The organism is Pseudomonas sp. BF-RE-21 (assembly GCF_019947305.1).
In the GTDB taxonomy this organism is placed as follows: Bacteria; Pseudomonadota; Gammaproteobacteria; order Pseudomonadales; family Pseudomonadaceae; genus Aquipseudomonas; species Aquipseudomonas migulae.
On record NZ_JAGYGF010000051.1, the window covers coordinates 1 to 47193 of the forward strand.

The following is a 47193-nucleotide window of genomic DNA, read 5'->3' on the forward strand; positions in this document are numbered from 1 at the left end:
TTTCAAGGACGCCATCGCCGGCAAGCCGGCTCCTACAGGTTTGCGTTCTCGCCTGCGATTTGGGTGTGTTCAGCCGGTTTTTCGAGACTGGCACAGACACACAAACGCTTGGCAGCCACAGCAATTCCCCCCTTCTGCCAGCGAGGCAGAATCGAACTGCAAAAATCTGCCAATGCACTTGCGATTTGCACGAACAATAATTCAGGGAGTTCCCCCTAATGCGAGCCACCAGGATCACCGTACAGTCAGCGCTGAGTCTCAGCCTGCTGGTACTGGGTTTGAACAATGCCAGCGCGGATCTGCCCGCTGACACGATCGGCCAGACTGTTCTGGCATTTCCGCCGGAAGTTCATCGGGCCTTTATCGTCGACGTCGAATTCGAAAGTTTCGTGGCGGGCCGTGTCACCGTGGTCGACCCCGATAAAAAGCGCGTGCTCGGCATGGTGCCGACTGGTTTTGCTGCGCCCTCGACGCTCAGCCACGATCAGAAAACCCTCTACAGCGCCGACATCTGGTATTCGCGCGGCACCCGTGGCACCCGCACCGACGTGCTGACCGCGTGGGACAGCTCGACCTTGTCGCCGGCCTGGGAAGTGCTGATTCCGAACAAGCGCGCCGAGTCGCTGACCCAACGCTACGGCTTGAAGACCAGCGGTGATGACCGCTTCGTCTACGTCTACAACTTCACCCCGTCGACCTCGGTGACCGTGGTCGACACCCAGGCCAAAGCCGTCACCGCCGAACTGGCGATTCCCGGTTGCGTGCTCAACTACCCGATCGGCAATCGCCGCTTCGCCTCGCTGTGCGGCGACGGCAGTTTGCAAGTGATCACGCTGAACGATCAGGGCCAGGAAACCGCACGCAGCCGCACGCCATTCTTTGACCCGAACGCGGAAAAACTGGTGGAACGCGCGGTGAACGTCGGCGACACCTATTACTTCACCACCACCACGGGCACCGTGCGCCCGGTGGATTTCTCGGCCGACGCACCGAAAATCCTGCCGTCCTGGTCGCTGACCAGCGACGAGGAAAAGAAGGCCGGCTGGGCACCGGGCGGCTGGCAGCTGATGGCCGTCGCGCCGAAGCTGAACCGCTTGTACGTGCTGATGCACGACGCGCACGAACCGATGAAGTGGGAAGACCCAAGCCCGCTGATCTGGGCGTTTGATCTGAAAACCCACAAGAAGGTCGCCACGCTGGAGGCACCGGTTCCGGTGTGGAGCATGCAGGCCACCGGCGACGACAAGCCGCTGCTGCTGGGCGCCGACGTTGCAGGCGGTTTGCAGATCTTCGACCTGAAGACCAACACGCTCACCGGCAGCATGGCAAAGGTCGCGAAAACCGCGACTCAGGTCATGAGCTACTAACCGAGGTTCGGCCATGCACTTAGATCCGATCTTCATCATTGCCAGCGCCCTCGCCATCGCGGTGTTGCTGGCCAGTGCCGCGACCCACAAGGTGCGCGCACCGGCACGTTTTGCCCGGCAACTGGCGGACTACCAATTGCTGCCCGACGTGGCCGTACGCCCCGTCGCACGCGTCATTCCGGTGGTTGAACTGGCCATCGCCTTTGCGCTGCTGGTGCCGGTCAGCCGTGCCTGGGCAGCGTTGGGCGCCGCCAGCCTGATCGCACTGTATGCCGCGGCCATTGGCATCAACCTGTGGCGCGGCCGTCGCGATATCGACTGCGGCTGTGCCGGCCCGGACCAGGCCCAACCGCTGCGCCCGTTTCTGCTGCTGCGCAACAGCGCGCTGGTGGCGCTGGCGTTGCTGGCCAGCGTCTCGCCGGTGGTTCGTGACCTGGGTTTTTTCGACGGCTTCGTGACTGTCGCCGCCAGCGCCGTCGCGCTGCTGATTTACGCCGCAGCCGATGGCTTGCTGGCGAACTCCCCTCTTCTGCTCAAACTGATTGGTAGGTGATCAATGGAAGGCTTAATCGTTTCCAACGTTCTGCTCTGGGTACTGCTGGTGGCCGTGGCGTTTGCCGTCATGGGCCTGGTCCGGCAGATTGGTGTGCTGCACGGCCGTCTGGCCCCGGCCGGTGCGTTGATGATGGACAAAGGCGTGGCGGTCAACGAAGCCGCGCCACAGGTCACCGCTTCCGACCGCAAAGGGCGCCCGGTCAACTTCGGCTATGCCGGCGAGAAATCGCAACTGCTGTTCTTCCTCTCGCCAACCTGCCCGATCTGCAAGTCGCTGCTGCCGGCGATCAAATCCATCGCCAAGGAACAGGCCGATCGCCTCGACGTGGTGTTTATCAGCGATGGCGACATGGACGCCCAGCAAAAGCTGATCACCGAACACAAACTGGAAGACGCCACTTATGTGGTCGGGCCTGAAGTGGGCATGACCTACCAGATCGGCAAGCTGCCGTACGCCGCGCTGATCGACAAGAGCGGCACCCTGCGCGCCAAAGGCCTGGTCAATTCCCGCGAGCACCTGGACAGCCTGTTCGAAGTCGAGCACCTGAAAAGCGCGACGCTGCAGGAATACCTCAACAGCCAGCCGCATGCACACGACCACAGCCACGGCCATAGCCACTGATAAGGCAGGAGACTTTCATGAAACTGCTGGATCTGTTGTTTGAGCGTTCGACTCGTCGTGTTGCCGACACCACTTCGCGACGCAAACTGCTGTCGCGCATGGGTTCTCTGATGGTTGCCGGCGCCGCGTTGCCGCTGCTGTTGCCGCTGGATCGCACCAGCAAAGCCCTGGCCGCCGATAACCCGAAAGCCGGTGACCCGGGTGATCCGAACACCTGCGACTACTGGCGCTACTGCTCCATCGATGGCTTTTTGTGCAGCTGCTGCGGAGGATCGGTGACGTCCTGTCCGCCAGGCACGGAAGTGTCGCAAGTGACCTGGATCGGCACCTGCCGCAACCCGGCCGACGGCAAGGATTACATCATTTCGTACAACGACTGCTGCGGTAAGCAGAGCTGTGCGCAGTGCGCCTGCACCCGTAACGACAGTGAAGAACCGGCCTATCGCCCGTTCAACAACAACGATGTGAACTGGTGCCTGGCCGCCAAATCGCACATCTACCACTGCACCGTTTCGATCATTCGTGGCGTCGCGGTTTAACGCTTGATTGCGGTTGGCTATTTGTAGGAGCCGGCTTGCTGCGGGCGGCGTTCCGACGATGGCGTCTCTGAAAACGCTATCGCCAGCAAGCTGGCTCCTACAGGTCCGTTTTTCTCCTGCACAGGTGGAGGTGCTGCTTATGGGTAGGTTGCTCATCCTCGGTCTTGTCTGCGCCATGACCGCCCCGCTCGTTCATGCCAGGGCCATCCCGGACCCGGCGCAACGGCATGCGCCGGGCAATGAAGCCCTGCAAAAACCGATTGCCCAGGCCGGCTACAGCGTTGGCGTGAATTACCAATTGCAATGCGCCGGTTGTCACTTGGGCAATGGCATGGGTTCTGCCGCGAATGACACGCCCCGGATGGCGGGGTTTGTCGGCAACTTTCTGAAAGTGCCGGGCGGCCGCGAGTTTCTCGTGCGCGTGCCGGGCATGTCGCAGTCCGCGCTGGACAACGCGCAACTGGCCGACCTGCTCAACTGGTTGATCCGTGCCGACGGGATGGCGGGCAAAAGCACGCCAGCTGACTATCAGCCTTACAGCGCCGACGAAGTGGCGGCACTGCGCGCAGAAACCATGCTCAACCTCCCCGGCACCCGCGCCGGCCTGATCCAGCAAATGCGTGCGCAAGGCATCGCAATTGAAGACGGGATGAACAACTGACAACGGCTTGAAGCAAAGCCGTCATTGCAAAAACGGGGGCCCGTTCCCCCGCCCTTCCGCGACGCCAACTCTCCTCTGCGATAACAAGACGACCTTGCGGCAAACGCCGTGCAGGCGTCTCTCCGTGGTTTGCCCGGCACCTTGTGTCCGAGTGCATTTTTATATATGGATGTTGTCTGAATCCGTAGCTATAGAATGAATGTGTGCACAGTGGTGCTAAAGTGACAGCACCTGTCTTCGTCTCACCGGATTTACGCATTTGAGGGTGCAAACCTGTCACAAGTATGAGCAGCTTGTCGGTGACGCTGAGGCTCTCAAAATGAGGGCTGTGTTGACCTGAATCTCGTCATTACCGAGCGCAAGGGAAAGCAAATGAGGTCTAAAGATGATATTTGAGCCTAACAGTACCCGTTCCGTTCTCCAGCGAAGAAGCAGTACCAGTATCGTTGTTCAGGCCGGTCTCGATTGCGTTGCGGTAACCGGTGTTGCGTGGTTCTTGATCAATTATCACATAGGCTTCATCTCGCAAGACTACGTCATCATGCTCCTGCTGCTGCTTGGCGCGCTGGCCGTCGTGTACGACCACTATGCCATTTACCGCAGCAATGTCGGGTTCACTGTCAAAGCCTTCAAGCTTCTGAAGGCATGGACCGCGACCTTTGGTTTTCTCGTTGCCATGGCTTTCCTGACCAAAACCAGCGAACGGTATTCGCGGCTATTGGTTGGGGAGTTATTTGTTCTTGGCTATTTCGCCCAGTTGTTTTTGCACCTCGCCTCACGGGAAATGCAGAAGAAATTCCTGGCCCACCCGACGCAACTGGAAAACTCGCTGATCATTGGCTCGGGCGAGTTGGCGAGCTACCTCCACAAGAAAATCAGTAACAACCCCTGGCTCGGTGAACGCATCGTTGGCTGTGTGTTGATTGGCGCGGACGATGACTGGGCAAAGGAAGGCGTGGAAGGCGCACCACGCCTGTCGATACTGGGCAATATCTCTGATCTTGATGAGTTGGTTGTCAAACACGCCATTCGTACCGTCTATTTTGTGACCCCAGTGGGTGGTTCCGAAGTTATTCAGAAGGTTTATTTAAGCCTGTTCGACAAACACGTCAGGGTTAACTGGGTGCCTGACATTTTCGCCTTGAAGTTGATCAACCACAGTGTTCGCGAGATTGCCGGCATTCCCGTGCTGACCTTGTCCGAAACTCCGCTGATGGGGATGCGACTGTTTCTGAAGAATCTCGAAGACAAGGTCGGCGCTTTTCTGATCCTGCTTTTTGCGGCGCCAGTGCTGGCGTTAGTTGCCCTTGCGATCAAGATCGATAGCCCCGGCCCCGTGTTCTTTCGTCAGCAACGCATGGGGTGGAGCGGCGAAGTTTTCAGTATCTGGAAGTTCAGAAGCATGGTGGTCCATCAGCCGTCGGACGGCACCGTCAAGCAGGCACAAAAGAATGATCCACGCGTGACCAGGGTGGGCGCCTTTATTCGCAAAACCAGCCTCGATGAGCTGCCGCAATTGTTCAACGTGTTGATGGGCGAAATGTCGCTGGTGGGGCCTCGCCCGCACGCGATTCAACACGACGTGCAGTACTCGCCCGATGTCTCGGGCTACTTTGCGCGACATAACATTAAACCGGGTATCACCGGGCTGGCGCAGGTGCGGGGCCTTCGCGGTGAAACGAAAGATGTAGAACAAATGATTCGCCGGGTTGACTCAGACATCGAGTACATCAACAACTGGTCGCTCTGGCTCGACTTCATCATTCTTTTACGGACGGTATCTGCCTTCTCCGGCAAACAGGCCTATTAATCCGTGGTGAAACTGTAGGAGCAGCACGATGACGGAAACAGGTCCAGCGTGCGCTCGACCTCATCGGGGTCGATAGTAAAACCATTACCCGCGGGAGTACCGACGACAAAACCAAAGTGTTGATGGTCACGATCGGTCAGGTACTTGAAATAGCAGATGAAACGCTCAGGAGGTTGCAACACCAGCAGCGAACCACCCGGCGGCAATACATTAACCCCATGGATCAATTGACTGCCCTCGACCCCTATCACGGTCCTTGCACCGGCACAGGTCGCGACAATGGTCGCAACATCGCACAGCGCCGGGTCGAGAATGCGAAAACCCCGACGATCACGCAGACGCTCAGCCAACTCCATTTCGTTACGCAACAAGCGTAAATCGCCGCGACCACCTCTCAGGATAAACACGCCTGGATGAGCGCTCGTGTTGACGTGAGACAGCAACTTTTCGCCCATTGCACGGAAGCGCAGATGCTTGTGGCGATTTTGACTTATGTCGTCAAAGATCACGAGTTCACGAAAAAACGCATTACGTAAACGAACCGGCTTCATGCCAAGCCAGTCCTCATAACCGGAGGTGTGAAGGATGCCGTTCCTGGTGGTGGAAACAATGTTGGCGGAGGGAGCCGTGGTCACTGGAACGCCTTCGTTGCAGGCCAGTGAATAGGTCAGGCAATCGTCCGTCAGCCAACTGCCAAACCACTTGTTGCCCCCCGCCGTGCAATACAACGCGCCGCGCTCGATTTCGTTTTCGACGCGAACCCCCGGCAGCCGGCCAACGCCAGGCGTCAACCAGGATTTGGCGCTTCCTTTGTAGAGCGCGCCATCGATCATCCAGACATCTTTGAGCAAATAACCCCGGGTCGGTCCATGTTCAACACGACCGATGCCTTCCATTGTGCGACGAGGATGTTCATGGGGATAAAAAAGTTGCTCTTCCCATCCCGTCACACGTTCAAGTTGATTGGGAAGAAAGAAGGCGGGTTGAGCAAACGCGACTTCACCCGGCGCAATATCCCAGGTTTTCACCGCCATACTTTGCAGCGTTAATGCTGGTTTCCGGGCAAGGCGTGTTTTAAAGAGGTGTTTATAAGCCGCCAGGCTCCACTTCGCCGGGCCGCTACTTGCCAACGCGCTGAATTCCGACATAGACACCCCCGGCGCAATATGATTACACAGTATTTACAGCCAACTATTTTTCAATATCTCAAGTGCAGAGCACAGTTTGCAGAATGGGCGGCGACTTCAAATGAGCGTAGCGACTACGCAAGTTATCGAGCAGCGTGGCGTCCGGCGCCCTGGAACAATGGAGATACAGTTTGGATAGTCCCCCAAAGCCCATTTCACGATATCGATTTGCAACTTCTTCATCACTTGGCCCGTCGGGTATTCCAAGATGAAGTGTCAGATGTTTGCCTTCTACAGCAAAAAGCGGTGTCTCCCACAGAAACTGCGCAGCGCCGGTCCTGGGCAGCCGAACAAACACGTAGCCATGGTTTCCCAGCGTATCGACATCGCCGCCGCGCCTTCTTTTCCACTCAAGAAGCCCGTCGTCCGGACGTGCCAGACACGTCCCGATATCGTAGTAATCAAATCCGTTTTCTATTGCCCACTCAAGCGCCATGAACGTGGTGATGGAATTGACTTCACGTAATATCCTGGCATCTGAAAACACCTCGTCAGGGTAGCCAAAACGCACGGTGCTCCAATAGCGCTTGCCCGCGCGAGTGACGACGCACCCCAGATGGCAGGCAACAACCTGGTCTTCCAACACCACCAGATCGAGGCGTCCGGCTCTTTTAGCCACCCGTTGAACTTCATGTGATGCAATTTGCGAGGCGGCTGCGCCATGACGAGCCCTGGCGTAGGGTTGAAGCATTTCCCGATCCGCCGTTTCAATCTCATCATCGTTCAATGCTTGCTTCATGCCGTAGCGCAACCGGTTCTTGCGTAGATTGCGCCGTAACTCGGTGTTGTATCGCGCCGTAATCTCATCAATGGATCTGCGCAGTGGCACGACAGCACTCAGGTATTGCGGCACATACAATGCACCCCAGGTCGGCATGTCACTGACAACGACCGTGCGGTCTGATTTCGACAGGTTATCAACCCCCTGAGTCTCAGCCCCCAGGAGCACCTTCACAAATTCCCGCTGGGATTTTCTGCCCACATAAAGAATGTCGTAGCGGCTGTCTTCCCGCAGTTTGAACCTGGCGATTTCCCAGCGCCAAACACAGGCGCGCGCGGCTATGTCACGTAACCAGGCGAGCGCTTTTCTTAGCTCAAATCGCATGGAAGGCGACATTAACTTGTGTATCAGTTTTGATATATATGCGTTCATTTGCTTATTAGCACACATCAAGAAGCGTTCATTTGAGTTTTCAAACCAATAGATCAAACACTCGAAATGAGAGTCGATAGCTCACCACGCTTTTCAAAATATGCGGCAAACCATAACTACCAATATGATGTGCGCTGTTTTTTGAATGTACGTCCAGCTGTCTTTCTTGCGAGAAACTCGCCATTCACTCTCTGTAATCAAGATTTTCTGACGTCATTTATTCGTCTCCAACCTTAACAAAAAAACGCTCCAACTCATCCACCGAGTCGGTAATACAAGGGTGAGTAAAGATGCTGGCGCAGAGTTTTGCAAGATATTTCAGACGTGCTTTTCAGGCAGCCCGAACATTAAAACTGACGTCAAATTCCTGTTACGTCAGGAACTTCGACAAATGAGTGTGCGTAACAAAAACTTTGGGTTACCCACGATATAGCGAGTGAATAAACGCTTGGGCTCACTGAGCAGCCTGAACACCCACTCGCAACCGAGGCGACGCACCCATTGCGGAGCACGCGTCACCTTGCCGCCGAGAAAATCCAGGATCGCCCCACCGCATACCACCAGGCATGGCACGCCACTGGCGGCCAGTCTCGCGGCAACGACTTCCTGCTTGGGCATGCCCATCCCCAGCACCACCAGTTCCGGCAGTGACTGACGGGCAAGGTTGACGTAATCATCCACCCCTGCAAAACCATGGTGAGCAGAGACGACATTGACCGCAAACACCGCTTCGCAATGCCGCACCGCGTTGGCCAGAAAGGTCTCTTCAGTCCCCCAGAACGCCACGCGCCGGCCCTTGTAGGCGGCCAGTAATTTGGGGATGAAATCGGTGCCGTTCATATTCAGCCCCGGTTCGAGACCGAGTCGGCGATACAGGATGGCCATGCCGGAGCCATCCCGTAACAACACGTCAGCCGCCGACAGCGCGTCGTAATAAGCGGGGTTGGCCGTCACCAGGTTCATGGCATGGGCATTGACGAATCCAAGCACTGTCGTCCCCTCGGACCGGGACAATGCATCAATCAATTGTTGTTCGTCGCCAGCATCGCGAACCACCCTGAGTTTGCGCAGGATGGTTTGCCAGTTGTGCTGCCAGGATAAGGGGCTCATCAGGTGTCATCTCGCTTCGAACGCACCCAGTCGACCTGGCGCTTGAGCACAAAACCAACGTACAGCGGGATTTTCTTCAACGCGTAGAACGGCGCATACAACAAGGCTGAAAACGCGATGATCCCGCGACCGAACCGACTCCATGCCAGCAAGGCAGTCACGCCCAACAGTGCGAGCCCGAAAGACGCGATCAAGGCTGGCGTCAACGCGCCGCCGAGCAACACCACCAGCCATGAGAGGCTGAAGGCGACCACCAGCAGCAACGTCAGCAAGGCCAGCGGCGGGACCAGTAAATCCGCGGTCATTGCCAGAAGGTTCAAGTTGCCTTTGCGGATAGCCTCTAACAGCAACCTTGGCGCATCACTGAGGATGACCCCGAGATGACCATGTTCCCAGCGTGTGCGCTGGATGCTCAGGCCTTCGTCGCTGCGCGGAAAATCACTGCTGACCAACGCATCGGGGCAAAACAGGGGCGGTTTGCCGCTTCGGCAGAAATCCAGGCCCATCTTCAAATCTTCGACGATGTGGCCACTGGCTAATTCGATCAACGCCAGATCCCGCCAGGCGAACGCCATTCCCGAGCCCATCAACGAACAAGGCAACCCCAGTCGGGCCCACCCCTGCGCTCGCACCTGATTTTTCACGCACCAGGCGAATTCGGCAATTTGCACTTTCAACCCGGAGCCTGCAGGCGCATGCATCAAGTACAGGGCCTGTGTTGGACGCCCGGAGTCGATGCAGCACAGTGCCAAACGCTCAATCGAGCCTTCACCCACCCGCGAATCGGCATCGACAACAATCATCACGTCCGGTGCATCGCTGGTCAGGTAACGCACCCCGAAGTCCAGTGCATACCCCTTGCCTCGCTGCTGAGCATTGCTGCGTTCCACCACCTCGGCACCCGCGGCGCGGGCCAGCGCGGCCGTGTCGTCAGTACAGTTGTCCGCAACAACCACCAGGCGATCGCCCGCCAACAGTTGCGGCAGAATGCTGTTCAACGTCGCGACGATCAGCGAGGACTCATTGTGAGCCGGCACCAGCACCGCCACCCTCGGTCGCGACCCTTGCGCGGGTGCAAGCGGTCGCACCGGCAGGCTGGCCAGCAGCACCTGCACGAACAACACCCACACCGGCAGGACGATGAGTATCAGCAGTGCACTGAACAGCCAACCCAGTAACGTGATCATGCGTGCGCCTTGAACAATTCAGCCAGCTTGGCTGCTTCGGTATCGATATCGTGCCGCTCCAGCACCCGCTGATACGCGGCATCGCCCATCCGCTGCAACACCTCGACAGGTTGCGCGAGGCAGTCGGCCAGCGCCACCGCCAACTCATCCACGGCACCTGCGGGAAACAACCAGCCGTTCTCGCCCTGACGCACCAGTTCGGGAATGCCCGCCACGTAGGTCGTCAGCACGGGCCGGCGCAAGGCCATGGCTTCCATGATGACCACCGGCAAGCCCTCGCCGAAGCTCGGCAACACCAGGGCCCGCGCCGCCAGGATTTGCGCCCGCACCTGATCGCTGCTGATCCAGCCGGTAATGCGCACCTGCGCCTGCAAGCCGTGCCGCGCAATCAGGGTTTCGATCTCTGCACGCATCTCCCCGTCGCCGGCCAGTACGATCTCGAACGCCACGCCTTGCGCCGCCAGTTTTCGCGCCGCCTCAAGCAACAACAGTTGCCCCTTCTGCTCGCACAAGCGCCCCACGCACACCAACCGCGGCACGGACGGCACAGCGACAGCCGGCACCTCATGAAACGCCCGCTCCAGGCCGCAGTGAACCACCTTGACCTTTTCCCAATGCGCATGCTCCACCCAGCGAAACAACTGGCTGCGCCCATAGGAACTGATCGCTGCGACAAACGCCGCGCGCCGGACTTTCTCGCCCAGATGGATAAATTGTGGTTTGTCGAACTCTTCCGGGCCGTGCACGGTAAAGCTGTACGCAGGCCCGCCGAGCGCATGGGCCAACATCACCACCTCGGTTGAATTGGTGCCGAAATGCGCATGCACATGCCTGGCGCCGAACACTTGCAACCAGGACAACAACCGGCACGCCTCGAACAAATAGATCACATGGTACGGCCACGGCCGATCGGCACGCAGCCCCATGCGCAACGCCAGCCACAGCGTCGAAAAAAAGCGTCGCGGCTGAGCGCGCAGCACTTGCAGCACCGGCCCTGCCAGCGCTTTGACTCCGCCCTGCAACACATAGTGGGTCTGGGCTTGTTCGGACACGTCCTCGGCATCCACCAACTGCGCATCCCAGCCGCGCAGGGCAATGCGCTGCACTTCAAAGCCCTGACGCTCCAATGCCAGAATCTCGCGACGAATGAAGCTATGGCTGACTTTGGGGTATTGATTGATGAAGTAAGCGATACGCATAAGCACCAAGCTTGGCTGTCGTTGCGGTGAATGATTACAGCGGGGCATCCCACAGTAGTTCAGTGGCCTGGAACGTCAATCAGCCCCACGCGGGTCGCTATAACTGCCAATCAACACGTCATCTATCTTTTTGAACGTGTCCTCCAGCAACTCATAACGCCTGCGGTACATGGCGCGTTTTTTCGACGCGATACTCTCAAGCGGTTTGCTCGACGGGGCCATGGGGATTTCAAAGAAGTCTTCCCGCGCTGACGGCGTCGCGCCATGTTCCAGCCAGATCACATCGTAATTGGCCGCCAGGTCCTGGGTTTTTTCAGCACCAAAATAGGCGTGCCGGTGATGACGGAACCCGTCGCTTACTGCGTAGATCCTTTCAACGCCAATCCGGGTCGCGATGTATTTAATGACTTCAATCAGAAAGCTTCGTGGCCGAAGACCTTCGAAACTTTTTGTCAGCTCCCGGTAAATGTCCAGGGAGCGTTCGCTCTCTACCCCTTTGTGAATCCCTTGCACGGCACCGATGAAAATACACAGCTCACCCTCGGTGCAACACAAGGTGAACGCAATCGATGCAATGCGTAAATCACCCTGAAACAGGTTCAATACCAGCTCGCCTTCACGCATAAACCAAATGGGTCGATCCAGCACCAGGGAACAATCGGCAGCGAAGCCCGACAAGTCACTCAACACCAGACTTTCACTTCGACCAAACAGCAATAGCTGCGGACAGCTTTTCGTCACCACCTCATAGTGCGAGGCCAACACACTCAGTCGGTCCTGAGGGTTCCAGCTTTTGCTGATGTAGGGCCAATGAACGACCCCCACACAATCCCCGCCCAACTTCGCAAAACCGGCGCTGCCCAAAGCGTTCGACATGCGCCCGGTGAACAGCTTGAGGTCAGCCCAGTTCTTTGCCACTAAAATCATTAATTCGAGCTTGTTTTTCACGGCTCTCAATGAATAACCAGCATGCAAAGAAAACGCGTTTTTCAGCAGTTGCCAGTTATTCATTTAAGTCTCACTTGTATTCGATCAACGCGGACTTGCGAGCGCCGAACCTGTTCAAAAGAAACTTCAATTGCCCCAGCATCTCGGGAAATTTTCCCAGCACCAGAAAGAATGCCTGCAACCAGTTTTCCCGCGCGGATCCCGAACCCCGACGGGCCAGGCGCACGACCTGCAATGGGTAGACCAGCAACAACAGCAGGCCAGCCCCTCCCAGCACCAGGCTGGCGAGAACAGTTGCCAGCGGAATGCCCAGGCCCCAGAACCACGCGCGGCGTGACTCACGCAGCCAATGCTGCTCGGGGGCCGCCCCATGCAAATAAGCACCTTCGGCAAAAGCGTAGCCGCCGCGCAGGGTTCGCTTCCACCATTGGCCGAACCGGGTCATGGTCGCATCGTGCAGGGTCATTTCCTCAGGCAGCCGCCAGACCTTCCAGCCCTTGGCACGCAGCCGCACACACAACTCGGGCTCTTCCCCGGCAATCAGATCCGGGCGAAACCCCGACACATCGGCGAAGGCGTCAGCCCGCATCAACGCATCGCCCCCGCAGGCCTTGGCCTCGCCTATCGGCGTGTCCCATTCGAGATCGCACAACAGGTTGTAAATCGAATGCTGAGGAAAGCGTTCACGGCGCCGCCCACACACCACCGCCACCTCAGGGTGCGCATCCAGAAAGGCTTGCGCCTTTGGCAGCCAGCCGCCGACGACCTCGCAATCACCATCGACGAACTGCACATGACGCAGCGAAGGCAACACGCGTTGCACGCTGGCAAATCCTTCATTGCGCGCGCGTGCAGCGGTAAAGGGGATGCTCATATCCAGCTCGACCACCTCGACGCCAAGCGCCTGCGCCATTGGCACCGAACCATCGGTTGAGCCGGAGTCGACATAAACGACCTGCTGCGCGGCATCAACCAGCGACGCCAGGCAACGCTGCAACCGCTGGCCTTCATTACGACCGATCACAACGACACCCATGCCGGTAGTCATGACGTTCACTCAGCGCCGCCATCGAAACAGGCCTTCGGATAACTCATGAGTATTCCTCTGTTTCTACTGACTTCCTTTTCTTGATGGTCGCGGGCACACCCACGGCCACCGAGTCGTCGGGTACGTCGGTCAGTACCACGGCGTTGGCGCCGATCACGACATTGTTACCAATGCGGATGTTGCCCAATACCTTGGCCCCGGTGCCGATATCCACATTATTGCCAATCACCGGGGCAATCGGCTCGTTCACATTCTTCAGGCCCACGACGACGCCATTGCGGATCCGGCAATCATCGCCAAACTGCGCATAACCACTGATCACAATGCCGCCGAAATGATCGATGACGAAGTTGCGCCCGACCACGACTTCACAGGGCAACTCGATGCCCGTCATGATCTGCACCAGTTTGAAGAGCACTTTATAGATAAAGGAGAGCAATTTACGCAGCAGTGCCGGGCGCACACCGTAGCGCCAGCGCCCGAAGCGATAAACCAGCATGACCCAGAATCCCTGAGCGCCCCAATCACCACCATAGGCACGCAAGTCCGCCCGTATATTCTCGAACATTGATTGACCTACCGTGTGGGTTGGGTAGCGAGTCGGGTTTCACGCAGCAGCGCCCAAGTGGCACGCGTATGCTGCCAGCACGCTGCGATGGCGGCTCGGCCACGACCTTTGAGCAGCGCCTTGAGCGCCAGAATCAGATCCCCCAGGCAAACCAGGAACATATGCCAGCCCAACCCCAGCAGGCCGTGGTGCTTGCGGAAGTACAACAGCTCGCTTTCGATTTGCATCCTGGGTATTTGCCGACTGACCGCGTTGAGTTCAACCACTGTTTTGGCGCTTTCACCACCGATATGCACCACCGTGGTATGCGGGTAAAAAACCACCTTCCAACCGGCCTGTTTGACGCGTTTGCAGTGGTCAACTTCCTCGTAGTAAAGGAAGTAGCGCGGGTCGAACAAGCCCACCTGGTCGATGACTTCCCGGCGAATCAGGTAATAGCAGCCGGGCACCCAGTCGCATTCACGGACCGAGTCGTGATCCCATTCCATGTCGTCGACCCGCTTCACCACCGGGAAAAAGCGCTCAAGCCCTGCACGGGAAAGGAAGACATTCAACGGTGTGGGGAAATAGCGGCAGGAGGGTTGCAAGTCGCCTTCGCGTCCGACCAGCCGAACGCCAAGCACGCCGCAATCAGGATGAGCCTCCATGTATTCGAGGGTTTTGTTCAGGGTGTCGGCGGCAACAAAAGCGTCGGTATTGAGGAGTAACGCGTACTTGCCCTGCAAGTGTTCAACCAACTGATTGTTGGCACGGCCAAAGCCCACATTTTTGTCATTGGCCAGCAGCAACGCCTCCGGGCAAATGGAGGCCAGACACTCCAGCGAATTGTCGGCAGAGGCATTGTCCACCATCAAGTAGCGCGTCAGATCCGCACTGTTTGACTGGCGCAATGCATCAAACATCGGCTGCAACAGCTTCGCTGTGTTGTAGTTGACGACCAGCACATCAAGGGGCGTATTGATCATTTGGGTGACTCGCCAAAAAAGTACTGCACTCGCATGGCCATCAGCGCCGGCTCCACGCCTGGATCATAGGCACCGTTGCGTTCTCTGATCAGGTCCATCCACGGATAGTCGTTGCAGCGCGTCTCGAATTTTTTCATCAGCTCGTCAACGGTACAAATGACCCTCGCTGGATTGCCCGCGACCACGACACCAGGCGGAACATCTTTCCTGACAACAGCACCTGCGGCGACAATTGAGCCCGGACCTACGGTCACACACGGCATGATGATCGCAGCATGCCCGACAAAGCAGTTGTCACGGATGTCGACAGGTCCGACAGCATCGAGTTTTACGTTGTAGATAGTGGAGAAGAAAACGGCACCATCGTGGCAGAACAGTGTGCAATCCGCTAAAGCGATGTTGTTGCCGAGGCGCACCAGCGAAGGGTCAGCGATATTGCACCCGACATTGATCCACACATTGCTGCCGACGGAATGCAGTGATCCCCAGCGCGCCAGATATCGAGCCCACTCGAACCCGTCAGGATTACAAAACCGTTTAAAGAGCCAGCGTCCCCGCCCCGTTTTGTTGACGTAATAACTTACAGCACGTCTTGCCAGCCCTATCATCCTGTCAGCCTCACAAATCCTGCGATGTTCATCCGTGCCAGAGCCAGGTACACCCCGGTTTTTTTGATTGTAGTATCAGGAATATCTGCCCGCCGGGCCCTCTTGATGATTGAGATGATCTGCCAGCCTCAGGGTAAGCTGTAAAAGCGGCATGGTCGGATTGCTCGCACCGGCTGTAGGAAAGACACTGCTGCCCGCCACGTAAAGATTCTCGGTGCCGAACACTTTGCAGTTCTCGTCGACCACACCGGACTCAGGCGCCGAGGCCATCCGTGTAGTCCCCATATGATGAGCATGGGGCGTCACTTTCAGTGGCACAGAGACGTCATACACGTACTCATGCAGCTTGACGAAGCCCAACCCCGTTTCGGCAAAACACTTCGCCACCTCCAGCCCTATCGATTTGATGGTATGCCTGTCTTCGAGGACCAGCTCCCAGTTGATGTTGACCTTGCGCATCCCCAAGACATCTCGCGCCTCGAGCAAATTGACGCGGCTGTTAAGGTTGGGAAATTGTTCGATGAGGGTGGTAATCACCCCGTCGCCAGGGCAATTGAAATTCGTAATGAAATCGATCTTGTGCCCCATTCCGACGTCGCAGACGAGGGTCTCCAGAAAACCCTTGATGGCCGCTGTTCGCCCATAGGCTTTGACCTCCGCCAGCAACGCAGCAGAAACGTTCCCTTTACCTGACTGAAAGTGCGCGACAAACGCATCGGTGGTGAAATACTGCCGAGGCTCGGTACTCTGCCCCTCCCCCAGAATGAAGGTGCCCAGCTCGAGGTTCAGGTGTTCCATGAAACATCTGCCGACGAAACCGTCCTTGCTGACAATGCCGGCGGATGCCAGGGACTCGCTGTTCATCAGCTGCCGGGCATTCTCGATGGCGCCCGTCGCGAGAATGAATTGCTTTGCCTTCACTCGTTCCCGGTGCTTCTCGTAATCGGACACAACGATGGTGGCTATGCGGCCGGTCTTGGCATCGAACTCAAGATCGACACAGTTGCAATTGATGAAGACATCAAGCCCCTCGGTCTCTTGAAGTTCCTCGGCGTATTTTTGTGCAAATCGTGTCGGCGGGCTCAGCAGGAAACGATCCGCGTCAAAGTCGTTGCCATCCATGGACGCATTAATGGCCTTGAATCCGGAATCCGTCGGAAGATCCACAATAGCCATGGCCGCTGGCAGATAACGCTCGATCTCGGAAAACGCGATGGGCCAGCCGGGCAGTTTGACCGGAGGAGCCATTTCGAAGTCTGACTTCTCGAAGGGACGGCAACGCCCCGCCCAGTGGTTGGACGTGCCGCCGAGAAAGCGCAGGCGTGTTTCATGTGCGTAGACATCCAGGCCTGTCGAGGGGCAGTCATAAAGGGTTTGCGAGGGTTGCGAATACTCATGCCCCCCGCCCTCGATCAGCAACACGTGCCGACCATTCCCGGCCAGGCGCAACGCCAGCGTGATGCCCGCCGGCCCGGCCCCGATGATGCAGAAGTCATAATGATCGCGGAGTTCTTTCTGCGATTGGTAATCTTTGATCATGTTCGCGTTTGCCGAAAATACTGGGCCGGCAACACCCAGCCGTTGACGACGACAAACCCGCTTTTTTCAGAAGAAGGCGAAGCAAGGAGCGAGGGCAGTCCAAATGTCATCCCCCCCAGACTTAATAGAGCGAACGCCTGGAGGAGTTCTCTGCGCCCCATCGCGGAGATATTCAAATCAAGTTCACTCATGCTTCAAGCTCCCCGACATTGAAATTGAAGACTGCAAAAGACTTGAATCAAGTCAAAGCCAATTGGCAAGGCCCAACACTAACTCCCCAAACCCGACGCCTACCAGCACCATTGGCAGTACAGCCAGCTCTCGTTTGAGATTGAACAGCCCCACACGACGGTTCACATAAACAATTAGCACAAGTGTAGGAAACGTATGCAGCGCGACACCCCAAATTGCATATTTCACGCCGCCAACGGCCAGCAGCAGCGGCAGTAACACCCATAACGAGATGGCGCGAATAATGTTATCCATGGCCTGGTACTTCGTGAGCCCCAAGGCAAGCCAGGCTTGATGCGCCACGCCATAGCGCAAGATGAAGAAAGACAGTGAGAGCACGGACATCATGTTGCCGGCCTCGGCATAACGCTCATCGTATAACCAGTGAATGATGAGAGGGCTGATGACCCACAACAGCCCGCAAATAAACAGCAAGGCGATGTCGATAATCAGTCTGAAGCGGTCATACAAAGCGCGCAGCCGTACGGTGTCATTGCTTCTTGCCGCCTCGCTGAAAGCTGGCAACGCCACGGCGCCAACCAGCCTCTGCGCGCCGAGAGTAATAGCCCCCAGAATCAGCACGGCAATGGAGTAGACGCCCAGTTCGGCGGCCGACATGCTGCCGCCGAACCAGATGCGATCGCCATTCATGGCCAATACGCCCACTGCCGACGACAACAATATCCAGCGCCCGAAGACGACCAGCTCCTGGAGCGCACTGCGATCCCACTGCAGACGGTTATGCGGGCCCTTAAACCAGAAATGCCCCAGAAGCAGACTGACCAGGGCGGAAACCAGCCCCGCCCCCACCAGCGACCAGATAGACCGGGTGAAGTAGCCGATAACCAGCATCACCAGCAGGCCGGAAATCTGGGACGCAAACTCGGCGAGCACGACTTTCTTTTGCTGGAATGCACGAACGGCCACGTCGACTTTTGTCGACTGAAAACCATAGATGAGCGCGGACAAGCCAGTAACGGCCAACACCAGCGGCAACTCCGGTGCGGCATAGGTGGATCCAGGCGACCACAGATTGATGACCTGCGCAAACCAGGCCAGGCCTGCAATCAGAAGCGTCAAGGCAAAAAGGATAAAACCGCGCACGATCTGCACGGTCCAGACGGTATTGAGAAATACCGGATCGTCACCACGCGGGCTCTGGATGATGTTCTGGCGCAAGCCCACATCGGAAAGCAAATGGATAACGACCGAAACGGTGGTAGCGATAATCATGATGCCGAACATCTCCGGCATCAGCAGGCGAGCCATGATCAGGTTGCCGCCCAGGCGCACGGCTTGAGAGGTGACAAGTGCTCCGAGATTCCATGCTCCGGCGAATATCGCTCGCTTGCGCAGGCTCAACGATGGCGATAAATCAACTGAAGGCATAACATCAATCCCGGACTCTGTGGCACGAACGTTACTATAGCCGCAATCAGGCAATCCACTATGCTTCGCTCACCACTCAATAAGTTTAAAAACTCATGCCTGAGCACTTACGCGCGTTAACCGTCATTCTGGTTCTGGCCGGCATCGTTTTTACCCTTTCACGCCGGGCTGCAGCTGACCTTATCCCCTACAGCGACTTCACGCGTCGCCGCAATCTGTGGTTCGTGTTGACGCTCCTGGTCTTCGTCTCGCACAGCTTCTGGGTGTATGCAGCCGTTGCCGCCGTCATCATGACCGTCGCGGGAAAACGCGAGCGCAACCCCATCGCGCTGTTCTTCTTTCTGCTGTTTTTGGTCCCGCCGGCCTCGGCGCAGATTCCAGGCTTGGGCGTGATCAACTACTTTTTCGATCTCAACCATATTCGCCTGCTGTCCTTGTGCGTTTTGCTGCCGGCGTTTTTTGTGCTGCGCCAGCGTGCAGACACGCTGGCATTCGGGCGGACCTGGCCTGACAAACTGTTGGCCGCCAACATCCTGCTGGCGAGCCTGCTATTGCTGCGCGAAACCACGCCCACCGACACCTTGCGCCAAGTGCTCTACATGTTCATCGAAGTTTTTCTGCCGTACTACGTGGCCAGCCGGGCACTGAAAAACCTCAGCGACTTCAAGGACGCACTGTTGGCCTTTGTCCTCGCCTCCATGGTGTTGTCGATTATTGGCCTGTTCGAATTTGCCCGCAGCTGGCTGCTGTACAGCGCGTTGATCGATGCCTTGGGCATACAATGGGAAATGTCCGGATACCTGAACCGTGGCGGTTCATTGCGCGCCAGCGCCACGACCGGCCAGGCGATTGCGCTGGGCTTCGTGATCAGCACAGCCATCGGCTTTTATATGTATCTGCAGGAAAACGTGCGCAGCAAGTTCCAGCGCCGCCTCGGCGCACTGTTGCTGGCCGGCGGGTTGTTTGCACCGCTGTCGCGCGGCCCGTGGATCGGGGCCGCCGTCATGATCGCAACCTTCATCGCCACCGGCCGCAGCGCTTTCAAACGCCTGATTCTGCTGGCGTTGGTCGGCGTGCTCGCCCTGTCCTTGCTGGCGGTCGTGCCTGGCGGGCAAAAAGTGCTGGACCTGCTACCGTTCTTAGGCACGATCGAAGTAGAGAACATCACGTACCGGCAACGCTTGATCGATAACGCAATGATCGTGATCCAGCGCAACCCCTTGTTCGGCGCTTTCGACTTCCGCAACACGCCGGAAATGCAGTCCATGATTCAGGGCCAGGGCATCATCGATATCGTGAACACCTACATCAACGTGGCGCTGCAGGTCGGGTTGATCGGGCTGACACTGTTCGTGGCTTTTTTCGCCACGGTGCTCTTCGGTCTGCGCAAGGCAATGCGTTCTTTCTCCGACAAGGACGATGAGACGCGCCGACTGGGGCGTGCACTCTTCGCGACGCTGGCGGGCATATTGGTGACCATCGTTACCGTCAGCAGCATCACGGTAATCCCCGTGGTGTATTGGTCGGTGGCCGGGCTGGGCGTTGCCTATGTCCAGATGGTTCGCAAGCTCAGGCAAACCTCACCTGCAACCGCTGTAAGTGCCCATCCTCAACTTCGGTAATGCCAATGCCCAGCTTGTTTCGCCGCACACCTCTGCTGCTCATCGCGCTCCTGTGCGTTGCCATCTGGCCGTTCAGGAGCTGGGCGTCGGACTGGGTCGCGAGCGTGGATGAGCGCAGCGGCCTGCCGATGCTGACACGCGGTGGCAGCCCCGTCTTGGCATCGACATTCACCTTCTGGGGAAGCAACTGGGAGTGGTTGTATTTTGCGTCCCGGTTCAAGGCAAACGCCCCCCACAGTTACTCCCTGGAAGGCCAGAACAAAGACCTGGACTTCGACTTGACGGCGCAGATTCAAAAGGACGGCGAGCAAAAGCTGACCTGGAACTTTGCCCTCGATGCGCACAGCACGAAGTCGGGTGTAATGGGCGGGGGCATCGTCTTCAAGTTTGACCCGGCACTGTTCGCTGAAGAGATGGGCGAACCGGTGCTGCTCCCCGACAACAGCGGCTGGGCCTGGGGAAACGCACAAGGACGACGCATCGAGATGCGTTTTGAGCCGGCACTGGCGAGTGTCTATTTTGAACCCGGCGACCGATCCGAGGTGCGCGCTTTTTTCTACAAAACCACGATCAGGCCCGGCCAGCAAAACATCAAAGCCACCTTGAGCGTCTCGGGTGACGTGACACTCGGCCCGACCCTGACCGAGCGCTTTGGCCTGACGGACCCGACACGTTGGCCGAACGACAACATCGACATAAAAACCTCACCGGTCGATCTGTCGTTTCTCAATGCTGGCGAAAAACCTGCGGGCAAGCGCGGTTTCGTCAAAGCGTCCGGCGAGCAGCTGATGTTCGCCGACAACACCCCGGCGCGTTTCTGGGGCACCAACATCACGTCCTACGCGCTGTTCCAAACGTCCGACGATGCAATCAAGCAGCAAGCCAAACGCCTGTCGGCACTCGGTTTCAACCTCGTGCGACTGCACCACCATGACTCACCCTGGGTCAACCCGAACATTTTTGGCGAGCGCGACCTCACGCATGACACTCAGCAACTCAGCGCGCAGTCGCTGAAAAAAATCGACTGGTGGATCAAGTGTCTGAAAGACGAAGGCATTTATGTCTGGCTCGACATGCACGTCGAGCGAGCACTTATGCCGAAGGACAACATTTTTGCCTTCGATGAGCTGCCAAAAAATGAGCAGAACAACGCCAGCCTCAAGGGTTACGCGTATGTAAACATCACCATTCAGCAGGCCATGAAACGCTTCACCGAAGCCTACATGACCCATGTAAATCCCTTTACCGGCCTCGCCTACAAAGACGAGCCGGCAATCGCCGCCGTCCTGATCACCAACGAAAACGACGTCACTCAACACTTCGGCAATGCCCTGTTGCGAGACAAGGGAGTTCCCAAGCACTGGAAGCTCTACAAAAACCAGGCCGATGTCTTTGCCAGCCAGCACAATCTATCGCAAGGACTGACCTGGCGTTCGTGGGAGCATGGCCCCTCCAAACTGTTCCTTAACGATCTGGAACAGCGCTTCAACGTAGAGATGATTCAGCATCTGCGCGACCTCGGCGTGAAGGTGCCCATTGCCACCACCAGCAGTTGGGGAGGTGACGGCCTGAGCTCATTGCCGGCCTTGACCAGCGGTGATGTCATCGACGTTCACAGCTACGGCGGCGCGGGCCAGCTGGAGAAAAACCCGCTCACCTCCGACGGCATCATCGACTGGATCGCCGCCGGCCAGGTGACAGGCAAACCCCTGACCGTCACCGAGTGGAACAACGAACCATTCCCGACACCCGACCGCCACTCGTTGCCACTCTATGTCGCCGGCACCGCCAGCCACCAAGGCTGGGACGCGCTGATGCAATATGCCTACAGCCAGCAATCATTCGACGGCGACTGGGTAACGGCCGATAACTGGCACGCCTACAACGACCCCGCCATGCTGGCCACCCTGCCCGCCGCCGCCTTGCTCTATCGTCGCGGTGACGTCAGCGAAGCCAACACGACGTACGTCTTCGCACCGACGCCCGACACCCTGTTCAACAAACCCGTGTCACCGGCCAATTCTGCACTGCTGCGCACGGCGATGGAGATAGGCAAGCTGCAAATCGCCATGCCACAAACGCCGGAATTGGCCTGGTTGCAGCCGGGCATTATCCCGAGCACTGCCAAGGTGTTTCATGACCCTGACCAGTCGTTGCTGGACGCCAATGCCAGCGAGTCCACGACGGATACGGGCGAGCTCAAGCGCAACTGGAAACAAGGCATCTACACCATCGATACACCCCGTACCCAGGCTGTCACCGGCTGGATCGGCGGCGAATCGATCAGCCTCGGCAACATCAAGGTGCAAGTGAAAACGGCGAATGCCAGTGTGGTGGTGCAGAGCCTGGACAACGCACCCGTCGCACAATCGAAGGATTTGCTGATTTCATTGGGCACCCGCGCCATCCCCAAGGAAGACGACAAAACACCGTTTTATGTGGAGCCTCTGGAGGGCACGCTGAGCCTCCAGGCGCCGCCTGGCCTGACGCTCTTTACTAACGGCACGCTCGCACAAATGAAGAAGCTGCCCGCAACCTATGTGGATGGACGCTATACGATCAAGTTCGACGACCTGCAGGCGTCCAATTGGTTGTTTTTGAGAAAAAACGCCACTCGCTGACGCTGCAATCCGCTTGCACAGGAACAGTTTCCAGGAGGTCAGGATGAAATTTTTGGTGATTGGCGGCGCAGGCTACATCGGCTCGCACATGGTGAAAAAATTGCTGCATGCGGGTCACGAGCTGTTGGTGGCAGACAACTTTTCCACCGGCTACCGCAGCGCCTTGCCAGGCGGAAAACTGGTCGAACTGGACATCGCCGACGCGCAAGCCCTGGACGATGTTTTTGCTGCTGAACATTTTGATGCGGTGTTCCACTTCGCTTCATTTATCCAGGTCGGCGAATCCGTCACCGAGCCTGCCAAGTATTACCGGAACAACCTCGCCGCTACGCTGACGCTGCTACAAGCCATGGTGCGCGCGAAGGTCAAACACTTGGTTTTTTCCTCGACCGCCGCCGTCTATGGCGACCCGGTATACGTGCCCATCGACGAAGAACATCCCAAGGCCGCCATCAACCCTTATGGCCGCAGCAAGTGGATGGTGGAGCAGATACTGGAAGACTTCGACCGCGCCTACGGTCTTAAAACGGTGTGCCTGCGCTACTTCAATGCCGCCGGCGCCGACCCTGAAGGACAGCTGGGTGAACGCCATGAACCGGAAACCCACCTGCTGCCACTGATCCTGCAAGCGGCCTCGGGCCGACGCGAATCCATCACCGTGTTTGGTCGGGATTACGACACGCCGGATGGCACCTGTATTCGCGACTACGTCCACGTGGTCGATCTCGTTGCCGCTCACGCACTCGCCGTGGATTATCTGCTGGCCGGTGGCGCAAGCACGGCGTTCAACCTCGGTAACGGCCAAGGGTTTTCAGTACAGGAAGTGATAGACACTGTGCGTCGCGTCACCGGCCAGGACTTCTGCGTCAGTGACGCGCCCCGCCGTGCCGGCGACCCGCCACGGCTGGTGGCCGACCCTCGAAAGGCCAACGCAATACTGGGCTGGCAAACACAATTTGCCTCGCTTGAAGACATCGTGACGCACGCCTGGAAGTGGGAGCAGAAGCACCCTTGGCACTGACAGTCGGCGCTGGCGCATAACGCGCCGCGCGCCGAAGGGTGACGCGCTAGTAGTAAGAGCGGTTTTGCGGCTCGGCTTTGTTCAGCACCGTGCCAATCAGATTGGCTGAGCCCAGGTGATGCAGGCTTTCCTCGATCTCTTTCTTGCTGTTCATGCCGTTGGCGACCACGAGCAGGACGCAGTCGAATTTCGGCAGGACGGTAATGACATCGTCCGAGCTGAGGATTGGCGGCAAGTCGAAAATCACGATACGCGAGTTGTAGCGTTCACGCAGATCACTGATCAAATGGGTCACTGCGGGCGATGACAACACCTCGGTGGAGAGAGGAATCGGCTTACGGGTCGGCAGGACGACAAAACGCGGCAAGGTCGGGTTGACCAGAACCTCTTGCAGTTCCGCTTCGTCGGCCAGGTACTCATTGAGCGATTTATCCATCGGCAGACCCAGGCAGGCACCCACTGTCGGACGGCGCAGGTCAAAATCCACCAGCAATGCAGTCTTGGTGGTGTGATGGGCGATGCTCATTGCCAGGTTGATCGCCAGGACCGTCTTGCCTGCCTCCGGCGTCGGCGAGGTGATGGCAAGCGTACGCCAGCCGTTTTCTTCCATGATTTTCAGAACTTGCGTGCGTAGCAGATCGAACGCCCCGCCCATGTTCGAGTTCTTGTTGTACGCCACAATGCGGTTACGCTCGAGATGATCCGGGCGCAAAGGCACAACTTTGGTTTGCACATAACTGAGCGCATTCAGACCTGCAGAGTGCCCGGTTGCGGTCATGGCTTTTGGCGTGGCCACGAGGGCCGAGGACGACTGTTTTTCATCATCTTCGGTATCGGTCTTGTTAAATTCCATGGCTGTATTCCTTATGCAAACCGGCCCAAAGCTTTAAAAATCAAAAGATCCAGTGGCATGTAGAGGAAGTGCACGAGCACCAGAAAGATCACGAATGCCACTATCCCACAGATGATCAAGCGCGTTCGCCACCTCTTGCGATTCGCCAGCTCCGCCTTGGTGTGAATGTAGGGAATGGCAACCAGTACACGCCGCCCCAACACGCTACCCAGGGCTTCAGCTCCGCGCACACGCTGAGTCAGCATTTCCAGGAGCATCACCAATGCGCCAGCGCCCACAGGGGCAAGCACGAAGCCCATGGCAACCACTTTCTTGCGGTTCGGCCGTACCGGTTTTTCAGGCATCAGCGGCGACTCCAGGAGAACAAAACGCTCGGCTTTGTTTTCCTGTTCCAGGCTTTCGGAAATTCTCGCATTCATCTCCTTGGCGCGCATTTCCTCGTATTTCTTTTTCGCGTTGTCATGGTCACGCATCAGCGTGATCAGGCCGCGCTCGACTTGTGGCATTTCAATAATCTGCGCTTCGTATTCGGCTATTTTCTGCTGCGTCTGCTGCTTCTGATCGGCCAGCGACTTGATACGTGCGTCGGTGGCCGCGATCCGCGCCTGAGCCTTCGCTACATCCATACTGACGGACACTACCGAACTCCCCGCCACCGACTTGTTCGCCTCAAGTGCCGCAATCTTGCGTTTCACGGCACGCACATCAGGGTGGGCTTCGGTATACAGCGTCAGCAAACGGACGTATTCCGCCTTGAGGCTGCCCAGATCCTGCGGTTTGTCAGCGGCTGCACCTGCCACGCCAGGCTTGGTCGCTACGCCGGCATTGGCGGCGACAAGCTCCAACTCATTGAAGCGCAAATCCTCACGGGCAGCCTTGTAGTCACGATCGACTTCCTTGAGGTCGTTTTCGGCGCGGGTCAACATGTTCGTGAGCAATTCCCGATTCTCAGGCAGCGATTTGCTGTGCTCCTCCTTGTATTTCGCCACGCGACTGTCCTGGGCATTCAGGGCAACCTCGAGCTTGTCCGCCTCCTGCTTTGCGAACTCTGTGTTTTCATTGGCGCGCTCGGTGCGCTGCCGGATGTTTTCATTCAGAAACAGCGTTACCAGTTCATTGGCCACTTTGTTGGCAATCTCTGGTTGGCGGTGCTCAAAGGAAAGACGAAACGCAATCGTCACTTCCCCGCGACCCTTGACCGCGGCGCTGACCAAGGTGACCCCGATCGTATTGCGCATTTCATCGATTTTCTCGGAAACGCTCAACTGCCGGCCTTGAGAAGAGAACAAGTTGTATTTGTCGATGATCGCTAAAAGATTCTCCCGGGTCATCACACGCTGGCGAATGACCTCGATGCGCTCATCGGCAAAGGTGCCGTTGTTTGTCGCGACCAGTTCAGGCGAGATCTGCTGCGACTCGATCAGGATCGTGCCAGAGGACTCGAACGTGGGCGGCAGCGACATCGCGACCGCGATGCTCACGCCAAGTATGGCTGCGCAACTCACGATCAACAGCACAGCGTGGTGTTTGACGATGGCGATGTAGTCGTTGACCGACATTTCGTATTCAGAGGCCATATTTCTCACACAACTGAATTTCAGAGACCGGGGTAACTGTAAATCAGCGTCATCCCGACAATATTTGCGCTGGCATCCGGCAAGCCGTCCTGCTGACGCTCCTTGTACGTGAAGGATAGGCGCGCAATCCAAAAAGGCGAGAGTTCTTGACTGATCCAGGCACTGTAATTAAGCAAAGTGTTCGGCGTCTGGCCTTTGGTGTCCTGCCAGGAGGCATCAAAACCGGTGCGTCGGATCTCATCGATGGCGTAACTGAATGTTCCCTTCAGGTTATCCGCCTCGACGAACCCGCCGTCACCGCTGGCGACCGTACTGCGACCGGCGTCGACGATTGCATCGAACCGCTCGCCGGTGTATTGCAAGGTCAATCCGCCCTGCCCCTTGGGGCCGTCACCCGAACCGGAAACCTGATTGACGCCCGCGTACACCGTACCCTTGAACTGCTCGGAGAGCTGGAAGTTCACGCCGACCGTGGGTGTATAGCTGTTTGAGGAGGACGCCACTGCAGAGCCCTTCTCAGGCTCATAGCGCCTGACGCCCAAACGGGTGAACACCTCGGTCTGCTCGCTCCACGCGTAGCTCCACGTAAAGCGGGTGGCCAGTTCGTCGTAGTTGATCAGGGTCGGAATGTCGTAAGTGACATGAGTGTAGTCAGTCTCGTTGAGCAACGTACTTCGCTCGCTGAGAGCCGTATGCCAGTTGCCGCCCAGGGTATACAGCTTTTGCGTGCCGTCGGTTGCTACCACGCCGGTTTCCTGTACGGCAGTGGAGAGCGTTGAACTCTCTTCATACCTGGCCTTGAGCCCAAAACCGCCCGTTTCGGTTTCCCGCTGCCACCCCAGTTTCAATCGGGGGTCTTCACGGTCCGTCACGATGTCGGTATCGGAAGAACGCACGACGTATACACCGAGACCGAATTGAAACTCATCCCGACCGGAAGTACCGACAAGGCCGTACTCGGGAGCGATGATGGTGCGGGTCACACCCTGCTCGCCACTCGTGAGCAACAGTGGATTGCTGTCGTACTCGACAGTCGAAGGCACCGCGATTGATGATTGCCAGGTCGCCGCATGGGCCACACCGGAACACGACAGGATCAGGGTTGCAGTGGCAACCCCGGTAGTTCGAAGAGCAAGCAAGTTAATCCTTAATGCATCGCGCAAGTCTAAGGCACGACCAGCGTATCGCCGGCCTGGAGGAGAATATTGGTGGACATGTCACGCCCGGACATCAGATCGCTGTAATTGACTGGCAGGATCTGTTGCTTGGTCCCGTTGAGTCGCACGACCTTGATTTCATCCTTGTCGGCAAACTTGTCGAGCCCGCCCGCCACGCTTAAAACCTGCAGCACTGACGTTTGACCTGATAAATGGACACTGCCTGGCTTCAACACTTTGCCCTGCACGTACACGAGATTGCCATCCGTGCTGGTGACGACAACGCTCACCTGCGGATCGGGTATGTACTTTACAAGCTTGGCAGCTATTTTCTCTTCGACTGCGGTGGTATCGAGACCCGCCACATCGACTTGCCCTGCCAGCGGGAAGGTAATGCTTCCGTTGGGAAGAACGATCACGTCCTGCTTGAGCTTGTCTTCGCCCCAAACGGAAACGGCAAGCTTGTCACCCGGACTCAACCGGTATGCAGCATCGTTTGCGACGGCATTGGAAATGCTGGGCATAACTGCCAGCGCGCAGACCACAGGTAACCAGAAACGCGACATCGGGATCCCTCCGCCTAAGTAGCCTTGCCAAGAGTCTTGCATAAAAACCGGGGTAAATCACTCTTGCTCATTTTTAGGTCAAGGAAACGATCAAGGGGCTGTTTTTTGCGTTCGACGCCGTCCGGTTTTCGTCGGCCTGACGCCTCTATTGCCTGCCGGGAAACAGCTGGCGAAGGAAGTTTTTTATTTAACAATAAGTTGTCGTTAAACATATCGACCTCGATGTCTGCCTGCCAAATTAATAGCACTCTGTTTAATAGAGCCCGTCATTCAGCTAATACATCGCCAAACCCACTAGCAGATCAAATTGATATCAATCACTAGTGTCAATGCGCCACACAATCGCCAGCAAAAACAAAAAGCTAGCTACACCTTCCGCCGGTTGGCGACCATGACAAAACCGAATAACGCGGATGAAAACAACCAGGCGGCAGCTGCTAACGGAACTGCATTCGATTGATTGGTGAGGGCATCATCCCCGCCACTCAAAACTTTACTTTGCGTACCTGAATCTGCCGTTAACTTGTCAACGGCAAGTTGCGCCATTAATCCGTCACAGGAAGAACTATTGACGGTAGCGCCCACCTTGGTGGCGGATTCTATAAGGCTGTTGAGTTGATTTTTTGCTGTATCAGCGAAGCTGGTATCGCTGGCCGAAGCTGCCGCACCAGGACCGTTTGCAACGGTTGAAGGGGCACCACCCTGCTCGGCGGCGGTCATGCCCGCTTTTGGACCATACGCTTGGCAAGCATCGCCCATGCGGTTAATTTCACGGGTCAAATTGGCCGTTTGTGCGGTGGCAATGGCCGCACCATTACAGAGCACGCAGAACAAAACGGATTTGAGAACCAGTGATGAACGCATTGAAGCCCGCCTCCCTGCACACAGGGTTTTCCTGATATCGAATGAAGGATTCGTTACCCAGCTGATTGGAGCCTATAAGCACATAGCCAGCACGTCAATGGTCTGTCACAACAATAAATTAAAATAAAAATCAAGGCAGAATGGCGTCAATAAATCGACAATTAGTCCTCATCACAACAAGGGTCTCTATCTCCTTGAAACGACTCAAACATGGGCATCAGCCCTACCGAAAACGGGCCTGAACGCGTTGCTTTTTCCTCGCCGAAACACCGGCGACAAAAAACTATCGACGCTGGCCGCCATGCATCCACTCTCGCGGACTGACGCCGGTCTTGCGCCGAAATGCCCGGGCGAGCGCCGAAGGGCTTTCATACCCCACTTCATCGGCAATCAGGGCAATGGACTTGCCTTCACGCAAGCGTTTCTGGGCCAGGCTGATGCGCCAGCTCACCAGGTAATCCACCGGGGTCTGCCCCACCACCTGACGAAAGTGTTCGGCAAAACTGGCCCGGGACATGTTGGCCGCCGTCGACAACTCAGCCACAGTCCAGGACTTGCCGGGCGTGTCGTGCATCAGGCTTAACGAGCGTGCCAGGCGGGGGTCGGCGAGACCGGCCATCATGCCGGTGCTTTGTTCGCGATTGGTCAGAATGTGCCGCAGCAACTGGATCACCAGCACTTCGAACAAGCGGTCCATCATCGCTTCGCGACCGCAAATGCCGCCGAAGGCTTCGTTGAACAACCAGTCCAGCGTACCGGCCATGGTCGGCACTTCATCGAGATCAAGTACCAGGTAATCGGGCAACGCCGCCGCCAGCGCATTCCCCGCACCGCCATCGAACGTCAGCGAGGCGCACACCAGTTGCGTGTCGGACGTGTCAGCGGCAATCAGTCGGTGGCGGTAAGGCCGAGGGAAGAAAATCAAGGTGGGGGTGTTGAGCTCAATCGCGCGCTCATCGGCCAGTTTCAGGGTCAGCTCGCCGGATTGCAGCAGATGGAGGTGCCCGCAGGCCTGATCACCATCAAAACCGGTGGTGCCGCAAAAGGTCCCGCTGTGGAAGGTACCGGCGCTGACGCCGAAATGGCTGAGCAAGGTGGACAAGCGATCCATGGACAGGCTCCTGGCGGCATATTTGGACGATCAGTCGCATATCCTCGACGATTTGCAGCCAATAGACCAGCACTCGTCATTAGCATGGACCCCGTACCCAGCGCACACCGCGCCGTCATCTACGGAGATCCACCATGAGCCGCATCAACACCCTGAGCCTCGAACACGCCACCGACGCCACTCGCCCGCTGCTGGAAGGCGTGCAGAAAAAAATCGGTTTTTTGCCCAATGTCTTCAAGACGCTGGCGCATGCTCCCGCCGTGCTGTCCTCTTATCTGCAACAGTCTGCGACCCTCGGTAAAACGTCACTGAGCGCCACCGAGAAAGAAGCGATCTTCCTCGCCACGTCCCAGGTGAATGGGTGCGACTACTGCCTCGCGGCCCACACATTGTTTGCCGGCAAGGCCGGGTTATCCGCGCAAGACATCCTCAGCGCCCGCAGCGGACAGCTCAATGCCTTTGCCACCCTCGCCCGGCAGATCACCGAAAGCCGTGGCCACCTGGGCAGCGAGCAGATCGCAGCGGCACGGGCAGCCGGGATCAACGACAGCAAGATTGTCGAAGTGATCGCTCACGTGGCCTCGCAGACCTTGACCAATTACCTCAACAACGTCGCCCTGACCGAGATCGATTTTCCGGCCATCGATGCTTGAACGACTGTCTATTCGGGAGAACCGCTGATGAACACCGTGACGCTCTATACCACTGACACTTGCCCTTATTGCCGCAACGCCAAGATTTTGCTGGCGAGCCGAGGCATTGCGGCACAGGAAATAAACGTTCAATCGGAGCCTGGGAAGTTTGAGGAGATGCTCAGCCGCAGTGGTCGCCGTAGCGTGCCGCAGATTTTTATCGGTGATGTGCATGTTGGTGGGTTTGACGAGCTGGCCAAACTTGATCGTCAGGGGGGGTTGATGTCGATGCTTGCTTGAGGCCGGTGACGGTTTTTTTGGGGGGGTACATATCCGTTGTTGTGGTAACGGCGGCTATTGGTTTCGCCCTTACGGCGAGTCACTTGGAAAAGCGCCAAGTAACCAAGCGCCCGCGCCCCTGACGTACGGTGGCTCGCTAAGGCTCGCCATGCCCTCGCTCCGGTCCTGCTCCGTGGGCCCGCCGCCATCGGCCATCCCTGGCCGGGGGCGGCTAACCCGGCATCCATGCCGGGTTGCCCACTGCGCAGAACCTCCACTCGGCCTTCCGACGGGGCAGATCAAGATCAAAAACCAAAGCGAGGCGGCCTGCCAGCCGACCTGTTTCTTTGCTCGTACGCATTCCCCTGTAGGAGCCGGCTTGCTGGCGATGGAAGCCAACGATAACGCGGGCTGTCTGAATGAACGTGTTGCCCAGACATTTTTCGCCGGCAAGCCGGCTCCTACAGGGGATTGTATTTCTCCAGACACCTATGCATTTTCCCTGTAGGAGCCAGCTTGCTGGCGATGGGCGCCAACGATAACGCGGGCTGTCTGAATGAACGCGTCGCCTAGACGTTTTTCGCCGGCAAGCCGGCTCCTACAGGGGGCACGTACGCTTTTGATTCCCACCACTCATCAGGCCGAGCGTTAGCTCGCCTTCAGCTTTTGATCTAAGCGCACCCTCGAGAGGCCGAGCGCAGGTTCTGCGCAGTGGGCAACCCGGCATGGAGGCCGGGTTAGCCGCGCACGGCCATGGATGGCCGATCGCGGCGGGCCCACGGAGCAGGACCGGAGCGAGGGCATGGCGAGCCTTAGCGAGCCACCGAACGAAAGGGGCAAGAGCCCTTGGTTACTTGGGGCTTTTCCAAGTGACTCGCCGTAAGGGCGAAACCAATAGCGGCCATAACCGCAGAAATGGATATGTACACCTGAAAGAAAATAGTCGCCGGATAGACCGCTATCGCCGGCAAGCCAGCTCCTACAGGGACCGGGTAAATCCGCAAGAGTCGGGGCATATGGGCAAACACACAAAGGGCGCTCTATGATTGACCCCTATGACCACGTCGATGCCGATCCGCCAACCCTGCCCGCCCGGTGCCTGCAACTGCGAGCGTGAACCGCTGCTGGAAAAAGCGGGCGCGGACCTGCGCATCCTGTTCCTGACCCGCACCGAGGAAAAACGCCTGCTCGACCGCCTGGAAAACCTCCAGAGCCTGAGCGACCTCGAACGGCTGCAACAGCGGATGTTCGAACAACTGGGCATCCGGGTCGAAATCGCCCCCGGCTTCAACGAAGTCCGCACCATGCGCGGCATCGCCATCTCCATCGGCGAATTGCCGGGGCTGTGCCGCAAAACCCGCCAGGCGATCCCGGCCGCGATTCGCCGCGGGCTGGAGAAACGTCCGGAAATCGCCTACGAACTGCTCAACGCCAACGACCTGCTGCGCGACGCTTGACGGCTGAATGCCCCCCCAACAATCCCGAATGCCACGAAAGAGGATCAGCGGTCGTACGCGAATCCCGGCGCGCTGCTATGCCTTCTCAAAGGGAGAAAGACATTCAAGCCCGTCAGGACGAAGCGGGAAACAGGCGTGACCGTGGTCCCGGCGCCAGCCAGGTGCGCGAAGAGCAACAGGTGCCAATCCCTATCAGGAGGTGGCAGATGTTATTCATGGTCAGTTGGTCAATCAGTCCGCAAAACCGCAACAGCGCGATCAAGCGCTTTCTCGAGACCCAAGGTGCCCCGCCCCCCGGCGTCAAGATGCTCGGGCGCTGGCATGCCGTCGGTGGCTCGAGCGGTTTTGGCATCGCGGAAACCGACGATGCCGTACAGATTCAAAAATGGGTGCTGCAATGGAGTGACCTGATGAGCATGGAGGTTCATGCGGCACTCACCGATGAGCAGGCTGGGCCGCTGCTGGCGGCCGCTGTCAGCAAGTAATAATCGTCGTGGCGGCGAGTCTTGCTCGCCGCCACGACGCAGGCGCTCTGTCAGCGTCAGGCTTTAGATCCTGCTACGTCTTGATTCCCACCCGCCGCCGCATCTCGGCAGTGACTGCCTGAGCAGCAGAGCGATACGCCGGGAGGAAAATTCAATCGGGGTTGAAACTGCCCTGACAGACGGACAGATGGCCGGGCACTGGGCACGCCGGCAAGTGAATATACTCAGCGGGAGTGGACACATCCTCCGGAGAGCAATCATGCGAACGGTTCACGTCATCACCCCCGAAAAAACCCCGGGGCCGGTCAATGTGGTGGGTGAGGCGATCACGGTTCTCGCCGGCGGCGATCTGAGCAAACCCTTTGAAATGCACATTCAGGAAGGCGTGCAAGGGGGCGGGCCGCCGCTGCATTTCCATCCGTGGGACGAAGCTTTCTACGTCACCGACGGGCAGGTCGAAGTGACCGTCGAGGGCAAGTCCACCACTGTTTCTGCCGGCGGCTACGTGCATATTCCCGGTGGGTCGATCCATGCCTACAAAAACATCAGCGCGACCGCGAGGATGATTGGCGTGGTGTCCGATCCACGCGGCGGTCAGTTTTTTACGGCGGTGGACCGGCTGAGGGTTCCGGAGGATTTGCCGCGAATCCTGGAAATTGCCGAAGCGCACGGGGTTACGTTTCTGATTCCGAAATCACCGCAGACTCTGTAGGAGCCAGGCTTGCCGGCGAAGGGGCCTGTCAGTACGCCTTCGCCGGCAAGCCTGGCTCCTACAAGGAATGAGTTGTGTCAGACAGTTGTGGGGGTTGCAGCCGTATGCCAGATCAACACGCGGGTCACGCGGTTGTCTTCGGTCTCCAGAATCTCCAGCCGATAACGCCCGATCTTCAGGCACACCGCGCTGTCCGGAATGGTCTCCAGCGCTTCGGTCACCAGCCCGTTAAGGGTTTTCGGGCCATCGCTGGGCAAATGCCAGCCGAGGCTTTTGTTCAGGTCGCGAATCGATGCCGCACCGTCGATCACCAGGCGTCCATCGGCCTGCGGATGGATGTGCGGGTTGTCCAGGCTGTGCTGGCTTTCGAATTCGCCGACGATTTCTTCGAGAATGTCTTCCAGCGTGACGATGCCGAGCACTTCGCCATACTCGTCGACCACCATGCCCAGGCGTCGCTGCTGTTTGTGGAAGTTCAGCAGTTGTAACTGCAACGGTGTGCTTTCCGGTACGAAATACGGGTCGTGACACGCGGCCAGCAGTGCTTCGCGAGTGAGTTGGCCGTCGGGCAGCAGGTGGCGGATCTGCCGGGTGTTGAGCACCGCCTCGACCTGGTTGATGTCACTGTGGAACACCGGCAGGCGCGTGCGCCGGTTGGCTCGAAGCTGTTCGAGGATTTCTTCGATGGAGTCGTCGAGGTTGATCCCGTCGACATCGCTGCGCGGCACCAGAATGTCGTTGACCGTGATGTTGTCCAGCGCGTGGATGCCGGACACCGCGTGCGGACGGCAAACCGGTTGTTGGTCGTCGTGACGATCCTTCGGCGTCTCGTCCTCGCTCTGCTGCACCACTTTGGCCTTGCGGGCAAACGGGCGCATCAGCAACTGGCTGATGCCATTGAGCAGCCAGGCGGCCGGGTAGATGATTTTCAGCGGCGCGCGGAGCAAGGTGTTGCCCAGCGCCAGGACCGCGTCGGGATAGCGGGCGGCGAGGGTGCGCGGCAGGTAGTCGGCAAACACCAGCAGAATCGCGCCGGCCCCCAGGCACGCGGCCCATGGACCGTTTTCAGCCCAGGTGAAAATCGCCAGCAAGGTGCTGATGACCACTACCAGTGCGCGGCACAGGGTGTTGCAGAAAATCAGGCTGTTGAGCGGAAAACTCAGCTTTGCCACCGGTTTGTCGCTTGCGCGCGAGGCGGTGCGCTGGGCCAGCAAGTGCTGGTGTGCCGCTTCAATGGCGGTGAACAGCCCCGACCATAAAATCAGCAGGGCCACTACGGCGAGCATCGGCCCTATGGGCAAGTCGTCCATTTATGCCGCCCGTCAGATGTGCAGGATGTATTCACGGACCAGCTTGCTGCCGAAATACGCGAGCATCAACAGGCAGAAACCGGCGAGGGTCCAGCGAATGGCCTTGTGTCCGCGCCAGCCGAGGCGGTTGCGGCCCCAGAGCAGCACGCTGAAGACGATCCAGGCCAGGCACGCCAGCAAGGTTTTGTGCACTAGGTGCTGGGCGAACAGATTGTCGACGAACAGCCAGCCAGAGATCAGCGACAACGACAGCAAGGTCCAGCCGGCCCACAGGAAACTGAACAGCAGGCTTTCCATGGTTTGCAGCGGCGGGAAGTTCTTGATCAGTCCGGACGGGTGCTTGTGCTTGAGCTGATGGTCCTGAACCAGCAGCAGCAAGGCCTGGAACACCGCGATGGTGAACATGCCGTAGGCCAGGATCGACAACAGGATATGCGCGAGGATGCCCGGCTCTTCGTCGATGATCTGCACCGTGCCGGCCGGGGCGAACTGTGCCAGCAGCACGGTAGCGGCGCCCAGCGGGAACAGTAATATCAGCAGGTTTTCCACCGGGATCCGCGAGCAGGCCAGCAGCGTCAGGGCAATGACCGCCGCGGCGATCAGGCTGGCGGCGCTGAAAAAGTCCAGGCCCAGGCCAATCGGTGTCAACAGGTGGGTGAACAGGCTGGCGCTGTGAGCCAGCACGGCGAGCACGCCGAGCGTGACCAGCAGGCGTTTGTTCGCCTTGGCGCCGGTGGCCAGGCGAGAGCCCTGATAAATGGTCGCAGCGGCATATAAGCAGGCGGCGGCGAGGGTGGTAAGCAAACTGGGTGACAAGGGGAGCATAAATCCTGTTAGGCAAGCCCGAAAGGCGCTGAGTTTGGCATAGAACCCACACACCACGAAAGTGCGAGGTGTCCGCCAGTCGCAGTCTTCGCTATAATCCGCGACCTGCCCACGCCGCAGGCTCGCCGAGCACATGTTGATTCCGGTCTGGGCCGCCATTATCCCGGTCTACACAGGGCCTGAAAGGATCGCGCAATGTTTGAAAACTTAACCGACCGTCTCTCGCAGACGCTGCGCCATGTCACCGGCAAGGCCAAACTGACCGAGGACAACATCAAAGACACCCTGCGCGAAGTGCGCATGGCGTTGCTCGAAGCCGACGTCGCCTTGCCGGTGGTGAAGGACTTCGTCAATTCGGTCAAGGAACGCGCCGTCGGCACCGAGGTGTCGCGTAGCCTGACGCCGGGCCAGGCCTTCGTGAAGATCGTCCAGGCCGAACTCGAAAGCCTGATGGGCGCGGCCAACGAAGACCTGAACCTGAGCGCCGTTCCGCCCGCCGTCGTATTGATGGCCGGTTTGCAGGGTGCCGGTAAAACCACCACCGCCGGTAAACTTGCGCGCTTCCTTAAAGAGCGCAAGAAGAAGTCGGTAATGGTCGTGTCCGCGGACGTTTACCGTCCTGCGGCGATCAAGCAGCTGGAAACCCTGGCCAACGACATCGGCGTGACGTTCTTCCCGTCCGACCTGAGCCAGAAGCCGGTCGACATCGCGCAAGCGGCTATAAAAGAAGCAAAGCTTAAGTTTATTGATGTGGTCATCGTCGATACCGCCGGTCGACTGCACATCGACGAAGAGATGATGGGCGAGATCAAGGCGTTGCACGCCGCGATCAACCCGGTCGAAACGCTGTTCGTGGTCGACGCCATGACCGGCCAGGATGCCGCCAACACGGCCAAGGCCTTCGGCGATGCACTGCCGCTGACCGGTGTGATCCTGACCAAGGTCGACGGCGACGCCCGTGGCGGTGCCGCACTGTCCGTTCGTGCCATCACCGGCAAGCCGATCAAGTTCATCGGTATGGGCGAGAAGACCGAAGCCCTTGAGCCGTTCCACCCGGAGCGTATCGCTTCGCGGATCCTCGGCATGGGCGACGTGCTCAGCCTGATCGAACAGGCCGAAGCGACACTCGACAAGGACAAGGCCGACAAGCTGGCCAAGAAGCTGAAGAAGGGCAAGGGCTTCGACCTCGAAGACTTCCGCGATCAGCTGCAACAGATGAAGAACATGGGCGGCCTCGGTGGCCTCATGGACAAACTGCCGAACATCGGCGGTGTGAACCTGGCGCAAATGGGCAATGCCCAGGGCGCGGCAGAGAAACAATTCAAGCAGATGGAAGCCATCATCAATTCCATGACCCCGGCCGAGCGCCGTGACCCTGAGCTGATCAGCGGTTCGCGCAAACGCCGGATCGCCATGGGTTCCGGCACTCAGGTGCAGGACATCGGTCGCTTGATCAAGCAGCACAAGCAGATGCAGAAGATGATGAAGAAATTCTCCGCGAAAGGCGGAATGGCCAAAATGATGCGCGGCATGGGCGGTATGTTGCCCGGCGGCGGCATGCCGAAAATGTAAAGAATTCGCGCAGGGGCTTGCTCCTGCGCAGCCCACACGGAAGTGGGATCTCCAGCAAACCCGCACTTGGCGGGAGCTGACTGGCCGTTTTCAACGACGGCTCTATAGCAAATCTGGATGGCGTCCGATAGGCCGCCGGAAAAAGACATTTGCAAAAGTCCGGATATTCCTTAGAATATGCGGCCTTTCGGGCACCTATGCCCGCTGTGCCTTTAGATTTGCAGCACCGACTACAGGAACGATGTTCACATGCTAACAATCCGTCTTGCCCTTGGCGGCTCCAAAAAGCGCCCGTTTTACCACTTGACCGTAACCGACAGCCGCAACCCGCGCGACGGTTCGCACAAGGAACAGGTTGGTTTCTTCAACCCTGTTGCTCGTGGTCAAGAAGTCCGTCTGTCCGTGAACCAAGAGCGCGTAGCCTACTGGCTGAGCGTTGGTGCACAACCTTCTGAGCGTGTTGCTCAGTTGTTGAAGGACGCTGCTAAGGCTGCGGCCTGAGCAATATGAACGCGACGCCAGCCATTGCTGATGATTTGATCGTTATCGGCAAGATTTATTCTGTTCATGGCGTTCGCGGCGAAGTGAAGGTGTATTCCTTTACTGATCCGACTGAAAACCTGTTGCAGTACAAAACCTGGACGCTCAAGCGCGAAGGCAATGTGAAACAGGTCGAGCTGGTCAGCGGACGCGGGAGCGACAAGTTCCTGGTCGCAAAGCTCAAGGGTCTTGATGATCGTGAAGAAGCTCGTCTTCTGGCCGGTTATGAGATCTGCGTGCCGCGCAACCTGTTCCCTGAATTGACCGACGGCGAGTACTACTGGTACCAGCTGGAAGGTCTGAAGGTTATTGATCACCTTGGGCAATTGCTCGGGAAAATCGATCATCTTCTGGAAACCGGCGCCAATGATGTAATGGTGGTCAAGCCTTGCGCTGGCAGCCTGGATGATCGCGAACGCCTGTTGCCCTATACGGAGCAATGCGTGTTGGCTGTCGACCTTGCCGCAGGCGAGATGAAGGTGGATTGGGACGCGGACTTCTAAGCGTGGCTAACTTGCGCGTAGAAGTGATCAGTTTGTTTCCCGAGATGTTCTCCGCCATCAGCGAGTACGGCATCACCAGTCGGGCGGTGAAACAGGGGCTCTTGCAGCTCACCTGTTGGAATCCGCGAGACTACACGACGGATCGACATCACACTGTGGACGATCGCCCATTTGGCGGTGGCCCGGGCATGGTGATGAAGATCAAGCCCCTGGAAGATGCTCTGGTTCAGGCCAAGGCAGCAGCCGGGGAGGCGGCGAAGGTGATTTACCTGTCCCCCCAAGGCCGTCAACTGACTCAGTCGGCGGTACGCGAGTTGGCGAATCTGGATGCATTGATCCTGATTGCCGGCCGCTATGAAGGCATTGACGAGCGTTTTATTGATGCTCATGTCGATGAAGAGTGGTCGATTGGCGACTATGTACTGTCTGGCGGCGAGCTGCCGGCGATGGTCCTGATCGATGCGGTTACACGACTGCTGCCTGGAGCTTTAGGGCATGCGGACTCCGCCGAGGAAGATTCCTTTACGGATGGTTTGCTGGATTGCCCGCACTACACCCGACCGGAGGTGTATGCGGATCAGCGTGTTCCCGACGTATTGCTAAGTGGCAATCACGCGCACATCCGGCGTTGGCGTTTACAGCAGTCCCTTGGTAGGACCTTTGAACGACGCGCCGATCTTCTGGAAAGCCGCTCGCTTTCTGGAGAAGAGAAGAAGCTGCTCGAGGAATACATCCGCGAGCGGGACGATAGTTAACAACGTATCGATGGTAAGTCCGTTGATTTACCTTAGGAGCACAGCATGACTAACAAAATCATCCTTGCACTCGAAGCAGAGCAGATGACCAAAGAGATCCCTACCTTTGCCCCGGGCGACACCATTGTCGTTCAGGTGAAAGTGAAGGAAGGCGACCGTTCGCGTCTGCAAGCGTTCGAAGGTGTTGTTATCGCCAAGCGTAACCGCGGCGTAAACAGTGCTTTCACCGTTCGTAAAATCTCCAACGGTGTTGGCGTAGAGCGTACTTTCCAGACCTACAGCCCGCAAATCGACAGCATGGCCGTTAAACGTCGCGGTGACGTACGTAAAGCCAAGCTGTACTACCTGCGTGACCTGTCCGGTAAAGCAGCTCGCATCAAGGAAAAACTGGCTTAAGTCCAGCTTCCGATGCAGAAAAAAGCAGCCTACGGGCTGCTTTTTTGTTGCCCGCCATTTATCCCGGAATTTCGTTTCAGGCTGTAGACCCATGACCGCTCGTGAGCAAGAAATCGAACGCCGCACCGAACTCTCGGTGAGCCGCGTGACCAAGGCTGTTTTCCCGTCGACCACCAACCACCACAACACCCTGTTCGGCGGCACTGCGCTGGCCTGGATGGATGAAGTGTCATTCATCACCGCCACCCGCTTTTGTCGGCTACCGCTGGTGACCGTTTCCACGGACCGCATCGACTTCAATCACGCAATCCCTGCCGGCTCCATCGTTGAACTGGTCGGGCGGGTGATCAAGGTCGGCAACACCAGCCTCAAGGTTGAGGTTGAAGTGTTTGTTGAAAGCATGAGCTGTGATGGTCGCGAGAAGGCGATTCATGGGCAGTTCAGCTTTGTGGCGATTGATGAAGACAAGCGGCCGGTGCCGGTGTTGCCTGGGTTTGCTGCCTGACGGGGGACCGAGGTGCGGCCTTCGCGGGCAAGCCTCGCTCCTACAAGGGTTCCTTACATACCTGTAGGAGCGTGGCTTGCCCGCGAATCGATCTATCAGGCGCCGCTGGCCTGCGGCTGAATCAACGCCAGCAGAGTCCACCCCGCCGAAGGCTTCAGCGCACTGTCCGGCGTCGCCACATGCACCCATCCGCTGTCATCGCGAGCGAACAGCAATGTCGCGCGTTCCCCATGCAGCGCCCGGTAATCCTCCCAGCCAAAACCCTCCGTCAGAGTTGTGCTGTACAGCTCGGCCCCCTGGTGCAGCAGATTAGCCAGTTTGTTGTAGGTCAGTTCCTCATTGCCCAGCAAACGCCCGCGATGTTCATGGCTGGCGCGGTGCTTGTCAGTGCGGTGGCTTTCCTGACCACTGGCGAGACCAAACAGTCGCTGATGGCCGAAATCGTGTCGAAAACGCATCGACGCCAACGCATTCAATTCGCCGGATGGCGACAATGTCAGCAAATGCCCAAGCCCGACCAGATCCAGATGAGCGTCGGCATGCTGCGACGCCGGGTTACCAAAGTACGTCGGCAAACCGTCCATGCGCGCCGCGCGAATATTCTCCCAGCTCGAATCCGTCAGCAGCACTCGACAGCCCAGCTGTTGCAGGGCTTTGCCCAAGGTACGTGCCGGGGCGTTGGCGCCGACGATCAGAAAGCCGCTGGGTGCCGGTTCGGCGACTTTCAGCAAGCGCGCCAATGGCCGGGCCGTGGCACTTTGCAACACCACCGTGCCGATGATCACCGCAAACGTCAGCGGCACCAGCAGCAACGCGCCTTCGAGTCCGGCCTCATTCAGGCGAACGGCGAAAATCGCCGAAACCGCCGCCGCCACGATTCCGCGAGGTGCGATCCATGACAGCAGTGCCCGCTCGCGCCAGCTCAAACTCGAGCCTGCCGTGGAAAGCATGACGTTCAATGGCCGTGCAATGAACTGAATGATCAGCAACAGGATCAGCACCAGCGGCCCGAGGCCGATCAAGGCGTTCAAATCGAGTCGCGCCGCGAGCAAAATGAACAGCCCGGAGATCAGCAGCACGCTGAGGTTTTCCTTGAAGTGCAGGATGTCCCGCACATCCACGTCCTTCATGTTGGCCAGCCAGATCCCCATCAAGGTCACGGCCAGCAAACCGGATTCGTGCATGACTTGATTGGCGGTAATGAAAATCCCCAGCACCGCCGCCAACGCCGCCAGGTTGTGCAGGTATTCCGGCAACCATTGGCGCCGAATGATCGTGCCGAGCACCCAGCCGCCGGCAATCCCGAATGCGGTGCCGCACAGAATCACTCCGCCGAAGGTCAGCAGGCTTTGGCTCAAGCCGTCATCTGACGTACGGGCGATGATGAAGCTGTAGACCACCACGGCGAGGAGGGCGCCGATCGGGTCGATGACGATGCCTTCCCAGCGCAGGATGTTGGCAATCGAGGCTTTGGGGCGTACCACGCGCAGCATCGGTACGATGACCGTGGGCCCGGTGACCAACGTCAGGCTGCCGAAAAGTATCGCGAGCAACCAGTCGAAATCCAGCAGGCAATGCGTGGCAACAGCAATGACCACCCAGGTCGAGATCGCGCCAATCGTCACCAGCCGGCGTACGACGCTGCCGATTTCGCGCCACTCCGAGAGGTGCAGCGTCAGGCTGCCTTCAAACAGAATCAGCGCCACCGCCAGCGACACCAGTGGCATTAGCAATGGGCCGAACATTTCCTGTGGGTCGAGCCAGCCCAGGATCGGGCCGACCAGAATGCCGCTCAGCAACAGAAACAGGATCGCCGGCAATTTCAGTCGCCACGCCAGCCACTGACACCCCAGAGCCGCCGCACCAATACCGCCAAAAGCCAACAGAATCTGTTGCTCGTTCATTGAGTCTTCCTGTTCCTTGAAGTAGCGGGCTATGAAAGACTAGCGGTGGTTTTTACTGTTCACCTTTTTTTCGCGCGCAGTCTCAAGACTGCATGTTTCGAGTGCCCATGCCTGCCATCGATCATCCACTGATAGACCAATTCCTCGACGCGTTATGGCTGGAGAAAGGCCTTTCCGACAACACTCGCGATGCCTATCGCAGTGACCTGGCCTTGTTCAATGGCTGGCTGCAGGAGAAGGGGCTGGAGTTGATCAACGCCGGTCGCGAGTTGATCCTCGATCACCTGGCCTGGCGCCTGGAACAGAACTACAAACCCCGTTCCACTGCGCGATTTCTCTCGGGTGTGCGTGGCTTTTATCGCTATCTGTTGCGGGAAAAGTTGATCGCGGTCGATCCGACGTTACGCGTTGATATGCCTCAACTCGGTAGGCCGTTGCCAAAATCCTTGTCGGAAGCCGATGTGGAAGCACTGCTGAAAGCGCCGGATTTGAGTGAAGCGATTGGCCAGCGTGACCGCGCCATGCTCGAAGTGCTGTACGCCTGCGGTTTGCGGGTGACGGAACTGATCAGCCTGACGCTGGAGCAGGTCAACCTGCGCCAGGGCGTGCTGCGGGTGATGGGCAAGGGCAGCAAGGAGCGGCTGGTGCCGATGGGCGAGGAGGCGATTGTCTGGGTCGAGCGTTACATGCGCGACGCCCGTGGCGAGCTGCTCGGCGGGCGTCCCAGTGATGTGCTGTTCCCCAGTCAGCGCGGCGAGCAGATGACGCGCCAGACCTTCTGGCACCGGATCAAGCATCAGGCCAAGGTCGCCGGGATCGGCAAATCGCTGTCGCCGCACACGCTGCGTCACGCGTTCGCCACGCACCTGCTCAACCATGGCGCGGATTTGCGAGTGGTGCAGATGCTGCTCGGCCATAGCGATCTGTCGACCACTCAGATCTACACCCACGTCGCCCGCGCACGCTTGCAGGACCTGCACGCCAAACACCACCCGCGCGGATGATCACATTCCCTGCTGCGCGATCCCTGTAGGAGCGAAGCTTGCTCGCGAAGGAGGTCCGGACAACACGTTCATACAGACAGCACGCGTTATCGTTGACGTTCTTCGCGAGCAAGCTTCGCTCCTACAGGGATCGCGGTGTTGTCTTGTCACCCCACATTCGGCCACACAGCCCTTATGTGGTAGGCTTTGTCGGTTTGTACGATGGGCGGTTATGACCCGGTGTTTCGGCACGGGCGTTCTGGTCGTCCCATTTGTCCGCCTTCAGGAGTTCTCATGCGTCTGACCCAGATTTTCGCCGCCGCAGCCATTGCGTTGGTCAGCACCCTTGCCGTCGCCGATGACGCGGCTGACAAAGCCATTCGTAAGAGCCTGGAAACCCTCCAGCTCGAAGTGCCGGTAGAAAGCATTTCCGCCAGTCCGCTGCCGGGCCTGTATGAAGTCAAACTGCAGGGCAGCCGCGTGCTGTATGCCAGTGCCGACGGCCAATACGTGGTTCAGGGCTACATGTTTCAGCTCAAGGACGGCAAGCCGGTCAACCTGACCGAAAAAGCCGAACGCCTGGGCATTTCCAAGCTGGTCAACGCCATTCCTGTTGCGGAAACCGTGGTCTACCCGGCCATCGGCGAAACCAAATCGCACATCACCGTGTTTACCGACACCACCTGCCCGTACTGCCACAAACTGCATGCCGAAGTGCCTGAGCTGAACAAGCGCGGCATCGAAGTGCGCTACGTCGCGTTCCCACGCCAGGGCCTGGGCTCGCCGGGTGACGAACAGCTGCAAGCGGTCTGGTGCTCGAAAGACAAGAAAGCGGCCATGGACAAAATGGTCGACGGCAAGGAAATCAAGGCCGCCAAGTGCGATAACCCGGTTTCCAAACAGTTCGCCCTCGGTCAGTCGATTGGCGTGAACGGCACACCGGCCATCGTTTTGGCCGACGGTCAGGTCATTCCGGGCTACCAGCCTGCGCCACAAGTCGCCAAACTGGCGCTGGGCGCGAAGTAAATTCGCATCGTCACGGCCAGCCTTTGACGATCATGGTCCGGCGGCAACATTTGCCGGGCCATTAATAGAGAGCCGCGAGCATGCGGCTGTTTTCACGGCCGGCCTTGAGTCGGCCGTTTTATGGGGAGTTCACAGTGAAACCGGTCAAAGTAGGCATCTGTGGGTTAGGGACCGTCGGTGGCGGTACCTTCAACGTACTTCAGCGCAACGCCGAGGAAATTGCTCGTCGTGCCGGGCGTGGAATCGAAGTGGCACAAATTGCCATTCGCACGCCAAAGCCTCAGTTCCAAACGACCGGTATTGCGATTACCAACGATGTCTTCGAAGTGGCCACGAACCCTGAGATCGACATCGTTATAGAGCTGATGGGCGGCTACACCGTTGCCCGCGAGCTGGTACTCAAGGCCATCGAGAATGGCAAGCATGTGGTCACCGCGAACAAGGCGCTTATCGCCGTTCACGGTAATGAAATTTTCGCCAAGGCTCGCGAGAAGGGCGTGATCGTTGCGTTCGAAGCGGCCGTGGCCGGTGGTATTCCGGTGATCAAGGCGATCCGTGAAGGCCTGTCCGCCAACCGTATCAACTGGGTCGCCGGCATCATCAACGGCACCGGCAACTTCATCCTCACCGAGATGCGCGAGAAGGGTCGCACCTTCGAAGACGTACTCGCCGAGGCGCAGGCCCTGGGTTACGCCGAAGCCGATCCGACCTTCGACGTTGAAGGCATCGACGCGGCCCACAAGCTGACGATCCTGGCCTCCATCGCGTTCGGCATTCCGCTGCAATTCGACAAGGCCTACACCGAAGGCATCACCAAGCTGACCACGGCTGACGTGAACTACGCCGAAGCGCTGGGCTATCGCATCAAGCACCTGGGCGTCGCTCGCAGCACGGCGGCTGGCATCGAGTTGCGCGTGCACCCGACGCTGATCCCGGCCGATCGCCTGATCGCCAACGTCAACGGCGTGATGAACGCAGTGATGGTCAACGGTGACGCAGCCGGTTCGACCCTGTTCTACGGTGCCGGTGCCGGCATGGAGCCGACCGCTTCGTCGGTGATCGCCGACCTGGTGGACGTGGTTCGCGCCATGACTTCCGATCCGGAAAACCGCGTGCCGCACCTGGCCTTCCAGCCAGATTCGCTGTCGGCGCATCCGATCCTGCCGATCGAAGCCTGCGAAAGCGCCTACTACCTGCGCATTCAGGCCAAGGACCATCCGGGCGTGCTGGCTCAGGTTGCGAGCATCCTGTCGGAGCGCGGCATCAACATCGAATCGATCATGCAGAAAGAAGTCGAAGAGCATGACGGCCTGGTGCCGATGATCCTGCTGACCCACCGTGTGCTGGAACAGCACATGAACGACGCGATTGCCGCCCTCGAAGCCCTCACGGGCGTGGTCGGTCCGGTCGTACGGATCCGCGTCGAGCACCTGAACTAAGCCGTTATCGTTCACCGGGCCTGCGTGCGGGCCCGGGTTTGCGAACACTGTCCATTGGAGTCAGTCATGCGTTATATCAGCACCCGCGGCCAGGCACCGGCCCTGAATTTCGAAGACGTCCTGCTGGCCGGTCTGGCCACTGACGGCGGTCTGTACGTCCCGGAAAACCTGCCACGTTTCACCCAGGAAGAAATCGCTTCCTGGGCCGGCCTGCCGTATCACGAGCTGGCCTTCCGGGTGATGCGCCCGTTCGTCACCGGCAGCATTCCTGATGCCGATTTCAAAAAGATTCTTGAAGAAACCTATGGCGTGTTCTCGCACAACGCCGTGGCACCGTTGCGTCAACTGAACGGCAATGAGTGGGTGCTGGAGCTGTTCCACGGCCCGACCCTGGCGTTCAAGGACTTCGCCCTGCAACTGCTCGGTCGCCTGCTTGATTACGTGCTGGAAAAACGCGGTGAGCGCGTGGTGATCGTCGGCGCTACTTCTGGCGATACCGGTTCGGCCGCCATCGAAGGCTGCAAGCACTGCGAAAACGTCGACATCTTCATCCTGCACCCGCACAACCGCGTGTCTGAAGTGCAGCGTCGGCAGATGACTACCATCTTCGGCGAGAACATCCACAACATCGCCATCGAAGGCAACTTCGATGACTGCCAGGAAATGGTCAAGGCGAGCTTCGCCGACCAAAGCTTCCTCAAGGGCACGCGTCTGGTGGCGGTGAACTCGATCAACTGGGCGCGGATCATGGCCCAGATCGTCTACTACTTCCACGCAGCCCTGCAGCTGGGCGGCCCGGCGCGTTCGGTGTCGTTCTCGGTGCCGACCGGCAACTTCGGCGACATCTTCGCCGGTTACCTGGCGCGCAACATGGGCCTGCCGATCAATCAGTTGATCGTCGCCACCAACCGCAACGACATCCTGCACCGCTTCATGAGCGGCAATCAGTACGTCAAGGAAACCCTGCACGCCACGTTGTCGCCGTCGATGGACATCATGGTGTCGTCGAACTTCGAGCGTCTGCTGTTCGACCTGCACGGTCGCAACGGCGCGGCGATTGCCGGGTTGATGGATTCGTTCAAGCAGGGCGGCGGCTTCAGCGTTGAGCAGGAGCGTTGGACCGAAGCGCGCAAGCTGTTCGATTCGCTGGCTGTGGATGATGCGCAAACTTGCGAAACGATTGCTGAGGTTTACGAGCAGACGGGTGAGTTGCTGGATCCGCACACGGCTATCGGTGTAAAGGCTGCGCGTGAATGCCGTCGTAGTCTGGATATTCCGATGGTGATCCTTGGCACTGCGCACCCGGTCAAATTCCCGGATGCGGTTGAGAAGGCGGGCGTGGGTAAAGCGCTGGAGTTGCCGGTGCACCTGGCCGATCTGTTTGAGCGGGATGAGCGTTGCACGGTGTTGCCGAATGACCTTAAGGCTGTACAGGCTTTTGTCAGTCAGCATGGGAATCGTGGGAAGCCGTTGTAATCGGTTGGATTGATTGGGGGCATATCCGTTGCTGCGGTAATGGCGGCTATTGGTTTCGCCCTTACGGCGAGTCACTTTGGAAAAGCCCCAAAGTAACCAAAGGGCTCTTGCCCCTTTCGTTCGGTGCCTCGCTAATGCTCGGCATGCCCTCGCTCCGGTCCTGCTCCGTGGGCCCGCCGCCATCGGCCATCCATGGCCGGGGGCGGCTACCGCGGCATCCCTGCCGCGGTGCCCACTGCGCAGAACCTCCACTCGGCCTCTCGAGGGGGCGACTACCGCCACAGCCGCCGAGGCGGCCTGAAAGCCGACCTGGCTC

General features: G+C 58.2%; 47 protein-coding genes. 24 read left to right on the forward strand and 23 right to left on the reverse strand.

Going from position 1 to position 47193, the window contains the following annotated elements:
- Positions 1 to 218: 218 nt before the first annotated feature.
- From KGB25_RS24380 to KGB25_RS24405, 6 genes are all read left to right on the forward strand, one after another.
- Positions 219 to 1367: an amine dehydrogenase large subunit gene (locus KGB25_RS24380; protein ID WP_207285941.1), complete on the forward strand. Its 1149-nt coding sequence runs from the start codon at positions 219 to 221 to the stop codon at positions 1365 to 1367.
- 13 nt (positions 1368 to 1380) lie between these two features.
- A complete protein-coding gene (locus KGB25_RS24385) occupies positions 1381 to 1920 on the forward strand; it encodes a MauE/DoxX family redox-associated membrane protein (RefSeq protein WP_223437053.1) in 540 nt (179 codons plus the stop codon).
- 3 nt (positions 1921 to 1923) lie between these two features.
- Entirely contained in the window at positions 1924 to 2544 is a 621-nt protein-coding gene (gene mauD / locus KGB25_RS24390; protein WP_008041094.1) for a methylamine dehydrogenase accessory protein MauD, read from the forward strand.
- Positions 2545 to 2561: 17 nt separating this feature from the next.
- The gene (locus tag KGB25_RS24395; protein WP_008033908.1) at positions 2562 to 3083 is read left to right on the forward strand and encodes a methylamine dehydrogenase light chain; all 522 of its coding nucleotides are present in this window, start codon (positions 2562 to 2564) and stop codon (positions 3081 to 3083) included.
- A gap of 139 nt (positions 3084 to 3222) precedes the next feature.
- Positions 3223 to 3744, forward strand: coding sequence for a hypothetical protein (locus KGB25_RS24400; protein ID WP_008041092.1), 522 nt, complete (start codon positions 3223 to 3225; stop codon positions 3742 to 3744).
- A 385-nt stretch (positions 3745 to 4129) separates the two neighbouring features.
- Positions 4130 to 5554: an undecaprenyl-phosphate glucose phosphotransferase gene (locus tag KGB25_RS24405; RefSeq protein WP_008041091.1), complete on the forward strand. Its 1425-nt coding sequence runs from the start codon at positions 4130 to 4132 to the stop codon at positions 5552 to 5554.
- On the opposite strand, the gene KGB25_RS24410 is transcribed toward KGB25_RS24405, so the two are convergent.
- From KGB25_RS24410 to KGB25_RS24470, 13 genes are all read right to left on the reverse strand, one after another.
- Positions 5551 to 6702, reverse strand: coding sequence for a glycosyltransferase 61 family protein (locus tag KGB25_RS24410; RefSeq protein WP_008041090.1), 1152 nt, complete (start codon positions 6700 to 6702; stop codon positions 5551 to 5553). The genes KGB25_RS24405 and KGB25_RS24410 overlap by 4 nt on opposite strands.
- A gap of 58 nt (positions 6703 to 6760) precedes the next feature.
- The gene (locus tag KGB25_RS24415; RefSeq protein WP_223437083.1) at positions 6761 to 7894 is read right to left on the reverse strand and encodes a hypothetical protein; all 1134 of its coding nucleotides are present in this window, start codon (positions 7892 to 7894) and stop codon (positions 6761 to 6763) included.
- Between the two features lie 375 nt (positions 7895 to 8269).
- Positions 8270 to 9004, reverse strand: coding sequence for a WecB/TagA/CpsF family glycosyltransferase (locus tag KGB25_RS24420; protein WP_192229049.1), 735 nt, complete (start codon positions 9002 to 9004; stop codon positions 8270 to 8272).
- On the reverse strand, positions 9004 to 10191 hold the full coding sequence (locus tag KGB25_RS24425; protein WP_223437055.1) for a glycosyltransferase family 2 protein: 1188 nt from the start codon (positions 10189 to 10191) through the stop codon (positions 9004 to 9006). Before KGB25_RS24425 ends, KGB25_RS24420 begins: the two co-directional genes overlap by 1 nt.
- A complete protein-coding gene (locus KGB25_RS24430) occupies positions 10188 to 11390 on the reverse strand; it encodes a glycosyltransferase (RefSeq protein ID WP_223437057.1) in 1203 nt (400 codons plus the stop codon). Before KGB25_RS24430 ends, KGB25_RS24425 begins: the two co-directional genes overlap by 4 nt.
- Before the next feature lie 75 nt (positions 11391 to 11465).
- Entirely contained in the window at positions 11466 to 12401 is a 936-nt protein-coding gene (locus tag KGB25_RS24435; RefSeq protein WP_223437059.1) for a DUF535 family protein, read from the reverse strand.
- 7 nt (positions 12402 to 12408) lie between these two features.
- Positions 12409 to 13386 carry a glycosyltransferase family 2 protein gene (locus tag KGB25_RS24440; RefSeq protein ID WP_207285955.1) on the reverse strand — a complete coding sequence of 326 codons (978 nt, stop codon included), beginning with the start codon at positions 13384 to 13386 and terminating at the stop codon, positions 12409 to 12411.
- A 43-nt stretch (positions 13387 to 13429) separates the two neighbouring features.
- Positions 13430 to 13954 carry a serine O-acetyltransferase gene (locus KGB25_RS24445; RefSeq protein WP_008033928.1) on the reverse strand — a complete coding sequence of 175 codons (525 nt, stop codon included), beginning with the start codon at positions 13952 to 13954 and terminating at the stop codon, positions 13430 to 13432.
- Positions 13955 to 13962: 8 nt separating this feature from the next.
- Positions 13963 to 14919, reverse strand: a complete 957-nt coding sequence (locus KGB25_RS24450; protein WP_008041076.1) for a glycosyltransferase family 2 protein — start codon at positions 14917 to 14919, stop codon at positions 13963 to 13965.
- Positions 14916 to 15527: an acyltransferase gene (locus KGB25_RS24455; protein WP_008041075.1), complete on the reverse strand. Its 612-nt coding sequence runs from the start codon at positions 15525 to 15527 to the stop codon at positions 14916 to 14918. The genes KGB25_RS24450 and KGB25_RS24455 overlap by 4 nt, the downstream gene beginning before the upstream one ends.
- A 75-nt stretch (positions 15528 to 15602) precedes the next feature.
- Complete coding sequence (locus KGB25_RS24460; protein ID WP_223437061.1) at positions 15603 to 17066, reverse strand: GMC oxidoreductase; 1464 nt, start codon at positions 17064 to 17066, stop codon at positions 15603 to 15605.
- Positions 17063 to 17257 (reverse strand): hypothetical protein, encoded by a 195-nt coding sequence (locus tag KGB25_RS24465; protein ID WP_008041073.1) that lies wholly within the window; start codon positions 17255 to 17257, stop codon positions 17063 to 17065. The genes KGB25_RS24460 and KGB25_RS24465 overlap by 4 nt, the downstream gene beginning before the upstream one ends.
- A gap of 52 nt (positions 17258 to 17309) precedes the next feature.
- Positions 17310 to 18686: an oligosaccharide flippase family protein gene (locus KGB25_RS24470; protein ID WP_223437063.1), complete on the reverse strand. Its 1377-nt coding sequence runs from the start codon at positions 18684 to 18686 to the stop codon at positions 17310 to 17312.
- Between the two features lie 95 nt (positions 18687 to 18781).
- On the opposite strand from KGB25_RS24470, the gene KGB25_RS24475 reads away from it, so the two are divergent.
- The 3 genes from KGB25_RS24475 to galE are packed head-to-tail and all read left to right on the forward strand — an operon-like array spanning position 18782 to position 23950.
- Positions 18782 to 20308 carry an O-antigen ligase family protein gene (locus KGB25_RS24475; protein WP_223437065.1) on the forward strand — a complete coding sequence of 509 codons (1527 nt, stop codon included), beginning with the start codon at positions 18782 to 18784 and terminating at the stop codon, positions 20306 to 20308.
- Between the two features lie 5 nt (positions 20309 to 20313).
- On the forward strand, positions 20314 to 22929 hold the full coding sequence (locus KGB25_RS24480) for a cellulase family glycosylhydrolase (RefSeq protein WP_223437067.1): 2616 nt from the start codon (positions 20314 to 20316) through the stop codon (positions 22927 to 22929).
- Positions 22930 to 22972: 43 nt separating this feature from the next.
- Positions 22973 to 23950, forward strand: coding sequence for a UDP-glucose 4-epimerase GalE (gene galE, locus KGB25_RS24485; protein WP_223437068.1), 978 nt, complete (start codon positions 22973 to 22975; stop codon positions 23948 to 23950).
- A 46-nt stretch (positions 23951 to 23996) separates the two neighbouring features.
- Here galE and KGB25_RS24490 read toward each other — a convergent pair whose 3' ends face one another.
- The 7 genes from KGB25_RS24490 to KGB25_RS24520 all read right to left on the reverse strand — a co-directional run bounded on the left by KGB25_RS24490 (position 23997) and on the right by KGB25_RS24520 (position 30078).
- Positions 23997 to 24728 carry a CpsD/CapB family tyrosine-protein kinase gene (locus KGB25_RS24490; RefSeq protein ID WP_223437084.1) on the reverse strand — a complete coding sequence of 244 codons (732 nt, stop codon included), beginning with the start codon at positions 24726 to 24728 and terminating at the stop codon, positions 23997 to 23999.
- 86 nt (positions 24729 to 24814) lie between these two features.
- Positions 24815 to 26380, reverse strand: coding sequence for a GumC family protein (locus KGB25_RS24495; RefSeq protein ID WP_008041067.1), 1566 nt, complete (start codon positions 26378 to 26380; stop codon positions 24815 to 24817).
- A 20-nt stretch (positions 26381 to 26400) separates the two neighbouring features.
- Positions 26401 to 27519, reverse strand: coding sequence for a hypothetical protein (locus KGB25_RS24500; RefSeq protein WP_223437070.1), 1119 nt, complete (start codon positions 27517 to 27519; stop codon positions 26401 to 26403).
- A 26-nt stretch (positions 27520 to 27545) separates the two neighbouring features.
- Entirely contained in the window at positions 27546 to 28103 is a 558-nt protein-coding gene (locus tag KGB25_RS24505; protein ID WP_207285927.1) for a polysaccharide biosynthesis/export family protein, read from the reverse strand.
- A 14-nt stretch (positions 28104 to 28117) separates the two neighbouring features.
- Entirely contained in the window at positions 28118 to 28315 is a 198-nt protein-coding gene (locus KGB25_RS24510; RefSeq protein ID WP_223437072.1) for a hypothetical protein, read from the reverse strand.
- A gap of 154 nt (positions 28316 to 28469) precedes the next feature.
- Entirely contained in the window at positions 28470 to 28967 is a 498-nt protein-coding gene (locus KGB25_RS24515) for a hypothetical protein (protein WP_223437074.1), read from the reverse strand.
- Positions 28968 to 29250: 283 nt separating this feature from the next.
- Positions 29251 to 30078, reverse strand: a complete 828-nt coding sequence (locus tag KGB25_RS24520; protein ID WP_223437076.1) for an AraC family transcriptional regulator — start codon at positions 30076 to 30078, stop codon at positions 29251 to 29253.
- Between the two features lie 134 nt (positions 30079 to 30212).
- Between KGB25_RS24520 and KGB25_RS24525 the strand changes: the two genes are divergently transcribed.
- The 5 genes from KGB25_RS24525 (at position 30213) to KGB25_RS24545 (ending at position 33643) form a co-directional block, all read left to right on the forward strand.
- A complete protein-coding gene (locus KGB25_RS24525) occupies positions 30213 to 30731 on the forward strand; it encodes a carboxymuconolactone decarboxylase family protein (protein ID WP_008033958.1) in 519 nt (172 codons plus the stop codon).
- A gap of 27 nt (positions 30732 to 30758) precedes the next feature.
- The gene (gene grxC, locus KGB25_RS24530; RefSeq protein ID WP_008033960.1) at positions 30759 to 31010 is read left to right on the forward strand and encodes a glutaredoxin 3; all 252 of its coding nucleotides are present in this window, start codon (positions 30759 to 30761) and stop codon (positions 31008 to 31010) included.
- Positions 31011 to 32044: 1034 nt separating this feature from the next.
- On the forward strand, positions 32045 to 32446 hold the full coding sequence (locus KGB25_RS24535; RefSeq protein WP_032829188.1) for a hypothetical protein: 402 nt from the start codon (positions 32045 to 32047) through the stop codon (positions 32444 to 32446).
- 206 nt (positions 32447 to 32652) lie between these two features.
- Positions 32653 to 32931, forward strand: a complete 279-nt coding sequence (locus KGB25_RS24540; protein ID WP_008043696.1) for a DUF3303 domain-containing protein — start codon at positions 32653 to 32655, stop codon at positions 32929 to 32931.
- 259 nt (positions 32932 to 33190) lie between these two features.
- On the forward strand, positions 33191 to 33643 hold the full coding sequence (locus tag KGB25_RS24545; protein ID WP_223437077.1) for a cupin domain-containing protein: 453 nt from the start codon (positions 33191 to 33193) through the stop codon (positions 33641 to 33643).
- 77 nt (positions 33644 to 33720) lie between these two features.
- Here KGB25_RS24545 and KGB25_RS24550 read toward each other — a convergent pair whose 3' ends face one another.
- Positions 33721 to 34953, reverse strand: a complete 1233-nt coding sequence (locus KGB25_RS24550; RefSeq protein WP_223437079.1) for an HlyC/CorC family transporter — start codon at positions 34951 to 34953, stop codon at positions 33721 to 33723.
- A gap of 12 nt (positions 34954 to 34965) precedes the next feature.
- A complete protein-coding gene (locus tag KGB25_RS24555; protein WP_192420162.1) occupies positions 34966 to 35778 on the reverse strand; it encodes an inner membrane protein YpjD in 813 nt (270 codons plus the stop codon).
- Positions 35779 to 35973: 195 nt separating this feature from the next.
- On the opposite strand from KGB25_RS24555, the gene ffh reads away from it, so the two are divergent.
- The 6 genes from ffh (at position 35974) to KGB25_RS24585 (ending at position 40049) form a co-directional block, all read left to right on the forward strand.
- A complete protein-coding gene (gene ffh / locus KGB25_RS24560; RefSeq protein ID WP_008042378.1) occupies positions 35974 to 37350 on the forward strand; it encodes a signal recognition particle protein in 1377 nt (458 codons plus the stop codon).
- Positions 37351 to 37599: 249 nt separating this feature from the next.
- Positions 37600 to 37851, forward strand: a complete 252-nt coding sequence (gene rpsP, locus KGB25_RS24565; protein WP_007944872.1) for a 30S ribosomal protein S16 — start codon at positions 37600 to 37602, stop codon at positions 37849 to 37851.
- Between the two features lie 5 nt (positions 37852 to 37856).
- A complete protein-coding gene (gene rimM, locus KGB25_RS24570; protein ID WP_008025598.1) occupies positions 37857 to 38393 on the forward strand; it encodes a ribosome maturation factor RimM in 537 nt (178 codons plus the stop codon).
- 2 nt (positions 38394 to 38395) lie between these two features.
- Positions 38396 to 39148: a tRNA (guanosine(37)-N1)-methyltransferase TrmD gene (gene trmD / locus KGB25_RS24575; RefSeq protein ID WP_007897583.1), complete on the forward strand. Its 753-nt coding sequence runs from the start codon at positions 38396 to 38398 to the stop codon at positions 39146 to 39148.
- A 45-nt stretch (positions 39149 to 39193) separates the two neighbouring features.
- A complete protein-coding gene (gene rplS, locus KGB25_RS24580; protein WP_003175895.1) occupies positions 39194 to 39544 on the forward strand; it encodes a 50S ribosomal protein L19 in 351 nt (116 codons plus the stop codon).
- Between the two features lie 91 nt (positions 39545 to 39635).
- The gene (locus KGB25_RS24585) at positions 39636 to 40049 is read left to right on the forward strand and encodes an acyl-CoA thioesterase (protein ID WP_008025600.1); all 414 of its coding nucleotides are present in this window, start codon (positions 39636 to 39638) and stop codon (positions 40047 to 40049) included.
- 95 nt (positions 40050 to 40144) lie between these two features.
- Here the strand turns inward: KGB25_RS24585 and KGB25_RS24590 are convergent, their stop codons facing one another.
- Positions 40145 to 41953 (reverse strand): cation:proton antiporter, encoded by a 1809-nt coding sequence (locus KGB25_RS24590; RefSeq protein ID WP_223437081.1) that lies wholly within the window; start codon positions 41951 to 41953, stop codon positions 40145 to 40147.
- Between the two features lie 107 nt (positions 41954 to 42060).
- On the opposite strand from KGB25_RS24590, the gene xerD reads away from it, so the two are divergent.
- The 4 genes from xerD to thrC all read left to right on the forward strand — a co-directional run bounded on the left by xerD (position 42061) and on the right by thrC (position 46877).
- Positions 42061 to 42957, forward strand: a complete 897-nt coding sequence (xerD, locus tag KGB25_RS24595; protein WP_008025604.1) for a site-specific tyrosine recombinase XerD — start codon at positions 42061 to 42063, stop codon at positions 42955 to 42957.
- A 273-nt stretch (positions 42958 to 43230) separates the two neighbouring features.
- Positions 43231 to 43962, forward strand: a complete 732-nt coding sequence (gene dsbC, locus KGB25_RS24600; RefSeq protein ID WP_192228458.1) for a bifunctional protein-disulfide isomerase/oxidoreductase DsbC — start codon at positions 43231 to 43233, stop codon at positions 43960 to 43962.
- Positions 43963 to 44096: 134 nt separating this feature from the next.
- Complete coding sequence (locus KGB25_RS24605; protein WP_032828598.1) at positions 44097 to 45401, forward strand: homoserine dehydrogenase; 1305 nt, start codon at positions 44097 to 44099, stop codon at positions 45399 to 45401.
- Positions 45402 to 45467: 66 nt separating this feature from the next.
- The gene (thrC, locus tag KGB25_RS24610) at positions 45468 to 46877 is read left to right on the forward strand and encodes a threonine synthase (RefSeq protein ID WP_008025609.1); all 1410 of its coding nucleotides are present in this window, start codon (positions 45468 to 45470) and stop codon (positions 46875 to 46877) included.
- The last annotated feature ends 316 nt before the right edge of the window (positions 46878 to 47193 follow it).

Excerpts from the sequence above, each read along its gene's own strand:
- KGB25_RS24415 (WP_223437083.1), bottom strand. The coding sequence starts at position 7,894 with ATGAACGCATATATATCAAAACTGATACACAAGTTAATGTCGCCTTCC.
- KGB25_RS24460 (WP_223437061.1), bottom strand. The coding sequence starts at position 17,066 with ATGATCAAAGATTACCAATCGCAGAAAGAACTCCGCGATCATTATGAC.
- KGB25_RS24480 (WP_223437067.1), top strand. The coding sequence starts at position 20,314 with ATGCCCAGCTTGTTTCGCCGCACACCTCTGCTGCTCATCGCGCTCCTG.
- KGB25_RS24505 (WP_207285927.1), bottom strand. The coding sequence starts at position 28,103 with ATGTCGCGTTTCTGGTTACCTGTGGTCTGCGCGCTGGCAGTTATGCCC.
- KGB25_RS24450 (WP_008041076.1), bottom strand. The coding sequence starts at position 14,919 with ATGATCAATACGCCCCTTGATGTGCTGGTCGTCAACTACAACACAGCG.
- KGB25_RS24435 (WP_223437059.1), bottom strand. The coding sequence starts at position 12,401 with ATGAATAACTGGCAACTGCTGAAAAACGCGTTTTCTTTGCATGCTGGT.
- KGB25_RS24430 (WP_223437057.1), bottom strand. The coding sequence starts at position 11,390 with ATGCGTATCGCTTACTTCATCAATCAATACCCCAAAGTCAGCCATAGC.
- rpsP (WP_007944872.1), top strand. The coding sequence starts at position 37,600 with ATGCTAACAATCCGTCTTGCCCTTGGCGGCTCCAAAAAGCGCCCGTTT.
- KGB25_RS24525 (WP_008033958.1), top strand. The coding sequence starts at position 30,213 with ATGAGCCGCATCAACACCCTGAGCCTCGAACACGCCACCGACGCCACT.
- galE (WP_223437068.1), top strand. The coding sequence starts at position 22,973 with ATGAAATTTTTGGTGATTGGCGGCGCAGGCTACATCGGCTCGCACATG.
- KGB25_RS24545 (WP_223437077.1), top strand. The coding sequence starts at position 33,191 with ATGCGAACGGTTCACGTCATCACCCCCGAAAAAACCCCGGGGCCGGTC.
- KGB25_RS24535 (WP_032829188.1), top strand. The coding sequence starts at position 32,045 with ATGACCACGTCGATGCCGATCCGCCAACCCTGCCCGCCCGGTGCCTGC.
- KGB25_RS24540 (WP_008043696.1), top strand. The coding sequence starts at position 32,653 with ATGTTATTCATGGTCAGTTGGTCAATCAGTCCGCAAAACCGCAACAGC.
- KGB25_RS24440 (WP_207285955.1), bottom strand. The coding sequence starts at position 13,386 with ATGACTACCGGCATGGGTGTCGTTGTGATCGGTCGTAATGAAGGCCAG.
- KGB25_RS24395 (WP_008033908.1), top strand. The coding sequence starts at position 2,562 with ATGAAACTGCTGGATCTGTTGTTTGAGCGTTCGACTCGTCGTGTTGCC.
- KGB25_RS24445 (WP_008033928.1), bottom strand. The coding sequence starts at position 13,954 with ATGTTCGAGAATATACGGGCGGACTTGCGTGCCTATGGTGGTGATTGG.
- xerD (WP_008025604.1), top strand. The coding sequence starts at position 42,061 with ATGCCTGCCATCGATCATCCACTGATAGACCAATTCCTCGACGCGTTA.
- KGB25_RS24550 (WP_223437079.1), bottom strand. The coding sequence starts at position 34,953 with ATGGACGACTTGCCCATAGGGCCGATGCTCGCCGTAGTGGCCCTGCTG.
- KGB25_RS24585 (WP_008025600.1), top strand. The coding sequence starts at position 39,636 with ATGACCGCTCGTGAGCAAGAAATCGAACGCCGCACCGAACTCTCGGTG.
- rimM (WP_008025598.1), top strand. The coding sequence starts at position 37,857 with ATGAACGCGACGCCAGCCATTGCTGATGATTTGATCGTTATCGGCAAG.
- dsbC (WP_192228458.1), top strand. The coding sequence starts at position 43,231 with ATGCGTCTGACCCAGATTTTCGCCGCCGCAGCCATTGCGTTGGTCAGC.
- rplS (WP_003175895.1), top strand. The coding sequence starts at position 39,194 with ATGACTAACAAAATCATCCTTGCACTCGAAGCAGAGCAGATGACCAAA.
- KGB25_RS24495 (WP_008041067.1), bottom strand. The coding sequence starts at position 26,380 with ATGGCCTCTGAATACGAAATGTCGGTCAACGACTACATCGCCATCGTC.
- KGB25_RS24590 (WP_223437081.1), bottom strand. The coding sequence starts at position 41,953 with ATGAACGAGCAACAGATTCTGTTGGCTTTTGGCGGTATTGGTGCGGCG.
- KGB25_RS24515 (WP_223437074.1), bottom strand. The coding sequence starts at position 28,967 with ATGCGTTCATCACTGGTTCTCAAATCCGTTTTGTTCTGCGTGCTCTGT.
- KGB25_RS24380 (WP_207285941.1), top strand. The coding sequence starts at position 219 with ATGCGAGCCACCAGGATCACCGTACAGTCAGCGCTGAGTCTCAGCCTG.
- KGB25_RS24410 (WP_008041090.1), bottom strand. The coding sequence starts at position 6,702 with ATGTCGGAATTCAGCGCGTTGGCAAGTAGCGGCCCGGCGAAGTGGAGC.
- grxC (WP_008033960.1), top strand. The coding sequence starts at position 30,759 with ATGAACACCGTGACGCTCTATACCACTGACACTTGCCCTTATTGCCGC.
- KGB25_RS24510 (WP_223437072.1), bottom strand. The coding sequence starts at position 28,315 with ATGTTTAACGACAACTTATTGTTAAATAAAAAACTTCCTTCGCCAGCT.
- KGB25_RS24555 (WP_192420162.1), bottom strand. The coding sequence starts at position 35,778 with ATGCTCCCCTTGTCACCCAGTTTGCTTACCACCCTCGCCGCCGCCTGC.
- mauD (WP_008041094.1), top strand. The coding sequence starts at position 1,924 with ATGGAAGGCTTAATCGTTTCCAACGTTCTGCTCTGGGTACTGCTGGTG.
- KGB25_RS24420 (WP_192229049.1), bottom strand. The coding sequence starts at position 9,004 with ATGAGCCCCTTATCCTGGCAGCACAACTGGCAAACCATCCTGCGCAAA.
- thrC (WP_008025609.1), top strand. The coding sequence starts at position 45,468 with ATGCGTTATATCAGCACCCGCGGCCAGGCACCGGCCCTGAATTTCGAA.
- KGB25_RS24400 (WP_008041092.1), top strand. The coding sequence starts at position 3,223 with ATGGGTAGGTTGCTCATCCTCGGTCTTGTCTGCGCCATGACCGCCCCG.
- KGB25_RS24520 (WP_223437076.1), bottom strand. The coding sequence starts at position 30,078 with ATGGATCGCTTGTCCACCTTGCTCAGCCATTTCGGCGTCAGCGCCGGT.
- KGB25_RS24425 (WP_223437055.1), bottom strand. The coding sequence starts at position 10,191 with ATGATCACGTTACTGGGTTGGCTGTTCAGTGCACTGCTGATACTCATC.
- KGB25_RS24470 (WP_223437063.1), bottom strand. The coding sequence starts at position 18,686 with ATGCCTTCAGTTGATTTATCGCCATCGTTGAGCCTGCGCAAGCGAGCG.
- KGB25_RS24465 (WP_008041073.1), bottom strand. The coding sequence starts at position 17,257 with ATGAGTGAACTTGATTTGAATATCTCCGCGATGGGGCGCAGAGAACTC.
- KGB25_RS24475 (WP_223437065.1), top strand. The coding sequence starts at position 18,782 with ATGCCTGAGCACTTACGCGCGTTAACCGTCATTCTGGTTCTGGCCGGC.
- KGB25_RS24405 (WP_008041091.1), top strand. The coding sequence starts at position 4,130 with ATGATATTTGAGCCTAACAGTACCCGTTCCGTTCTCCAGCGAAGAAGC.
- KGB25_RS24490 (WP_223437084.1), bottom strand. The coding sequence starts at position 24,728 with ATGACCGCAACCGGGCACTCTGCAGGTCTGAATGCGCTCAGTTATGTG.
- KGB25_RS24385 (WP_223437053.1), top strand. The coding sequence starts at position 1,381 with ATGCACTTAGATCCGATCTTCATCATTGCCAGCGCCCTCGCCATCGCG.
- ffh (WP_008042378.1), top strand. The coding sequence starts at position 35,974 with ATGTTTGAAAACTTAACCGACCGTCTCTCGCAGACGCTGCGCCATGTC.
- KGB25_RS24455 (WP_008041075.1), bottom strand. The coding sequence starts at position 15,527 with ATGATAGGGCTGGCAAGACGTGCTGTAAGTTATTACGTCAACAAAACG.